Source organism: Luteibacter anthropi (assembly GCF_011759365.1).
GTDB classification, from domain to species: domain Bacteria; phylum Pseudomonadota; class Gammaproteobacteria; order Xanthomonadales; family Rhodanobacteraceae; genus Luteibacter; species Luteibacter anthropi.
Map to the genome: position 1 here is coordinate 1 of NZ_JAARLZ010000011.1, position 57,021 is coordinate 57,021.

General features: G+C 65.1%; 51 protein-coding genes (1 of these 51 only partly in view). 28 read left to right on the plus strand and 23 right to left on the minus strand.

What is annotated here, in order from left to right; all coding sequences use genetic code 11:
• Positions 1–148: 148 nt before the first annotated feature.
• The 3 genes from purH to HBF25_RS17645 all read right to left on the minus strand — a co-directional run bounded on the left by purH (position 149) and on the right by HBF25_RS17645 (position 3,112).
• Entirely contained in the window at positions 149–1,738 is a 1,590-nt protein-coding gene (purH, locus tag HBF25_RS17635) for a bifunctional phosphoribosylaminoimidazolecarboxamide formyltransferase/IMP cyclohydrolase (protein WP_166950752.1), read from the minus strand.
• 71 nt (positions 1,739–1,809) lie between these two features.
• Positions 1,810–2,091: a helix-turn-helix domain-containing protein gene (locus HBF25_RS17640; protein ID WP_166950754.1), complete on the minus strand. Its 282-nt coding sequence runs from the start codon at positions 2,089–2,091 to the stop codon at positions 1,810–1,812.
• A gap of 178 nt (positions 2,092–2,269) precedes the next feature.
• Positions 2,270–3,112 carry a zinc-ribbon and DUF3426 domain-containing protein gene (locus HBF25_RS17645; protein ID WP_166950756.1) on the minus strand — a complete coding sequence of 281 codons (843 nt, stop codon included), beginning with the start codon at positions 3,110–3,112 and terminating at the stop codon, positions 2,270–2,272.
• A gap of 64 nt (positions 3,113–3,176) precedes the next feature.
• Between HBF25_RS17645 and prmA the strand changes: the two genes are divergently transcribed.
• Positions 3,177–4,076 (plus strand): 50S ribosomal protein L11 methyltransferase, encoded by a 900-nt coding sequence (gene prmA / locus HBF25_RS17650; protein ID WP_166950758.1) that lies wholly within the window; start codon positions 3,177–3,179, stop codon positions 4,074–4,076.
• Between the two features lie 144 nt (positions 4,077–4,220).
• Here prmA and accC read toward each other — a convergent pair whose 3' ends face one another.
• The 7 genes from accC to cutA all read right to left on the minus strand — a co-directional run bounded on the left by accC (position 4,221) and on the right by cutA (position 10,587).
• Positions 4,221–5,591, minus strand: a complete 1,371-nt coding sequence (gene accC / locus HBF25_RS17655) for an acetyl-CoA carboxylase biotin carboxylase subunit (protein WP_166950760.1) — start codon at positions 5,589–5,591, stop codon at positions 4,221–4,223.
• Between the two features lie 10 nt (positions 5,592–5,601).
• Positions 5,602–6,060 carry an acetyl-CoA carboxylase biotin carboxyl carrier protein gene (gene accB / locus HBF25_RS17660; RefSeq protein WP_166950762.1) on the minus strand — a complete coding sequence of 153 codons (459 nt, stop codon included), beginning with the start codon at positions 6,058–6,060 and terminating at the stop codon, positions 5,602–5,604.
• A 58-nt stretch (positions 6,061–6,118) separates the two neighbouring features.
• Positions 6,119–6,568, minus strand: a complete 450-nt coding sequence (gene aroQ / locus HBF25_RS17665) for a type II 3-dehydroquinate dehydratase (protein WP_166950764.1) — start codon at positions 6,566–6,568, stop codon at positions 6,119–6,121.
• A gap of 285 nt (positions 6,569–6,853) precedes the next feature.
• Positions 6,854–7,408: a DUF1415 domain-containing protein gene (locus HBF25_RS17670; RefSeq protein ID WP_166950766.1), complete on the minus strand. Its 555-nt coding sequence runs from the start codon at positions 7,406–7,408 to the stop codon at positions 6,854–6,856.
• A gap of 8 nt (positions 7,409–7,416) precedes the next feature.
• On the minus strand, positions 7,417–7,956 hold the full coding sequence (locus HBF25_RS17675) for a TlpA family protein disulfide reductase (RefSeq protein ID WP_166950768.1): 540 nt from the start codon (positions 7,954–7,956) through the stop codon (positions 7,417–7,419).
• On the minus strand, positions 7,953–10,187 hold the full coding sequence (locus HBF25_RS17680) for a protein-disulfide reductase DsbD family protein (RefSeq protein ID WP_166950770.1): 2,235 nt from the start codon (positions 10,185–10,187) through the stop codon (positions 7,953–7,955). The genes HBF25_RS17675 and HBF25_RS17680 overlap by 4 nt, the downstream gene beginning before the upstream one ends.
• Before the next feature lie 49 nt (positions 10,188–10,236).
• Positions 10,237–10,587 (minus strand): divalent-cation tolerance protein CutA, encoded by a 351-nt coding sequence (gene cutA, locus HBF25_RS17685; protein WP_166950772.1) that lies wholly within the window; start codon positions 10,585–10,587, stop codon positions 10,237–10,239.
• A gap of 192 nt (positions 10,588–10,779) precedes the next feature.
• On the opposite strand from cutA, the gene HBF25_RS17690 reads away from it, so the two are divergent.
• The 3 genes from HBF25_RS17690 to HBF25_RS17700 all read left to right on the plus strand — a co-directional run bounded on the left by HBF25_RS17690 (position 10,780) and on the right by HBF25_RS17700 (position 14,524).
• Positions 10,780–11,073 carry a co-chaperone GroES gene (locus HBF25_RS17690; protein ID WP_144916355.1) on the plus strand — a complete coding sequence of 98 codons (294 nt, stop codon included), beginning with the start codon at positions 10,780–10,782 and terminating at the stop codon, positions 11,071–11,073.
• A gap of 99 nt (positions 11,074–11,172) precedes the next feature.
• A complete protein-coding gene (gene groL / locus HBF25_RS17695) occupies positions 11,173–12,816 on the plus strand; it encodes a chaperonin GroEL (protein ID WP_166950774.1) in 1,644 nt (547 codons plus the stop codon).
• A gap of 787 nt (positions 12,817–13,603) precedes the next feature.
• Positions 13,604–14,524: a hypothetical protein gene (locus tag HBF25_RS17700; protein WP_166950776.1), complete on the plus strand. Its 921-nt coding sequence runs from the start codon at positions 13,604–13,606 to the stop codon at positions 14,522–14,524.
• A gap of 129 nt (positions 14,525–14,653) precedes the next feature.
• Here the strand turns inward: HBF25_RS17700 and HBF25_RS17705 are convergent, their stop codons facing one another.
• Together HBF25_RS17705 and HBF25_RS17710 are read right to left on the minus strand one after the other, a co-directional pair.
• Positions 14,654–15,655 carry a hypothetical protein gene (locus tag HBF25_RS17705; protein WP_166950778.1) on the minus strand — a complete coding sequence of 334 codons (1,002 nt, stop codon included), beginning with the start codon at positions 15,653–15,655 and terminating at the stop codon, positions 14,654–14,656.
• 155 nt (positions 15,656–15,810) lie between these two features.
• Positions 15,811–17,709 (minus strand): LTA synthase family protein, encoded by a 1,899-nt coding sequence (locus tag HBF25_RS17710; RefSeq protein WP_166950780.1) that lies wholly within the window; start codon positions 17,707–17,709, stop codon positions 15,811–15,813.
• 176 nt (positions 17,710–17,885) lie between these two features.
• Here HBF25_RS17710 and glnE point away from each other — a divergent pair, with 176 nt between their 5' ends.
• The 4 genes from glnE (at position 17,886) to HBF25_RS17730 (ending at position 23,892) form a co-directional block, all read left to right on the plus strand.
• A complete protein-coding gene (glnE, locus tag HBF25_RS17715; protein ID WP_166950782.1) occupies positions 17,886–20,774 on the plus strand; it encodes a bifunctional [glutamate--ammonia ligase]-adenylyl-L-tyrosine phosphorylase/[glutamate--ammonia-ligase] adenylyltransferase in 2,889 nt (962 codons plus the stop codon).
• A gap of 49 nt (positions 20,775–20,823) precedes the next feature.
• On the plus strand, positions 20,824–21,756 hold the full coding sequence (locus tag HBF25_RS17720; RefSeq protein WP_166950784.1) for a nucleoside hydrolase: 933 nt from the start codon (positions 20,824–20,826) through the stop codon (positions 21,754–21,756).
• Positions 21,757–22,087: 331 nt separating this feature from the next.
• Complete coding sequence (locus HBF25_RS17725) at positions 22,088–22,333, plus strand: type B 50S ribosomal protein L31 (protein ID WP_166950791.1); 246 nt, start codon at positions 22,088–22,090, stop codon at positions 22,331–22,333.
• Positions 22,334–22,596: 263 nt separating this feature from the next.
• Entirely contained in the window at positions 22,597–23,892 is a 1,296-nt protein-coding gene (locus HBF25_RS17730) for a citrate synthase (protein WP_166950800.1), read from the plus strand.
• A 140-nt stretch (positions 23,893–24,032) separates the two neighbouring features.
• Here HBF25_RS17730 and HBF25_RS17735 read toward each other — a convergent pair whose 3' ends face one another.
• Positions 24,033–24,686: a hypothetical protein gene (locus tag HBF25_RS17735; RefSeq protein ID WP_166950802.1), complete on the minus strand. Its 654-nt coding sequence runs from the start codon at positions 24,684–24,686 to the stop codon at positions 24,033–24,035.
• A 56-nt stretch (positions 24,687–24,742) separates the two neighbouring features.
• On the minus strand, positions 24,743–27,319 hold the full coding sequence (locus HBF25_RS17740) for a penicillin-binding protein 1A (protein ID WP_166950804.1): 2,577 nt from the start codon (positions 27,317–27,319) through the stop codon (positions 24,743–24,745).
• 240 nt (positions 27,320–27,559) lie between these two features.
• On the opposite strand from HBF25_RS17740, the gene HBF25_RS17745 reads away from it, so the two are divergent.
• The 11 genes from HBF25_RS17745 (at position 27,560) to HBF25_RS17795 (ending at position 39,799) form a co-directional block, all read left to right on the plus strand.
• On the plus strand, positions 27,560–28,618 hold the full coding sequence (locus HBF25_RS17745; protein WP_166950806.1) for a pilus assembly protein PilM: 1,059 nt from the start codon (positions 27,560–27,562) through the stop codon (positions 28,616–28,618).
• Positions 28,618–29,232, plus strand: a complete 615-nt coding sequence (locus tag HBF25_RS17750) for a PilN domain-containing protein (protein ID WP_166950807.1) — start codon at positions 28,618–28,620, stop codon at positions 29,230–29,232. Before HBF25_RS17745 ends, HBF25_RS17750 begins: the two co-directional genes overlap by 1 nt.
• Entirely contained in the window at positions 29,229–29,885 is a 657-nt protein-coding gene (locus HBF25_RS17755) for a type IV pilus inner membrane component PilO (protein ID WP_166950809.1), read from the plus strand. Before HBF25_RS17750 ends, HBF25_RS17755 begins: the two co-directional genes overlap by 4 nt.
• Positions 29,882–30,409: a pilus assembly protein PilP gene (locus HBF25_RS17760; protein WP_166950810.1), complete on the plus strand. Its 528-nt coding sequence runs from the start codon at positions 29,882–29,884 to the stop codon at positions 30,407–30,409. Before HBF25_RS17755 ends, HBF25_RS17760 begins: the two co-directional genes overlap by 4 nt.
• 20 nt (positions 30,410–30,429) lie before the next feature.
• Positions 30,430–32,691, plus strand: coding sequence for a type IV pilus secretin PilQ (locus HBF25_RS17765; RefSeq protein ID WP_166950811.1), 2,262 nt, complete (start codon positions 30,430–30,432; stop codon positions 32,689–32,691).
• 124 nt (positions 32,692–32,815) lie between these two features.
• Positions 32,816–33,808 (plus strand): AAA family ATPase, encoded by a 993-nt coding sequence (locus tag HBF25_RS17770; protein WP_166950813.1) that lies wholly within the window; start codon positions 32,816–32,818, stop codon positions 33,806–33,808.
• Positions 33,805–34,725 (plus strand): DUF58 domain-containing protein, encoded by a 921-nt coding sequence (locus HBF25_RS17775; protein WP_166950814.1) that lies wholly within the window; start codon positions 33,805–33,807, stop codon positions 34,723–34,725. Before HBF25_RS17770 ends, HBF25_RS17775 begins: the two co-directional genes overlap by 4 nt.
• Complete coding sequence (locus HBF25_RS17780; protein WP_166950815.1) at positions 34,725–35,225, plus strand: DUF4381 domain-containing protein; 501 nt, start codon at positions 34,725–34,727, stop codon at positions 35,223–35,225. Before HBF25_RS17775 ends, HBF25_RS17780 begins: the two co-directional genes overlap by 1 nt.
• Positions 35,218–36,198 carry a VWA domain-containing protein gene (locus tag HBF25_RS17785; RefSeq protein WP_166951015.1) on the plus strand — a complete coding sequence of 327 codons (981 nt, stop codon included), beginning with the start codon at positions 35,218–35,220 and terminating at the stop codon, positions 36,196–36,198. The genes HBF25_RS17780 and HBF25_RS17785 overlap by 8 nt, the downstream gene beginning before the upstream one ends.
• Complete coding sequence (locus tag HBF25_RS17790) at positions 36,195–38,114, plus strand: VWA domain-containing protein (RefSeq protein ID WP_166950816.1); 1,920 nt, start codon at positions 36,195–36,197, stop codon at positions 38,112–38,114. Before HBF25_RS17785 ends, HBF25_RS17790 begins: the two co-directional genes overlap by 4 nt.
• Before the next feature lie 2 nt (positions 38,115–38,116).
• Positions 38,117–39,799 carry a BatD family protein gene (locus HBF25_RS17795; RefSeq protein WP_166950817.1) on the plus strand — a complete coding sequence of 561 codons (1,683 nt, stop codon included), beginning with the start codon at positions 38,117–38,119 and terminating at the stop codon, positions 39,797–39,799.
• On the opposite strand, the gene HBF25_RS17800 is transcribed toward HBF25_RS17795, so the two are convergent.
• Positions 39,787–40,314: an O-acetyl-ADP-ribose deacetylase gene (locus HBF25_RS17800; RefSeq protein WP_166950818.1), complete on the minus strand. Its 528-nt coding sequence runs from the start codon at positions 40,312–40,314 to the stop codon at positions 39,787–39,789. The genes HBF25_RS17795 and HBF25_RS17800 overlap by 13 nt on opposite strands.
• A 77-nt stretch (positions 40,315–40,391) precedes the next feature.
• Between HBF25_RS17800 and HBF25_RS17805 the strand changes: the two genes are divergently transcribed.
• The 3 genes from HBF25_RS17805 to HBF25_RS17815 all read left to right on the plus strand — a co-directional run bounded on the left by HBF25_RS17805 (position 40,392) and on the right by HBF25_RS17815 (position 45,222).
• Positions 40,392–40,853, plus strand: a complete 462-nt coding sequence (locus HBF25_RS17805) for a MarR family winged helix-turn-helix transcriptional regulator (RefSeq protein WP_166950819.1) — start codon at positions 40,392–40,394, stop codon at positions 40,851–40,853.
• Between the two features lie 114 nt (positions 40,854–40,967).
• Positions 40,968–42,107, plus strand: coding sequence for an efflux RND transporter periplasmic adaptor subunit (locus HBF25_RS17810; RefSeq protein WP_166950820.1), 1,140 nt, complete (start codon positions 40,968–40,970; stop codon positions 42,105–42,107).
• A 10-nt stretch (positions 42,108–42,117) separates the two neighbouring features.
• Complete coding sequence (locus HBF25_RS17815; protein WP_166950821.1) at positions 42,118–45,222, plus strand: efflux RND transporter permease subunit; 3,105 nt, start codon at positions 42,118–42,120, stop codon at positions 45,220–45,222.
• 266 nt (positions 45,223–45,488) lie between these two features.
• Here the strand turns inward: HBF25_RS17815 and HBF25_RS17820 are convergent, their stop codons facing one another.
• The 3 genes from HBF25_RS17820 to HBF25_RS17830 form a co-directional block, all read right to left on the minus strand.
• Entirely contained in the window at positions 45,489–46,931 is a 1,443-nt protein-coding gene (locus HBF25_RS17820; protein ID WP_166950822.1) for a M20/M25/M40 family metallo-hydrolase, read from the minus strand.
• A 199-nt stretch (positions 46,932–47,130) separates the two neighbouring features.
• Positions 47,131–47,541 (minus strand): large-conductance mechanosensitive channel protein MscL, encoded by a 411-nt coding sequence (gene mscL / locus HBF25_RS17825; RefSeq protein WP_166950823.1) that lies wholly within the window; start codon positions 47,539–47,541, stop codon positions 47,131–47,133.
• A gap of 73 nt (positions 47,542–47,614) precedes the next feature.
• Entirely contained in the window at positions 47,615–48,301 is a 687-nt protein-coding gene (locus HBF25_RS17830; RefSeq protein WP_166950824.1) for a fumarylacetoacetate hydrolase family protein, read from the minus strand.
• 125 nt (positions 48,302–48,426) lie between these two features.
• On the opposite strand from HBF25_RS17830, the gene HBF25_RS17835 reads away from it, so the two are divergent.
• Genes HBF25_RS17835 through HBF25_RS17850 form a run of 4 tightly spaced genes read left to right on the plus strand, consistent with a single transcriptional unit; the run spans position 48,427 to position 52,899 of the window.
• Positions 48,427–49,680 carry an efflux RND transporter periplasmic adaptor subunit gene (locus HBF25_RS17835; RefSeq protein ID WP_166950826.1) on the plus strand — a complete coding sequence of 418 codons (1,254 nt, stop codon included), beginning with the start codon at positions 48,427–48,429 and terminating at the stop codon, positions 49,678–49,680.
• 20 nt (positions 49,681–49,700) lie between these two features.
• The gene (locus HBF25_RS17840; protein ID WP_166950827.1) at positions 49,701–50,387 is read left to right on the plus strand and encodes an ABC transporter ATP-binding protein; all 687 of its coding nucleotides are present in this window, start codon (positions 49,701–49,703) and stop codon (positions 50,385–50,387) included.
• A gap of 16 nt (positions 50,388–50,403) precedes the next feature.
• Complete coding sequence (locus HBF25_RS17845; RefSeq protein ID WP_166950828.1) at positions 50,404–51,570, plus strand: ABC transporter permease; 1,167 nt, start codon at positions 50,404–50,406, stop codon at positions 51,568–51,570.
• Between the two features lie 15 nt (positions 51,571–51,585).
• Entirely contained in the window at positions 51,586–52,899 is a 1,314-nt protein-coding gene (locus HBF25_RS17850; RefSeq protein WP_166950830.1) for an ABC transporter permease, read from the plus strand.
• 6 nt (positions 52,900–52,905) lie between these two features.
• On the opposite strand, the gene HBF25_RS17855 is transcribed toward HBF25_RS17850, so the two are convergent.
• On the minus strand, positions 52,906–53,163 hold the full coding sequence (locus HBF25_RS17855) for a hypothetical protein (RefSeq protein WP_166950831.1): 258 nt from the start codon (positions 53,161–53,163) through the stop codon (positions 52,906–52,908).
• A 237-nt stretch (positions 53,164–53,400) separates the two neighbouring features.
• On the opposite strand from HBF25_RS17855, the gene HBF25_RS17860 reads away from it, so the two are divergent.
• Positions 53,401–53,760 carry a helix-turn-helix domain-containing protein gene (locus tag HBF25_RS17860; RefSeq protein ID WP_341778105.1) on the plus strand — a complete coding sequence of 120 codons (360 nt, stop codon included), beginning with the start codon at positions 53,401–53,403 and terminating at the stop codon, positions 53,758–53,760.
• A gap of 94 nt (positions 53,761–53,854) precedes the next feature.
• Here the strand turns inward: HBF25_RS17860 and yedA are convergent, their stop codons facing one another.
• From yedA to HBF25_RS17875, 3 genes are all read right to left on the minus strand, one after another.
• Positions 53,855–54,769 (minus strand): drug/metabolite exporter YedA, encoded by a 915-nt coding sequence (yedA, locus tag HBF25_RS17865; RefSeq protein ID WP_166950832.1) that lies wholly within the window; start codon positions 54,767–54,769, stop codon positions 53,855–53,857.
• Between the two features lie 93 nt (positions 54,770–54,862).
• Positions 54,863–55,741 (minus strand): methylated-DNA--[protein]-cysteine S-methyltransferase, encoded by an 879-nt coding sequence (locus HBF25_RS17870; RefSeq protein ID WP_243853302.1) that lies wholly within the window; start codon positions 55,739–55,741, stop codon positions 54,863–54,865.
• Positions 55,742–55,811: 70 nt separating this feature from the next.
• The gene (locus HBF25_RS17875; RefSeq protein ID WP_166950833.1) at positions 55,812–56,102 is read right to left on the minus strand and encodes a hypothetical protein; all 291 of its coding nucleotides are present in this window, start codon (positions 56,100–56,102) and stop codon (positions 55,812–55,814) included.
• Positions 56,103–56,181: 79 nt separating this feature from the next.
• On the opposite strand from HBF25_RS17875, the gene HBF25_RS17880 reads away from it, so the two are divergent.
• Positions 56,182–56,523 (plus strand): Rieske (2Fe-2S) protein, encoded by a 342-nt coding sequence (locus HBF25_RS17880; RefSeq protein ID WP_166950834.1) that lies wholly within the window; start codon positions 56,182–56,184, stop codon positions 56,521–56,523.
• A gap of 434 nt (positions 56,524–56,957) precedes the next feature.
• Here the strand turns inward: HBF25_RS17880 and HBF25_RS17885 are convergent, their stop codons facing one another.
• Positions 56,958–57,021: the 3' end of an SLC13 family permease gene (locus tag HBF25_RS17885; RefSeq protein ID WP_166951021.1), read on the minus strand. It continues 1,754 nt past the right edge of the window; 64 of the gene's 1,818 nt are visible here — the last part of the coding sequence; the start codon falls outside the window, past its right edge — the gene reads right to left on this strand; the stop codon is at positions 56,958–56,960.

The following is a 57,021-nucleotide window of genomic DNA, read 5'->3' on the forward strand; positions in this document are numbered from 1 at the left end:
TCCGCTACTACAACCAGGAGCGACTACACTCCTCGCTCGATTACCGACCGCCAGCGGAGTTTGAGGCACTGGCGGCTTAACGCTCCTATCTGTGGTCCTCAAATACCCGGCCACTTCAGGCGCGCTCCTACAAAAGCGTGCAGCGGTATCAGTGACGGAAGTGACGGATGCCGGTGAATACCATCGCCATGCCGTGTTCGTCGGCGGCTTCGATCACTTCGTTATCGCGCATCGAACCACCCGGCTGGATCACGGCAACGATACCTGCTGCGGCAGCAGCATCGATGCCGTCGCGGAACGGGAAGAACGCATCGGATGCCATCACGCTACCCGGCACCGTGAGACCGGCTTCTTCGGCCTTCAGGCCTGCGATCTTCGCGCTCACCACGCGGCTCATCTGGCCCGCACCGATACCGATGCTGCGGTTGTCCTTCGCGTAGACGATAGCGTTGGACTTGACCATCTTCGCCACGCGCCAGGCGAACAGCAGGTCGTCGAGTTCGGTGGGCGTGGGCTGGCGCTTGCTCACCACCTTCAGCTCGTCGCGCGTCACCTGGCGGTGATCCGCAGTCTGCACGAGCAGGCCCGAGCCAACGCGCTTGATGTCATGCGTGTTGCGACCGTCACCCAGCGGGATTTCGAGCACGCGCACATTGGCCTTCTTCGTGGCCTCTTCCACGGCGCCGGCTTCGACGACGGGGGCAATCAGCACTTCGACGAACTGACGCTTGAGAATCACGCGTGCCGTTTCCGCATCGAGCGGACGGTTGAAGGCAATGATGCCGCCGAATGCCGAGGTCGGGTCGGTGGCATAGGCCAGTTCATACGCGGCGAGCGGATCGGCAGCCACGGCGACGCCGCAGGGATTGGCATGCTTCACGATCACGCAGGCCGGTGCATCGAACTGGCGCACGCATTCCCATGCGGCATCGGCATCGGCGATGTTGTTGAACGAGAGCTCCTTGCCCTGCAACTGGCGGAACGTAGCCAGCGTACCCGGTGCCGGATACAGATCGCGATAGAACGCACCCGCCTGATGTGGGTTTTCGCCGTAACGAAGGTCCATGACCTTCACGAAGCGGCCGTTCGACTGCTCCGGGAATTCCGCATGGGTGGCAACGGCGGTGTGCGTGTCATCCAGGCTGAGGCCCGAAAGATAATCGCTGATGGCGGCATCGTAGTTCGATACGCGATTGAACGCGGCCACCGAAAGACGGAAGCGCGTGGCGCGCGACAGGCCGCCCTTCGATTCGATTTCAGCCAGTGCGTCGTCGTACTGCGCCGGATCGGTGAGCACGCCGACGTCGTTCCAGTTCTTCGCGGCGGCACGCAGCATGGCGGGGCCGCCGATGTCGATGTTCTCGATCGCGTTCTCCAGCGTGCATGCCGGATCGGCGACGGTACGCTCGAACGGATACAGGTTCAGCACCAGAAGGTCGATGGGCACGATGCCGTGTTCGGCCATCACCGCATCGTCGGTGCCGCGACGGCCGAGCAGTCCACCGTGCACGCGCGGGTGCAGGGTCTTCACGCGACCGTCCATGATCTCGGGGAAGCCGGTCAGGTCGCCGACGTCGCGCACGGGAATGCCGGCGTCGCGAAGTGCCTTCGCGGAGCCACCAGTGGAAAGGATTTCGACGTTGGCCGCGGCGAGGCGGCGGGCGAGGTCGGTGAGCCCCTGCTTGTCGGAGACGCTGACAAGTGCGCGGCGGACGGGGACGAGGTCGGGCGTGGGCATGGGCACTTCCGGGGAGGAAAGCGCGTCATTATAGCCGCCCGGACGTCCGGGCGGCCCGGCGTGAGGCCGGATCAGGAGATGCCGTGGGCGGCCAGCTTCTTGCGCAGGGTGGCGCGGTTGATGCCGAGGGCGGCAGCGGCGCGGCTCTGGTTGCCTTCGTGGAAGGCGAGCACCTCGCGCAGGAGGGGGCCTTCGACTTCGCGGATCACCAGGGCGTGAAGACCTTCACCGAACTCGGTGTCACCAATGTCTGCGAGATAGCGACGCACGGTCAGGCTGACGCATTCGCTGAGGGCGCTCTGCACGGAGGTCTCGTTGGCGGCCTCGCCGGCAGTCAGTCTCACAGCGTTCAAGGCATTCCCCTCTCGCAGCCCGGAACGCGGAGCTCCGGTCAGTTCTTGTTCGAATAATGGTCGCTTGGGTGCGACGAAGACGCACCACCAGAAGGGGGGCGAAAGTCGCGAAGGGGACCGAGTGTACTCGCCCAGGCGCTGGAAGTGCAGGCTTGCAAAAAGAAATTTTTTCGAACGGTCACTCGAAGCTGAACGAGAATGCCACCGCCCGCTGGCCCGGGTCTTGCACTTCGAAGACCATCGCGGTGGTCGCGCCGGCGGACAATCCACGGGCACGCACACCGGCATCGCCGACATAGTCTTCCGGACGGAAGCGGCGCATGGCCAGACGCTCGCCCTGCGCATCGGAAAGCACGATGGTCACCACCGGATAAGGCTGCGCGAAACCTGCATCGTTCCGCACGCTGGCGGTAATCAGCAGGCCGTCGGGCACCGAAGGATGTTGCTCGACATCGCGCGCGAGCAGGCGCAGGCGATCGGGTGCCGCAACCAGTGGGAGGCGGCAACCGAACACATCGCAGACCTTGCCCAGCAAGGGTCCCATGGTGTCATCGGTAATCAGCGCCTCGCGCTTGGCCCAGCCCAGTTGCGCAAGCAGGCCGAGCAGTAGCACGGCGCACACCAGCACCCACGCGGCGGTCTGCCAGGAGCGGCGCTTGCGGCGGGCGAAGGCCGGCGTAAACGTGAGCTGGGAGAAGTCTTCCGCTGGCGCGGGTTCGTCCGGGGTGGTGTCGGGCGCCCCTGTCACGGCTTCTTCGACGAAGAGCGGTCCCTCCGGTTCAGGGACAGGCTCCGGCTCCGGCCTGGGACGGAATACCGCCACATCGGCAAGCGGTGGCTCGCGGTCGAGTGCATGCTCGGGCAGGCGGGCGAACGGCTCGGGCGGCAGCTGGGTCGCCAGCGTGCCCAGCGCATTGAACACGGTGTCGCAATGGCGGCAGCGCACGCAGCCACAGGCCGGCACCAGTTGCTCGGCTTCCAGCTTGTAGACGGTGAGGCACTTGGGACACTGCGTGTACATCGTTCGATCATAGCCTGCATGGCCGGTAGAATCGTGGCTCCTGTCCCTCTGTTGCGATCCCACGATGCCCTGGCTCGAACTCTCCCTCACCATCCGCGCCGCCGAACAGCCGCGCGTCGAAACCGCGCTGGAGGACCTCGGCGCCCTGTCGATCACCCTGCGTGACGCCGATGCGGAGACGCCCGACGAAGAGGCCATCTTCGAGCCGGGCGTGGGCGAGATTCCGTTGTGGAACCAGATCGTGCTGCATGCCTTGTTCGACATCGAGGCCGACCGCCGCGGCCTGACCGCCGCCATCGCCGACGACCTGCCGTTCATCGAGCCGGCGCACATCGAGTGGCGCGAAGTGGAAGACCAGGATTGGGAACGCGCCTGGATGGACCAGTTCAAGCCGATGCCGTTCGGCCGCCGTCTGTGGGTATACCCGTGGAATATCGAGCCACCGGAGGATGGCGGCATCGTGGTCGTGCGACTGGATCCGGGCCTGGCCTTCGGCACGGGCACGCACCCCACCACGGCCATGTGCCTGGAATGGCTCGATGGCCAGCAGCTGGCCGGCAAGCACGTGCTCGACTACGGCTGCGGCTCGGGCATCCTCGCCATCGCGGCGCTGAAGCTTGGCGCATCGCGTGCGGTGGGCATCGACAACGATCCGCAGGCGCTGCTGGCCTCGCATGACAATGCCGAGCGCAATGGCGTGCATGCGGACCTGGCCGTCTATCTGCCCGGCGAAGCGCCGGTGGAGCTGGCCGATGTGCTGGTGGCGAACATCCTTGCGGGGCCACTGGGTGAGCTTGCGCCGACGTTTGCCGCCGCCGTGAAGCCGGGCGCGCCGTTTGCACTGTCGGGCATTCTTCACGGGCAGCACGAGGAATTGCTGGTGCGCTATGCCGAATGGTTCGACGGCCTGGAAGTACGCACGCTGGAAGACTGGGTGCGCATCAGCGGTTATCGAAAGGCGTAAGCGCGCAGGAGCCGATGCAACGCCTCGCGGTGCTGGTGAGCCGGGGCGCTGGGTTCCAGCGTTCGCTGGAACGACGGGGTGCGGGGTGGATATCGCATAAAAAAAATCCCGCCTTTCGGCGGGATTTTTTTTACAGGGAGCGGATTACTCCCCCTGCGGTGCTTCCTTTTCCTTTTGCTCTGCCATGCGCTTCTCCAGATAGTGGATGTTCTGTCCACCCTGCTGGAAGCCTATGTCGGCCATGATGCGCTGCTGCAGCGGAATATTGCACTTCACGCCTTCGATCACCGTTTCGTTCAGCGCCATGCGCATACGCGCAATAGCAGTGGCACGATCCGGGCCGTGCACGATGATCTTGCCGATCATCGAGTCGTAGTTCGGCGGGATGCGATAGCCGTCGTAAAGGTGCGTATCGACGCGCACGCCCGGGCCACCCGGAGCCTCGAAACGCTTCACCGTGCCAGGGCTCGGCATGAAGGTGTCGGGGTCTTCGGCATTCACGCGGCATTCGATGGCATGACCGGTGAGGACGATGTCCTCCTGGCGGATCGACAGCTTCTGGCCGCTGGCGATGAGCAGTTGCTCGCGTACGAGGTCCACGCCCGTGACTAGTTCCGTCACCGGATGCTCCACCTGGATACGGGTGTTCATCTCGATGAAGTAGAAACGGCCGTTCTCGAACAGGAACTCGAACGTGCCCGCGCCGCGATAACCGATGCGGATGCATGCGTCGACGCACACCTTGCCGATCTGCTCGCGCAGTTCCGGCGTGATGCCCGGAGCCGGTGCTTCTTCCACCACCTTCTGGTGACGACGCTGCATGGAGCAGTCGCGCTCGCCCAGGTGGATGGCATTGCCCTGGCCGTCGGCCAGCACCTGGATTTCCACGTGGCGCGGATTCTCCAGGAACTTCTCCATATAGACCTGATCGTTGCTGAAAGCCGCCTTGGCTTCCTGCTTGGTCATGACGATGGAGGCGGCAAGGTGGGCTTCGGTGCGCACGACGCGCATGCCGCGACCACCGCCGCCGCCGGCGGCCTTGATGATGACCGGATAGCCGATCTCACGGGCGATGCGCAGGTTTTCGTCCACGTCGTCGCCGAGCGGACCGCCCGAGCCGGGCACGCACGGCACGCCCGCGGCCTTCATGGCGCGGATGGCTTCGACCTTGTCGCCCATCAGCCGGATCACGTCGGCCGTGGGGCCGATGAAGACGAAGCCCGACTTCTCCACCTGCTCGGCGAAGTTGGCGTTTTCGGACAGGAAGCCGTAGCCCGGATGGATCGCGGCGGCGTCGGTGATCTCGGCCGCGGCGATGATCGCCGGAATGTTGAGGTAGCTTTCGGCGGACGGACCCGGACCGATGCATACCGATTCGTCGGCGAGGCCGACGTGCTTTAGGTTGCGATCAACGGTGGAGTGCACCGCGACCGTCTTGATGCCCAGCGCGTGGCACGCGCGCAGCACCCGCAGCGCGATTTCGCCGCGATTGGCAATGACGACCTTCTCGAGCATGGCGAGGGCCTCAGGCAATCACAAACATCGGTTCGTCGAATTCCACCGGCTGGCCATTCTCGACCAGCACAGCGACGACGGTACCGGCCACATCGGCCTCGATCTGGTTGAACATCTTCATCGCTTCGATGATGCCCAGCGTCTCGCCAGCCTTGACCTGCTGGCCGACCGTGGCAAATGCCGGGGCGCCCGGGGTGGACGCGGCGTAGAAGGTGCCAACCATCGGCGCCTTCACGACGTGGCCTGCGGGCAGGGCGTCGGCAGCCGGGGCAGCCGGAGCGGCGACGGCAGCTGCCGGAGCGGGTGCAGCGGCGACCGGCGCCTGCTGGTACACCGGCGCGGCAACGGCGACGCTGCCCTTCGGCACGCGCGAAAGGCGGACGACTTCTTCGCCTTCCTTGATTTCCAGCTCGGCGAGGTTCGATTCCTCGAGCAGGTCGATGAGCTTCTTGATCTTGCGCAGGTCCATGGGACAAACCTATGTCGGGTGGTGGGATGGGCGCCTTCGGGCGCCGCAAAAAGGAAAATCAGGCGGCCGGAACGGCGAGGCGGATCAGGGCCGCTTCCAGCGCCAGGCGGTAGCTGTCACCGCCGAAGCCGCAGATCACGCCGCTGGCGAGATCCGACATATAAGAGTGATGCCGGAACGGTTCACGGGCATGCGGGTTGGAGAGGTGGATCTCGATGAACGGGATCGCCACGCCGGCCAGGGCGTCGCGCAGGGCAACGGAGGTGTGCGTGAAGGCAGCCGGATTGAAGAGTATCCATGCGGTGCCCTCGTCGCGGGCCTGGTGGATGCGCCCGATCAGCTCGTGCTCGGCGTTGGACTGGAAGAAACCCAGCTCGTGACCGGCCGCCTGGGCGCGGCCCAGCAGCGAGGCATTGATGTCGGCCAGGGTCTCATGGCCGTACACCGAAGGCTCGCGCACACCGAGCAGATTGAGGTTGGGTCCGTGCAGGACGAGGATCCTGGCCACTCTTCACCTGTACCTTGGGGTCCGGGGCTCCGGAACGCCGCGCAGTGTGCGCCTGTCCAGGCAGGTTGTCCAGTTCGGTGACGTTCGCAGCAGTTCGCTGGAGATCGTGACTTTCCACACGCCACCGTATGGACTGTAGGAGCGCGCCTGCGCGCGACACGGTAGTGCGATCACATGGGGAGGGCACCGTTATCCCCGGTCGCGCGCAGGCGCGCTCCTACAAATGCCGTGTCGATCCGCGGGGCAGCGCGGCTTGTGTAGGAGCGCGCCTCGCGCGCGACCGCGTCAGGATTCGGCAAATAACTTCCGCCACCCCTCATGCCCCAGCCTGTCCAGCGTCGCCATATTCGCCTCGAAAATCGTCGAAGCTTCCGGAAACGCGGCAACGGCCTTGTCGATGCTGGCTTCCCGCAACAGGTGCAACGTAGGGAAAGGCGACCGGTTGGTGTAATTGGTGATGTCGTCCGGCGCCGTTCCGTCGAACTGGAAATCCGGATGGAAACTGGCGACCTGGATGTCCCCCTCCAGCTCAAGATCGGCCACCGTATCGTCCGCCACTTCCAGGAATTCGTTGAAATCCTCGAAATCAACGAGCACCCGGGGATGGATCAGCAGCGTGGTATCCACCGCCTCGGGATCCGCATCGCGCAGGAATTCGAGTTCGCGCACCAGGTCCGCATGCAGTTGCAGCGGCTGGTCCGCATCGCTGACCACATAACGGACCTGGCCCTTGCGTTGCACGGCCTTGGCAAAAGGGCACAGATTCAGGCCGATGACGGCGCGTTCGAGCCAGAGGCGGGTCGCGTCGATCGCCTCGTCGTGGGTAGGGGGGGTGTCCATGGAGGTTCTCAGTGTTCCGGGGCCAGCCACTCGTCGAGTTCGGCGGGGCTGAAGGTGCCGATCTTGCGGCGCAGGATGCGCCCATCTTCGCCGATCAGCACGCTATAGGGCAGTACCCGTCGCGTATTGCCGAACGAGAGCGAGCCACCCGGTGAGTCGCTGCCGGCGATCACCACGGGATAGCTGACCGGCCGCTCCGCGATATAGCCACGTACGGCGTCGGCGGTGTCTTCCGCCGCGCCGATGACGGCGACGTTTTGCCCGCGATAGCGCGGATAGGCCTCGCTCAACAGTGGCATTTCCCGGCGGCAGGGGGCGCACCAGGTGGCCCAGAAGTTGATCAGCACCTTCTGTCCGCGCCAGTCCGACAACGGACGGGCTTTTCCGTCAGGCGTGAGGAATACGACGTCGCGTGGGATATCGCCCTCGACGGCCACCGTCACCCCTTCGGGCGGCGAGGGATTCAGGCGCCGGTGTTCGGTCCAGAAGCCGGCGGCCGCCGCAACGACCGCCAGCACCACGATCCAGAACGCCGGGCCGCGGGTCATGGGTGGGCGGCGGCCTCGAGTGCCTTCTCGACGGTGTCGTAGGTGAGCACCGTGGACAGCTTGTGGCCGTCGCCACCCTTCGGATACACGACGTAGAGCGGCACGCCCACCGAGTGGTACTGGTCGAGGAAAGCGGCGATAGTGGCGTTTACGTCGGTCCAGTCGCCCTTCATGTAGACGGTGCCGGTGCGCTTGAGCAGGTCGCGGAAGGCGTCGGTGTCGAGCACGGCGCGTTCGTTGGCCTTGCAGGTGATGCACCAGTCGGCGGTCATGTCCACGAACACCGGCGTGCCCGCGGCACGCAGCTCGGCCAGTTTCTCTGGCGAGTAGGGCACCGAGCCGTCCGCCGCGACGCTGGCGCCGGCCGCCTGGGCCGGCAGACCGTGCACGGTCCACAGTGCGGCCGCGGCACCGATGGCCAGCACGGCGCTGAAGATCCACGACAGACCGCCGCGACGACGGCCGTACCACCACAGCGCCATGGCCAGCAGCACACCACCCGCCAGCACCAGTGCCGTGGCATCGGCGCCACGCTGCTTGGTGAGCACCCACAGCAGCCATACGGCCGTGAGGTACATCGGGAAGGCCAGCGCCTGCTTCAAAGTTTCCATCCAGCGACCGGGGCGCGGCAGCAGGCGGGCGATGGCCGGCACGAAGCCGATCAGCAGGAACGGCAGCGCCAGGCCGAAACCCAGCGCGATGAAGATGAGGAAGGCGACGGCGATGGGTGCCGCGAAGGCAAAGGCGATGGCCGAACCCATGAAAGGCGCGGTGCAGGGGCTGGCGACTACCACGGCGAGTACGCCGGTGAAGAAGTCGCCGGCCGGGCCCGAGCGCGAAGCCAGTCCGCTACCGATATTGCCCAGCGAACCGCCGATCTCGAACACGCCGGACATCGACAGGCCCACGGCCAGCATCACGTAGACCAGCAGGCCCACGGCCAGCGGCTGCTGGAACTGTGCGCCCCACTGGATGCCGTGGCCCGCGGCGCGCACGCCGACCACCACGAGACCCAGGGCGGCAAAGGCCACCAGTACGCCCGCCGTGTACCAGAGGGCATGGCGGCGCGCCGCGCCCGGGCTTTCACCGCTTTCCAGCACGGTGATTGCCTTCAGCGACAGCACCGGCAGCACGCAAGGCATGAGGTTGAGGATCAGGCCGCCCAGCAGGGCCAGGCCAAGGGCAGCGGCAATGCCGACGGGCGTGTCGTCGCCTGCGGGCTTCAGACCGGCCGGCGGTGGCGTGGGTGCCACGTCGGCGGGAGCAGCGGAGGCGGTTTTCGCGCCGATCTTGCCGACGACCACGGCGCCACTGCCCAGGTCGACGCTGAGGTGGCGGGTCATTACCGGGTAGCAGATGCCGTTTTCCAGGCAGCCCTGGTAGGCGACATCCAGCTCCACCTTCTTCGACGCATCGAGCCCGGTAAGCGGCACGGGCACTTCGACCTGGTCGAAGTAGACGATGGTGTCGCCGAAGTTCTCGTCGTGGTGGGCGGTGCCGCTCGGCCAGTCGGGTTCACCGGTCTTGGCGCCGGCCGGCGAGGTCACGGTGATCTGGGTCTTGTCGCGGTAGAGGTAATAGTCCTTCGGCATGGTCCAGCGCAGGACCAGTGTCTTGCCTTCCTTCGCCAGGGCTTCGAAACGGAAGGCCTGGTCGGGCGGCAGGGAGGCGGCTTCGGTGCCCGGCGTGGCAGCGGGCGCACCGAGCAGCGAGGCGCCGCTGGAGAAGGCACCGCCGGCAGCCGGCGTACCCGTGGATGCCGGGATCGTGGAGGCACCGCCAATCTCAAGCTTCAGATGTTCCGTGTTCGGCGGATAGCAGATCTTGGGCTCCACCTCGTGGCAGCCCTGGTACTGGACGTCCAGCGCGAGAGTCTTGGTGCCCTTGTCGAGCAGCGTGTAGGGCACGCTGGCTTCGATGTCGCCGTGGTAGATCTCGACATCGCCCAGGTAGTCGTCGTGCTTGCGGATGCCGTCCGGCAACGTCGGCTCGCCCAGTGTCGCGGCGTTGGGCTCGGCGGCCTTGATCTTGATGCGACCCCGGTAGAGGTAATAGTCCGGCGCGATGGTCCAGTGCAGTTTCACCATGCCCGGCTGGCTGGCGTCCGAGGTGAGATGGAAGGCCTCGGTGACCGGCAGCAGGTTGTCGTCGTCCTGGGCCATCGTCGGCAGGGCGGCGACCAGGGCGACGGCGGCGAGCAGGTTCCGCGCGAGGCGGGCAAACAGCGACATGGCAACTCCGTGGATCGGGGCGGCGACGAACCGCGTCGGGCGTCGGTGATTATGACCGGGCGACCCCGGATTCGCTTGCAGCGACGTTGGCACGCAGCCAGTCGAGGTAGGGAGCATGCCCGGCCGTGACCGGCAATGCCACGATCTCGGGCACCTCATACGGGTGCCTCGCCGCGACGAAGGCCTGCAACGCCGGGTAGGCATCGGACGTGGTCTTCGCCAGCAGCAGGTCTTCCTCATCGGTGACGACCTCACCCTGCCAGCGATAGGTGGACCGCATGCCGGGCAGGCGGTTCACGCAGGCGGCGAGCCCGGCCTCCACGAGGCTGCGGGCGAGGGTGTCGGCCGGTTCGCCGGTGGGGCAGGCGATCAGGACCACGAGGGCGCCGGTCTGGGTCATGCTTTCTTCTCCCGCTGTCATATTTTTTGTACCGCCGCCCTTGAACCGTTTCCGGACGGCGCCATGTCTTCGCGAGCGCCAGGCCCTTCCGATTCCGGGTAGGCTTTGGCTAGAATTCTGGCACTCGCCCTGGCCAAGTGCTAACAAGGCGAACCTTTTTTCTTAACCATCAACCACATGCTTGGAGTAGTCATGAGCAAGCTGAAGCCGTTGCACGATCGCGTCATCGTCAAGCGTCTGGAAGAAGAGCGCGTTTCCGCCGGTGGCATCGTCATCCCGGACAGCGCCACCGAGAAGCCCACCCGCGGCAAGGTCATCGCCGCCGGCACCGGTCTCACCCTGGCCAGCGGCACCGTCCGCGCCATGGGCGTGAAGGAAGGCGACGTCGTGCTGTTCGGCAAGTATGCCGGCCAGGAAATCAAGGTCGACGGCGAAGAGCTGGTCTTCCTGAAGGAAGACGACATCGTGGCGATCCTCGAGGGCTGATCTTGCGGTTGGGCCTGCTCTGACGCGTCAGTCGCGCTGGCAGGCCCTCAAGATCAAGAACCCTTTACCTAATTTCAAAATTTTTGAGGCAAAAATTTTATGGCAGCTAAAGAAGTCCGCTTCGGCGAAGACGTCCGCGCCCGCATGCTGAAGGGTGTCAACACCCTCGCCAATGCCGTCAAGGTCACCCTCGGTCCCAAGGGCCGCAATGTCGTGCTCGAAAAGAGCTTCGGCACCCCGACCGTCACCAAGGACGGCGTCTCGGTCGCCAAGGAAATCGAACTGGCCGACAAGTACGAGAACATCGGCGCCCAGATCGTGAAGGAAGCCGCCTCGAAGACCTCCGACGTGGCCGGTGACGGCACCACGACGGCGACCGTCCTCGCCCAGGCGTTCATCCAGGAAGGCCTCAAGGCCGTTGCCGCCGGCATCAACCCGATGGACCTCAAGCGCGGTATCGACCAGGCCGTCGTGGCCGCCGTCGGCGAGCTGAAGGCGCTGTCGAAGCCCACCGCCGACGACAAGGCCATTGCCCAGGTCGGCACCATCTCGGCCAACTCCGATGCCAACATCGGCGACATCATCGCCACCGCGATGAAGAAGGTCGGCAAGGAAGGCGTGATCACGGTTGAAGAAGGCTCGGGTCTCGAGAACGAACTCGACGTCGTCGAAGGCATGCAGTTCGACCGCGGCTACCTGTCGCCGTACTTCATCAACAACCAGCAGTCGCAGCAGGTTGAACTGGACGACCCGTTCATCCTCATCCACGACAAGAAGATCTCGAACGTGCGCGAGCTGCTCCCGGCGCTCGAAGCCGTCGCGAAGGCCGGCAAGCCGCTGCTGATCGTCGCCGAGGAAGTCGAGGGCGAAGCCCTGGCCACCCTCGTCGTCAACACGATCCGTGGCATCGTGAAGGTCGCCGCCGTCAAGGCGCCGGGCTTCGGCGATCGCCGCAAGGCCATCCTGGAAGACATCGCTGTCCTCACCGGCGGCACGGTTGTCTCCGAGGAAGTGGGCCTGGCCCTCGACAAGGCCACCATCAGTGATCTCGGCCGCGCCAAGCGCGTCGTGATCACCAAGGAAAACACCACCATCATCGATGGTGCCGGCCAGGCAGAACTGATCCAGTCGCGCATCGGCCAGATCAAGGCGCAGATCGAAGAGACCTCGTCCGACTACGACCGCGAGAAGCTCCAGGAGCGCGTGGCCAAGCTGGCCGGCGGCGTGGCCGTCATCAAGGTCGGTGCCGCCACCGAAGTCGAGATGAAGGAAAAGAAGGCCCGCGTCGAAGACGCCCTGCACGCCACCCGTGCAGCCGTCGAAGAGGGCGTGGTCCCGGGCGGCGGCGTCGCCCTGATCCGTGCGCTCAAGGCCCTCGAAGGCCTCAAGGGTGCCAACCAGGACCAGGACCTCGGCATCGCCATCACCCGTCGCACGCTGGAAGCCCCGCTGCGCGCCATCGTCACCAACGCTGGTGAAGAAGCGTCGGTCGTGGTGAACAAGGTGAAGGAAGGCAACGGTAACTTCGGTTACAACGCTGCCAACGGCGAGTTCGGCGACATGATCGCCTTCGGCATCCTGGACCCGACCAAGGTCACCCGTTCGGCCCTGCAGTTCGCTGCCTCGGTCGCCGGCTCGATCATCACGACCGAAGCGGCCGTGACGGAAGTGCCGAAGAAGGACGACGGCGCCGGCCACGGTGCTCCGGGTGGCATGGGCGGCATGGGTGGCATGGACTTCTAAGTCCCTGCCTTCCAGGCACTCGCTCCCTAAAAGGGCCTCGCGTTTGCGGGGCCCTTTTTTTGCGCTTCGCTCCGTAGGAAGGGCTCGCCTGTCGGCCTCGCGCTCGGCGCCTGTGGCGTGATCGCTTGGAGGCGACGGGTGCGGCCCTTGTCGCTCCGGCCTGCGGTGTCCCTCGGGAAAGGAGGAGCCGCTGCGCGGCTCAGTGTCTTATGGCTTACGCCCCTTCGGGCACGGTGAGCGGGCGGGGTTTTTCGACTCGGCTCCTGCCTCGGCGAAAAAGGCCGGCCTTCCTGGCCGGCCCCGCTTCGCGGCCTGATCCACCCGCTCCCCTCACCTCCATCAAGTCGCGCCAAGGGCCGCCCCCGCCGCCTCTACCGATTTCACGGTGATCGTGTGGAAAAACCTTTGGGGTTACCGCTTCCTTGTAGGAGCGCGCCTACGCGCGACCGGTTGTCGCGAATACCTTCATCGTTTCGATTCAAACGGTCGCGTGCAGGCACGCTCCTACAATGCAGCGGTGCTACCGGAGGGGGGGGCGATCGCATCGGCGATGGGTTCTGCAACGGCACCAGCACGTGGATCACGCCGGCGCGAGGCCTCCTTCTGAATTGCAGGCTATCTGGGGCCCTATAGCGGCGAGCTTGCGATTTACCTTATCAGTCGCTTCAGGGAATCGCGCAGCACATCATCGAGAATACGGGGTTCTACAGTCCATGGCTGGACGTGAGTCATATGTGTCATACCATGGCTTGTCGCCAGAATCATGCGATCTACGAAGGGAGTATGGATGATGAAAGGATATTCATTTCGCAGCGTGGTGTGTGTCATCGGCCTGGTGGTGATCAGTGGATACGGCGCTGCTGTCACAGCGCATCAGGCGCACATTTCCGATGTACCCCAGACGATTCCTGATGGCTACGACGTTGCCAGGGAGCTGAATGCGCGGTTCAACGACTACCACACGGTAAGATGTGATGGTGACAAGCCAGCGTATTTCTGTAGTGGTATCGTGATTCGCGGCATAAGCTACGAAGATTGCTGCTTCTGGAATAATCGTGAGCGCGACGACGGTTACGTGGGTGTGTCGTTCAGTTATTTGCGGCGCGACATGGGTGTACGCGCGCTGGCGCGAGATCAGGGCTTCATTTTCAGGCCAGCAGACACCTGGGGGAAGGGAAATATCCTCCCCCTGAGTATGCTCTGTTCGTTCGCATTCGATGCATTCACGGGCCCGCAAAGAGGCAGCACCGGATGTGGTGCGCACGTGTCTTATCCTGTTGATGGCGTGCCATGTGCCGAGCAGGGCATCGATACAGTGGGTGCATTTGCCCAGCACTATGCATCCATAAAGAGCCCGCAAGGTCGCTTCCAGCACCAGTGCTCTTTCGGTGTGGATTGGCGATCATTCCACCTGAGTCTTCTTGCAAGGCAATCGGGATATCTCGAACCGTCCAGGTACAACAAGTACAGCGAGCAGGTGATTGGCCGCTGGCCAAACGATATGCCTGACAGGCTGCCTTTCGAGGCGCTGTTCTATATCCCGGATGGATTGAATCCTAAGGATTCACTGGCCCATGTGCGCCAGATGCAGCGTAACTACCATACCGCTACAGGCGTGGTTCTGCCCATTGTGCGCTTTCATGCAAATCCGGATATGCCGGTCTTTACCTATCATCCGATCGATCAGACGGCATCGCGCTCGCATTGATGGTGGAGATGATGGCCTTGCGTCGATGGCATCGTGCCATTCAGAAGCTATTGATGTGGTGACATCGACATAGCGATCGTCATTTGAAGGTTCGCGAAAAGGGCCTCCGCATAGGAGGCCCTCGATGATTCAATAGAAAATGGTGGCTGATGTAGCAGTCGTGCTCAATCCGTAATTGCACTGCGGGTTGATGCCCGAGGTATCGCTGCCCTGCCACGGTGGGCTGGTCACGCGAGTGTTGTTGCGGTCGTACACCTGGATGTTGCTGAAGGTGATCGGTCCGCTCGGGTACTGGTTACACGTCGCTACGTTGTACACCTCAAGCACGCCACCGAAGACCCAGGTAAGGTCGGCGTACGGATTGGTGGTCAGCGTGCTGGTCTTGCCCGTCGTGGTATTGCGCGAATCGATCTTCCACGTCGAGCAGGCCTGGCCGGCGGCGCATGTGGAGTAGGTATCACCGACCACCACATCGCCTGCCTTCGCAGCGATAGGGTCGCTATGGAAGGTGGTGCCGTTCACGCAGCAGTTCCAGCTGGCGAGTGTCCAGAGCTGGTCGTTGTAACCGTTCCATCCCAGTACGGGCTGGAGGATCGACTGCACGTTGGGCAGCTGTTCCAGGCCCGGGAAGAAGTAGATCACCTGGTTGCTCTTGCTGGCGGGTGCCGTCGGCACGGTCCATGTTGCCACGATGCGGCCGATGGGTTTGCTGCTGGTGTAATTGGCGGCTTGCACCCAACCACTCTGTACGGGTGGCGGCGTGCGCTGGAGCGAGCGGCGGCCGTCTGCTTCGATGCGCTGGCCGTCCAGCGTGAAGTTGGCCTTGCCGCAGGTGGCGGCCTTTTCAGATACGCCTGATGCGCGACGGATGAGGCCGTTCGCCTGCAACTCATCGCCCTGATGGATGGTGGCCACGCAGTCGGGCGAGAAGTAACCGTTGGGCGTGACCACGTAGTCGTCGGGTACGCCGGCCGGCTTGGCGGATGCGGGGAGGCTGGCGACGCTGGTGAGCGTGAGTGAGGGTGCCGTTGCCTGGGTGTCGGCGGCATAGGCCGCGAGGGAGAAGGAGAGTATGGCCGCCACGATGCCTGCGCACGCCACGACCCTGCCGAGTGAAGCGAACCTCTTCATGCGTTGGACTCCTTACCTTGAGTGGGAAGAGCGTCCCTTGCGTGTACGCCGGACCCGGCGTGCACGCACCCCTGTTCCTCCACGCGAACGGGCGTGGAGGCTAGAGGCTAGCGATGAGATGAGGGCCGAACTGTGACGTGCGTGGCGTTCGCGTCTTATTGATGCGCGCCTGCGGCGGCTTCTTCTTCGGTCTTGCCTGTTTGTCGCGCGACGGTAGTCATATCCGGCAAGGCGTATTGAGCGACCAGCGGATCGAGCTTGCGCTTCATGCGCAGCAGGGCGACGTTGCCCATCGATGTGTCGTTGTCCTTCAGGGAAGGATCTTCGGCGGGCACCGGTGCATCGGGTGCGTGTGTAAGCGATGCCAGCTGTGGCCCGATCACCTGCGTCAGTGCAAAGTAAGGGTCATCATGAATGCCTGCGCGTTCCAGCAGACGGCCTGGCAGCATCCAGGCGGCGAGGTCGCCATTCTGTGGTGCGGGGCCATCGCCATGGGCATCGATGAGGATGTACGGCACCGTTTGCGCAAGCATGTTGGCGCCGCTGGTGAAGCCAGCCTTGGCGTAGGTTTCCGTGAGAGCGGGCAGGTGATCGCCGTAGAACAGCAGCAGCGTGGGGCGCTCGCGTTTCTTCAACAGGTCGGCGAGGCGGCCCAGTTCCGCGTCGGCGTGACGCATGTGATAGATGTAGTTGCGCAGCTGAAGCTTGGCATCGTCGCTGATGCCGTCGGGCACGGGAATCGCGTCACGCTCTTCGGTGTCGATGTTCGGCGACTTGTCGTACGGGCCATGGGCTTCCATGCTGATGGCGAAGACGAAGCGGGGAGGGCCGCTATCTTTCAGCTGGCTCATGATTTCGTCAGTCATGGCGCTGTCGGCCATGTATTCGCCGTCACGAGGGAAGTTCTTCGGGAAATCCGGCTGCGAGACGAAACGGTCGAAACCCAGCGACTTGAAGGCGGCTGTGCGATTCCAGAACCCGGCATCGTTGCCGTGCACGGCAATGGTCTCGTATCCGTGCGAGCGCAGCGTGCGCACCATGCCGGGCATCACGCCCGAGTGCATCTGAAGATACGGGAACTGCATGCTGGGGAAGTAGCGCAGCGAAAGGCCGGTCAGCACTTCGAACTCGGTGCGGATGGTGCCGCCGCCGAAGGTGGGAACGTGCAGCTGGCCGGAGCTGGCGTGCTGGGCCAGCCGATGCAGGTTGGGCGCGAAGGTGTCGCCTTCGAGGCCGCGAATGACGGAAGGATCGAAGAACGATTCGCTCTGCACGATGACGATGTCGGGCGTTTGCCGGCGGTTTTCGGCAGCGGCCGCCATGTGCTCGCGCAGCGGTGCATCGTTGCTGGCGATGAAGCGGGCGGCTTCGTCTGGATCGGTCTTCTGCTTCTTGCCCTTGCCGGCGTCCTGCAGGCGGAACTGCATGAGGGTGGTGACGACGCCGTTGTACGTGGCGTTGGCGGCGGCTGACCAGGGCTGCATGCCCAGGCGGCCCTTGTTGTAGACCTTGGCCCAGCCGGGCATGCCGATCATCAGCGTGCCCAGGAGCGCCAGCAGGGTCACGCCGGCCACGAGGCGGCGCCCGCGGGTGCGGCGCGCAAACAACGGCGGCTCGTAGCGCGCAACGAGGGCAATCAGGGCGATGGTGCCGGCGATGGCAAGATAGGGCATCGGGTTGCTGGGCAGGTAGCCGCCCAGCAGGTGCAGGCCGCCGTTCTTCAGCTGGCCGACCATGCGGAAGTCGGCTGGCAGCAGGGGCGAGCCGAGGTTTTTCATCTTGATGGCGCTGACGGCCAGTACGGCGCCCTGGAGCATGAAGGCCACGCCGAAGGACAACCATGCGCGGCGCGTGAGCACCAGCAGCAGGGAAGCCAGCATGAGGCCGGGAATGGCATTGACCAGCAGATGGCCCGGGCGTGAGGACCACTGCTCGCTGGCGACCCCCGGATTGCCGTCGAGGAAGCCCGTGTAGAGCACGAACGCCACGGCGAGCAGCACCGGAAGGGCCACACGGGAGGCAAGGTTTCGCCAATGTGTTGATTGGAAAGCCATATCACCCTCTTGTCACGCCCCTGTCAGCAAGGGGGTAGGGACTGTAACGCAATGGACATGAACCGGTTGTCAGGCAAGTTCCTGAAGTTCTGTAAGGGTTTTTCGCATGAGATGACGAAGCCCTTGGCGTACGGGGCCTGCAGCGAGGCCACGCGCTGCTGCACAATGACCGTCCCATGAATACCGCCATCCCTACCTCGCGCGAGAGCCCGGAGCTTCGCGCCCTCATCGACCAGCGTTACGCCGACGTGATGGCGGCGTGCCGCGTGGCCCGGATTCCCCTTTATGACGACGCGGGGGTGGCTGAGCGCATACGTCGCACACTGCTTGCCTCGGATTTCGCCTTCGAGGTGTTCCGAAGGCAGCCGGAGCTGCTTGCGCCGGCTGGCCTTGAGCGCCTGCGTGCCGGTTCGGATGCCGGTGCGCGTGGTGCGTCGCTGGATCTCCCCGTCGACGAAACCGCCTGCATGGCGGTGCTGCGTCGTTTCCGTCATGCAGAGGCGGTGCGCCTGGTGTTTCGTGACGTGAACGGCCTGGACGACATCGACGAAACGCTGTCGTCCACGAGCACGCTCTACGAAGCCCTGCTCGCTTCGGCGCTGCGCTGGTCGGAAGCAGCGATGCATGCGCGCTACGGGCGACCACGCGACGCAGAAGGCATCGAGCAGCGCATGGTCGTGGTCGGCTTCGGCAAGCTCGGTGGCAACGAACTGAATTTCTCTTCGGACATCGATCTCGTACTGGCGTATGCGTCCGGTGGCGAAACGGACGGCGCGCGTCCGCTCGACAACGGTGAATATTTCATCCGCGAAGCACGCCAGCTGGTACGCCTGCTGGCCGAGCCTACGGTCGATGGCATCTGCGCGCGCGTTGACCTGCGCCTGCGGCCCTTCGGCAATGCCGGGCGCCTTGCGTTGCCGTTCTCGGCCATGGAGCAGTACTACCAGCGCGAAGGACGCGACTGGGAGCGCTACGCATGGATCAAGGCGCGGCCGGTGGCAGGGGATCGCACGGCGGGGCGCGAATTACAGGACATGCTTCGCCCTTTCGTCTACCGCCGCTATCTCGATTACACGGCATTCGCCGGTTTGCGCGAGATGAAATCGCTGATCGATGCCGAAGTGGCCCGCAAGGACCTTGCGGGAAATCTCAAACTGGGGCCGGGTGGCATCCGCGAGATCGAGTTCGTGGTGCAGCTCACGCAGATGATTCGCGGCGGACGCGATCCCGCCTTGCGTGTGCGCGGCCTGTTGCCTGCGCTGAAGGCTTGTGAATCGCGCGGGTACATTCCTGCCGCTCGCGCGAAACTCCTGCGCGAGGCTTACGTTTTCCTGCGACGCCTGGAAAATCGCGTGCAGATGCTGCGCGACGCGCAGACGCATGACATCCCGGACGACGACCTGACCCGCGAGCGCCTGGCGCTAGGTCTCGATTACGCCTCGTGGCACGATCTCGAACGTGAACTCACGAAGCATCGTGAAGCCGTGTCCTCGGAGTTTGCCGCCGTGCTGGTGCCTGAGGCGGGCGGCACCGCCACGGTGCCTGCCGCTGACCGGGATATCTGGACGAAGGCACGGGATGCATCGTTGAACGCCGCCACCATGGAAGCCTCGGGTTTCGTGCCGGGCAACCCGGTGGCGGAAGAACTCACCAAGCTACCGAATGCGGCATCCGTGCGATCCATGTCCGCGCGATCTTCCGAACGGCTGGAGCGACTGATGCCGCAGCTGATCGGCGCCGCGCGTGCCAGCGTGTCGCCATCGCCCAGCCTGCTTCGCCTCATCCGCCTGGTGCAGGCGGTGGCACGACGCTCGTCGTATCTTGCGTTGCTCGATGAGCAGCCCAATGCCCGGCGTCGTGTGGCCGGCGTATTTGCGGATAGTGCGTTTCTCGCCGAGCGCGTGATTGCGCAGCCGCTGTTGCTGGATGACGTGCTCGATCCGCGTATCGACCAGCTTCCGTTGAAGCGCGCCGACATCTCGGCGGAAATCGCCCGCACGCTGGGTGCACTCGACGAGCGCGACGCGGAGCGCGAGCTTGAGCGCATCAACGAATTCCGTTCCAGCATCGCGTTTCGCCTGGGCCTGGCCTTCAACGATGCGCGAGCTGATGCCACGGCGACCGCACGTCGTCTCGCAGGCCTTGCCGAGGCCGTGGTGGGCGCCGTGCTGGCGCTGGCGATGCGCGAGCTGATCGCCCAGCACGGGCGCCTGCCGGGCGAAGGCAGTGGGTTCGCCGTGCTTGGGTATGGCAGCCTGGGTGGCGAAGAGCTCGGTTTCGCGTCGGATCTCGACCTGGTCTTCGTATATGACGGCAAGCGTGCCAACCTGATGAGCGACGGCCCGCGCCAGGTCGATGGCACGCGCTGGTACCAGCGACTGGCCCAGCGTGTGATGCACTGGCTCGGAGCCCAGACGCATGCCGGCAAGTTGTACGAGGTCGATACGCGGCTGCGTCCCGACGGCTCCAAGGGCCTGCTCGTGGCGAGCGTGGATGCCTTCGAAGCCTATCAGCGCGATCGCGCCTGGACGTGGGAGCACCAGGCCTTGCAGCGCGCGCGCCATGTCGCGGGCGACGAGCGTCTGGGTGGAACCCTGGCGCATATCCGCCGCGACATCCTTGCCGTGCCGCGCGATGGCGACCGGGTGCGCAGCGAGGTGAGCGCCATGCGCACGCGCTGGCGTGCCGAGCGCGACCGCTCCACGGAGGCGCTGGTGGATGTAAAGCAGGGAAGGGGGGCGCTTATCGATATCGAGTTCATGCTGCAGGGCATGGTGCTGGCCCATGCGGCTACGCACCCGACGATCCTCGACACCACGGCCAGCAGCGTGCTGGTCGATGTTCTTCGGGATGTGGGCCTGCTCACCGTGGCACAGGCCGACGTCCTGCATGTGGCGCATGCCGACCTGTTGCAGATGGGACTGGCCTGTACGCTGGACCTTCGTTCGCGCGTGGTGGCGCGGACACCGGAGTTGGATGCCTTGTGCCAGGGCGTGAGTCGTGTCGCCGTCGAACTGGGTTTCGATTTCGAAAGCAGCGGCGACGCGGCCCGGAAGGCTGTCTGAACGGCGCGGGCGGCGGTATGCTGTCTGGCCGTACAGAGAACCTTGCGCGATGAACCGACTGCCGCTGCTGATCGACACCGACCCGGGCGTGGACGATGCCCTGGCCATCCTCATGGCCCATGCGCATACGGATGTGACCGCCCTTACCGTTGCGGCAGGCAATGTCGGCCTCGGTCATACCGTCCGCAACGCCCGCACGCTGGTCGACCTGATCGGTGCGACCACGCCGGTGTTCGCGGGTTGCCCGTCGCCCCTGGTGCGTGCGCCGGAAGAAGACGCGGCCTTCGTACATGGTGAGGATGGTTTCGGCGATGTCGGCTTTCCCGAGCCCGCTCACAAGGCGCAGGCCGAGCACGCCGCGCTGGCCCTTATCCGCCTCACGCAGGAGCGGCCGAACGAGCTGACTCTCGTCGCTCTCGGCCCCCTCACCAACCTCGCCCTGGCCGTCCGCCTCGACCCGACCCTGCCGGCACGCGTAAAGCGCCTGGTGATCATGGGTGGTGCCGTCACGGGCCACGGCAACACGGGCAAGATTCCCGCCGAGTTCAACATCGGTTTCGATCCGGAGGCCGCGCACGTGGTCTTCGAGGCTTTCCCGATGTTCGACCTGGTCGACTGGGAAGCCACCGTCCGCCATGCCTTCCCCGATGCCACCTACGACGGCTGGCTGGCCGGTGGCGACAAGCGCGCCGAATTCTTCGGGAAGATCTTCGCCACGGCGCAGCGCTTCAATGCCGAGCACGAACGCACCGGCTTCATCGCGGCCGACGCTCTGGCCATGGCTGTGGCCCTCGATCCGGAGATCATCACCCGTGCCGAGACGCGCCACGTGGCCATCGAGCTGGACGGCCGCCTGACCCGCGGCGCCACCGTGGTCGACTGGCAGAACCGCCTGGGCGGCACGCCGAATGCGCGGGTGGTTCTCGAGGTGAACCAGGACAAGTTCGAGGCGATGATCGCCCGGGCGCTCGGCGTGGCCTGACGGTTTTCGGGTGGTCACGGGGAATCCCTGTCGTGCCTGCATCCCCGGTCGCGCGCAAGGCGCGCTCCTACAGAGTCACCCCAGTCCTGTAGGAGCGCGCCTCGCGCGCGACCGGTATCCGGGCGCAAGGGCAGGGCCAAGACCATCAGCGTCCTGTAGGAGCGCGCCTTGCGCGCGACCGGTACCCTCGGGCCCTTCCGATTCTCAGTGCCAAGGCTTCTGGCCCGGAGAAAGGCGACTCAGACCGCCGCCCCCTGGTCGCTCCTTGACCAGCCGTAGTCCGCTCGCTACAATGCCGCTCTTTTCACCCCGCTATTCTCGAGTCAAGACTATGAAAGAGAACATCCATCCGAATTACAAGCCGGTGGTCTTCCAGGACCTCTCGTCTGACTTCGCCTTTCTTACCCGTTCGACGATGTCCAGCAAGGAAACCGTCAAGTGGGAAGACGGCAACGAGTACCCGGTGATCAAGCTCGATATCACCAGCCACTCGCACCCGTTCTACACCGGTAAGCAGAAGACGCTCGACGTCGGCGGCCGCGTCGACAAGTTCCGTCAGCGCTACGGCAAGAAGTAATACAGCGACATCCGCGCGCCGCCTGCGGGGTGGCGTTTCGCGAGGATCGCGGACACGGGGCAGGCCAACCGCCTGCCCCGTGTCTTTTTGCGTTTGCGATTCGACGTTCATCTAACGGACGTTTGAATCGGCACTGTGCGATAATGGGGAACTTCGGTCGCAAGCGCGGCCGGTACGACACCTCACCCCCGGTGTCGTTTTCCCAACTATCGACGCTGCCCGGTTCCCCCTGGGCGGTGGAGCAAAGAAAAGAGGAGCTCGCCGTGTCCGACGCCAAAACCGTCAAATTGGTCGATGAATCCAACAAGCCCGTGAGCGAACTGCCGGTCATCGGCGGCACGCTCGGCGCCGAGTGCGTCGATATCGGCACCCTGTACAAGGACACCGGCTACTTCACCTACGATCCGGGTTACGGCAGCACCGCCAGCACCAAGAGCGCCATCACCTACATCGACGGCGACAAGGGCGTGCTGCTTTACCGCGGCTACCCCATCGAGCAGCTGGCCGAGAAGTCCACCTTCCTCGAAACCTCCTACCTGCTGCTCAACGGCGAACTGCCGAGCAAGCCGCAGTTCGAGAAGTTCTCGAACGACATCACGCATCACTCGATGATGCACGAGAACCTGAAGGACTTCCTGAAGGGCTTCCACCACAACGCACATCCGATGGCCATGCTGGCCGCGTCGGTGGCGTCGCTTTCGGCGTTCTACCACGACGATCTGAACGTCGAGAACCCGGAAGACCGCAAGCTGGCCGCCATCCGCCTCATCGCGAAGATGCCGACCATCGCTTCGGCCATCTATCGCCACTCCATCGGTTGGCCGAACCGCTACCCGCGCAACAACCTCGAGTACGTCACCCGCTTCCTGCACACCATGTTCGAAGTGCCGAGCGAGTCGTACCACGTGAATCCGGTCGTCGCCAAGGCGCTCGACCTGCTGTTCATCCTGCACGCCGACCACGAGCAGAACGCCTCGACGTCCACGGTGCGCCTGGTGGGTTCCACCGGTGCGAACCCGTACGCGTCGGTTGCCGCCGGCATCACCGCGCTCTGGGGCCCGGCGCACGGTGGCGCGAACGAAGCCGTGCTGCTTCAGCTTGAAGAAATCGGCACGGCCGACAAGGTCGAGAACGCGGTCAAGCGCGCCAAGGACAAGAACGATTCGTTCCGTCTCATGGGCTTCGGCCACCGCGTCTACAAGAACTTCGACCCGCGCGCCAAGATCATTCGCGAGGCGTGCCACAACGTGCTCAACGAGCTGGGCGTGAACGATCCGCTCCTCGAAGTAGCCATGAAGCTGGAAGAAGCCGCCCTGAAGGACGAATACTTTGTCGAGCGCAAGCTCTACCCGAACGTCGACTTCTACTCGGGCATCATCTACAAGGCCCTGGGCATCCCCACCGAGATGTTCACCGTGATGTTCGCCATCGCGCGCACCTCCGGCTGGATCTCGCACTGGATCGAGCAGCACGAAACCCCGGGATCGCGCATCGGTCGTCCGCGCCAGATCTACACCGGTGCAGATGTTCGCGATTACGTGTCCAGCGACAAGCGTTGATGAAAAAGCCCCGCGAAAGCGGGGCTTTTTTTATGGCTGTCGGTGCAGCCGTGCGTATGTGCATCACCGGTCGCGCGCAAGGCGCGCTCCTACAGGGTTATCGTTGCCTTGTAGGAGCGCGCCTTGCGCGCGACCGTGGTCTACATCGAACCAAACGCAGCCATATCCTCCTCCGCCAGCAACTGCTGCAACATCGCTACGCTGGCCCGGCGCATCGGTCGTTCGTCCACGCGATCAAGCGGAGCCTGCCGGATCGCATCCGCAGGTAGCACGGTGATGTCGAAGGGAATCCCGTCGGCGCCGAACAGCAACACGGTGTGCTCGCTCTGCTCGTGATCCGACCAGCGCAGCCGGCGGGTCTGGGTTTCCAGGGGGATGCCCTGCTCGCGAAGGAAGATTCCCGGGGCCTCGGGGTCGTCACTGAAGACATGCAGGCAGACGGCGGAATGCTCGTCGGCCGTACCCTCCAGCACGGCGCCGACCAGGCGGGCGTCGAAGCCCCGCAGGAATCGCATCGCCTCCATGGCGGCCTCACGCCTTGCTCGCAAGGCCTGGGGCTGGCTGTCGGCCTGGAAGATACGCTGGTGTTCGCGTAGCGCCTGCTCGATCTCGTTGTTGCGGGGCAGGGCTTGTGTGTCGGCGATGCCTAGCCGCTCGGCGGCTTTCAGCTTCGCATGGTGGAAGTCACGGATGCCATGCTCGCTCATCAGACGGGCCGCCTCCTGGGCGACCAGGACGCGATTGCGCTGCGTCCTGTCCTGGGCATGGATCCTGTGGTGCTCGCCTCGTGCCATGACTCACCCCCATGTGGTGTGTTCGTGTGTCCGGAGTGCGGGCTCGTGCTCCGCACTCAGAAGATGTCGTAGGCGTGGTCTTGCTGTTCCTCCTGCTGCTTCTGCTGTGCCTGTTCACGTAGACGGTCGACATCCTCGACCTTCATGATTTCATTCATGCCACCGGGAGATGGCAGGCCTGAGCCCGGATCGATCTGTACGGTGGCGATGCCCGGCGGCATGGCCAGGGTGTGCGAGGGCTTGTCCTTCAGGACGTCGCCCATGTAGTCCATCCAGATCGGCAGGGCGGCCTTTGCGCCGAATTCGCCGCGACCCAGCGAGCTGAAGTCGTCGAAGCCCACCCACACGGCGGTGGAGTAGTCGCCATTGAAGCCGACGAACCATGCATCGCGGTGATCGTTGGTGGAACCGGTCTTGCCGGCCAGGTCGTCGCGGCCGAGCGCCTTGGCCGCGGAGCCCGTGCCGCGCTTGATGACGTCCAGCATCAGCGAGGTGATGAGGTAATCGTTGCGGACGTCGATCACGTGAGGTGCCAGCTTCGGTGCCTGTGAAGCATTGTCGTGCGAGTCGGCCGGCAGCACGGCGTCGCCCGTGCCGCTTCCACCCGCGCTGCCCGAACTGGCAGGACGCGCCGGGATCAAGGCGGTGCTGGCCTGCGTCGGCGGCCCCGGCGGGGTTGGGGCGAGCAGTCGCTCCTGGCAGTCGGCACAGGCGCGTTCCGGGTTGGCGGTGTACACGGGCTTGCCGTCGCGGTCGTCGATGCGCGAGATGAAGTACGGCGTGACCAGGTAGCCACCGTTGGCAAACACGGCATACCCGCGCGCCATGGCCATGGGCGATACCGAGGCGGTGCCCAGGGCCAGCGACAGGTTCTGCGGCAGCGCATCCGGCGTGAAGCCGAAGCGGGTCATGTAGTCGCGCGCATAGCGCACACTGATGGCGTCGAGCAGGCGCACCGAGACCAGGTTCTTCGACTTCACCAGGGCCTCGCGAAGACGCATGGGGCCGTCGAACTTGTTGTCGTCGTTGGCGGGTGTCCACATGCCGTCAGGGCGCGAGGGGTCCGGGAAGGCCACCGGGGCGTCATTGACGATGGAGGCCGGCGTGAAACCGCGCTCGAACGCCGCCGAGTACAGATACGGCTTGAAGCTGGAGCCCGGCTGGCGGGCGGCCATGACGGCGCGATTGAACTTGGAACGGACGAAGCTGAAACCGCCCACGAGGGCACGGACGGCACCGTCCTCAGGATCGAGCGAAACCAGCGCGGCCTGGGCGGCGGGAATCTGGGTGAGGCGCCACGGCCCCTTCTGGGGTTCCTGGTGGCCGCTCTCGGTACCTGCGGCCGTATCGGTGGCCTTGGCCTCCTCGGAGATGTCGTCCTTTTCGCTACGGATCAGGCGAACGACATCACCACGCTTGAGTACGGCGTCGACCTTGGTCGGCGTGGCGCCGGCGCGGCCTTCGTTGACGTAGGGACGGGCCCAGGCGATGGACTCCAGGGTGATCGTGGCCGTCTCCTTCGCGGACAGGTACACCTTCGCCTCCTTGGGACCGGTCTCCGTGACGATGCCGGGCATCATGCCCGCCACGCTTGTGTAGCCGGCGAGAACGCGATCGTAGTCATCCGGGCCAGCGCCGGCCGCGAGTTCCTCATGCCCCTCGGGGCCGCGGTAGCCGTGACGGCGGTCGTAAGCGGACAGGCGGCCGCGCAGGGCCTCGTTGGCGGCCGTCTGTGTTTCGCTGGAGACGGTGGTATGCACGACATACCCCTCGGTGAGGGCGTCGTTGCCGAGTTTCTCCAGCACCTGCTGGCGGACCATTTCGGCCAGGTAGGGCGCATCCACCTCGATCTGCTGCTCGTGTGGGTAGGCGTCGTTGGGCTCCTTGATGGCCTCGTCGTACTCCGCCTGCGTGATGAAGCGGTTCGAGAGCATCTGTCCAAGCACCCAGTCACGGCGCGCCAGCATGCGCTTGGGGTTGTTGAGCGGATTGACTACCGAAGGCAGCTGGAAAGTCGAGGCCAGGGTGGCGGCCTCGGCCACGGTGAGCTGGTCGAGGGTCTTGCCGTAGTAATACGAGGCGGCAGCGGCCACGCCGTACGAGCGATGACCCAGGAACATCTTGTTGAGGTACAGCTCGAGGATCTGGTCCTTGGAGAGCTCGTTCTCCATGCGCAGCGCGATGAACATCTCGGTGAGCTTGCGCGAGTAGAGCTTCTCGGGGCTCAGGAAGAAATTGCGGGCCACCTGCTGGGTGATCGTGGAGCCGCCCGGCCCCTTGTCGCCACCGGAGAGGATCACGTGAATACCGGCGCGGGCGATGCCGTGCCAGTCGACGCCCGGATGGCTGTAGAAGTCGCCATCCTCGGCCGACAGCACGGCGTTCTTCAGGCGCGCCGGCACATCGGCGATGTGGACGGGGATGCGCCGGGTCTCACCAAATGATGCGATCAGCCGGCCATCCGAGCTGAGCACGCGTAGGGGAACCTGCATGTGGTAATCGCGCAGGACAGCCACGGACGGCAGGCGTGGCGCCAGCAGCCAGTAGGCCACGCCCACGGCTCCCACCACGAAAAGGATGCCGGCCAGGGCGAGGTACAGCGCGTAGCGCAGCAGACGCTTCAGGATTCGCATGGATGGGGACTTCGTCACCGCCGTTTGGGTCGTGGCGGAGTATAGAGCCTCCCCGGCCTCCCGGACGGGCACCCGGGGCTCGACGGAAGGTCAACGGGATTCGCTAACCCAGTGATGGGATTTGTGAAATAGTGCCTATAAGTGGCCAGAAACGGCCGTTGCCAATCCGTTAAGTTTTCGATCTAATGCCTTCGCGCCGACAAACCAATTCCGACAAAGGCGCGGGGAAAGGGGGACACCGTGGGGCTCTTTACACCCAAATCGACGCCGCTCATTGGCGTCGACATAAGCTCGACCGCCGTCAAGCTGCTCCAGCTGAGCCAGGCGGGCGGCCGCTTCAAGGTCGAGCACTACGCGGTGGAGCCCCTGCCGCCCAACGCCGTGGTTGAGAAGAACATCGTCGAGGTGGAAGCCGTGGGCGAGGCGATCCGCCGCGCGCTGGCCCGCTCGGGCTCGAAGCTGAAGCACGCTTCGGCCGCCGTGGCAGGCTCCGCGGTCATCACCCGCGTCATCCCCATGTCGGCCGATCTCTCCGAAGACGACCTGGAAGGCCAGATCCTGGTGGAGGCCAACCAGTACATCCCGTACCCCATCGAGGAAGTCAGCCTCGATTTCGAGGTGCTGGGGCCGGTCCGCGACAACCCTGAGATGAACAATGTCCTGCTCGCGGCCTCGCGCACCGAGAACGTGGACATGCGCATCGCCGCGCTCGACCTGGGCGGCCTCACGGCCAAGGTGATCGACGTCGAGGCGTTTGCCATGGAGAACGCCTTCGGCATGGTGGCCGACCAGCTCGCCGTGCCGCGCGAGGCCCTGGTCGCCATGGTGGACATCGGCGCCACCATGACCACCCTGGCCGTGCTGAAGAACCAGCGCACCATTTATTCCCGCGAGCAGGTCTTCGGCGGCAAGCAGCTCACCGACGAGATCATGCGCCGCTACGGCCTCTCCTACGAGGAGGCCGGTCGCGCCAAGCGCAAGGGCGGCCTGCCCGAGTCCTACGAGATGGAAGCCCTTGAGCCGTTCAAGGAGTCGCTGGTGCAGCAGGTCAGCCGCCTGCTCCAGTTCTTCTTCGCCGGCAGCGAATACAGCCGTGTCGACCAGGTGGTGCTGGCCGGCGGTTGCGCCTCCATCGAAGGCATCACCGAACTGCTCGAACAGCAGATCGGCGTACCGTGCGTCGTTGCCAACCCGCTCGCCCGCATGGCCCTGTCCAGCCGCGTGCAGGCCCAGACCCTGGCCCAGGATGCTCCCGCGCTGATGATTGCCGTGGGCCTGGCCATGAGGAGCTTCGACTGATGGCACGGATCAACCTGCTTCCCTGGCGCGCCGACCGGCGCAAGGTCCGCGAACGGGAGTTCTACGCCCAGCTCGGCCTTGCCTTTGGCGCGGCGCTGGTGGTGCTGATCGCGTGGTCGTTCTGGATGGATGCGCGCATCGACAACCAGAACGACCGCAATACGTACCTGCAGGGCGAGATCAAGCAGCTCGACGACCGCATCGCGAAGATCAAGGACCTGGAAAAGGTGCGCGCCGACCTGCTGCAACGCAAGCAGATCATCGAGCAGCTCCAGGCCAACCGCGCGCAGATGGTTCACCTGTTCGACGAGCTGGTGAAGACGATCCCGGCCAGTGCCCGCCTCACGGGGATGAAACAGGCGGGAGACTCGATGTCGCTGGACGGCGTATCCCAGTCCAATTCGAGCGTGGCCGATTACATGCGCAATATCGAAGCCTCTCCGTGGATGGGGCACGCCGACCTGCGCAAGACCGAAAACACCCACGACGCCTCACGCATGCCCTATGCCTTCGGCCTCGACGTACACCTGACGACGCCTGTCGACTCGACGCAGGCCGAAGATCCTTCATCGGCAAAGCCCGCTGCTCCGGCCAAGGCAGGAGCAAAGCCATGAAATTCGTAGACGATCTTCGTAACCTCGATCGCAACAACATCGGCGGATGGCCGAAGTCGGTGAAGTATTTCTTCACCGGACTGATCTTCGTCGTCGTCACCTTTTTCGGCTGGTATCTCTACATCAGCGACCAGCAGGACCAGCTCGAAGGGCTTGAAAGCCGCGAAGCCGCGCTGAAGACCGAGTTCTCGCAGAAGCAGGCCAAGTCGGCCAATCTCGAAGCGCTGGAACAGCAGCTCAAGGAAATGCAGGACATGCTGCGTACCCTGCTGCGCCAGCTGCCCAGCAAGACGGAGATGCCCGAGCTGCTGGTCGATATCTCGCAGACGGCACTCGCCGCCGGCATCGAGAACGAGCTGTTCCAGCCCGGTCCGGAAACACCGCGCGATTTCTACGCCGAGAAACCGATCACCTTGCGGATGGTGGGCACCTATCACCAGTTCGGAAGCTTCATCAGCGGCGTGGCATCGCTGCCGCGCGTGGTGATCCTGACCCTGCACGACGTCTCCCTGAGTCCCAAGGATAAAGATGCCGGCAAGAAGGGCGGTGATTCGGGCCTGCTGATCCTGCAGGGCACCGTGAAGACTTACCGTTACCTGGATGACGACGAAGCGGCAGAGCAATCCAAGGCAGCGAAGGGAGCCAGGAAATGACAGCGTCTCTCTCGCGTGGGCGTGTCGTCCTGCTTGCGCTCTCCGTGGCATCTGCACTGGCCGGCTGCACCAGCGGCACCTCGGACCTGCACGAGTGGGTGGATGCCGAGAAACACAAGAAAGGCGAGCCCATCCCCCCGCTCCCGGTACTGCGTACCTTCGAGACCTTCGCCTACCAGGACCAGAACGCCCGCGATCCCTTCAGCCCGAGCGCGGCGGAAGCGGATGCCTCGACGACATCGGGGACACGGCCTGACGAAAACCGTCCGAAGGAGCCGCTGGAGATGTTCTCGCTCGACACCCTGCGCATGGTGGGCACGATCGGGACGGGCAACGCGCTGGAAGCCCTGGTCAAGGACCCGGGCGGGGTGATCCACAAGGTTCACCGCAACGAATACATGGGGCAGGCCTACGGCCGCGTCACCGCCGTCGGGGAAGACCACATCGATCTGGTCGAGCTGGTTCCCAATGGCACGGGCGGCTGGATGGAGCGCCCGGCAAGCATATCGGTCGGCGACAAATGAGTATCTCGGGGATGACGCACATGACCACCATTTTCCACCTCCTGCCGGGACGCGCGCGTCGCTGGGTTCTGGGTGCGGCACTAGCCGCATCGGCAGGATTCGCCGGCCAGGCGGTTGCCGCCAACGCCCTGCGCAACATCAGTTATGACGCGCAGCCGGGCGGTCGCGTGGAGCTGACGCTCGCGTTCAGCGAGAAGGCGCCTGATCCGAAGGTGTTCACGACCAGCAACCCACCGCGCATCGCGATCGACCTCGCCGATACCACCAATACGTTCAGCTCCCGTCACCTGGATATCGCCAAGGGCGCGACGTCGGGCGTATCCATCGTGTCGGCAGGGGGGCGCACGCGTGTCACCGTGGAGTTATTCCGTGACTCGGCCTACAAGACGCGCGTCGATGGCAACAACCTGATCGTCACCGTCAACAATGGCCCCACCGGTGCCACGACGACCACGGCCATCGTGTCCGACCCGACCAAGGCGCTGCCCTCGAGTGCCGGCGTGCCGCTGTCGAACATCGACTTCCGTCGCGGCCAGAACGGCGAAGGCCGTGTGCTCATCACCCTGGGCAACAGTGCCACCACACCGGAAATGCGCCGCCAGGGCGATCACGTGCTCGTGAGCATGCCCGGTTCCAGCCTGCCGCCCAAACTGGCGCAGCGCCTGGACGTGCTCGATTTCGCCACCCCCGTCCAGTCGATCGAATCGAAGGCCGCAGCGGGCGGTGCTCATATGGACATCGCCACCAAGGGCGAGGTTGAAGTTTCGTCCTACCAGAGTGGCAACGACTACGTGGTCGAGGTGGCACCGAAGAAGGCCGCCCAGCCCTCGGCAAAGAATGCGAAGGCCGGACAGGAAACCGTCTATGCCGGTTCGCGTCTCACCTTCAATTTTCAGGACATCCCCGTTCGCTCTGCACTCCAGTTGATCGCCGACGAGGCGAAGCTGAACCTGGTGGCATCCGACAGCGTGGCCGGCAGCGTAACCCTGCGACTGGTGAACACGCCCTGGGACCAGGCGCTCGATGTGATCCTGCGCGCAAAGGGCCTGGACAAGCGCCGTAGCGGCAACGTGATCTGGATCGCTCCGCAGGCCGAGCTGGCGAACTACGAACAGAGCCTTGCCGACGCGCGGCAGAAGGCCGAAGACAGCGCGGAGCTCATTTCGGATTACATCCCCATCAGCTACGGCAAGGCGCAGGACATCGCCAAGCTGCTGACCCAGGGAAGCATGCAGTCCACCAGTGGTGGTGGCCAGACAGGCAACCAGGCACATGGATTCCTGTCGCCTCGGGGAAGCGTATCGTTTGACGATCGTACGAACACCCTGCTTATCAACGATACGCCGGACAAGATCCGCGACCTGCGGGAGCTCGTGGGAACACTGGATCGACCGGTCCAGCAGGTGCTGATCGAGTCCCGCATCGTGGCTGCCACCGACACGTTCACTCGTGCCCTGGGTGTGCGCTGGGGCGTACAGGCGTTCAATCACAACAACCGCAACCAGATCGTGGGTACATCGCCGGATCTGTCTTCCGGTACCAATGGCACGGGTACCGCAGACCTCGTGACCAGCGTGCGCAACAGCGATGTGAATTACGCGAACGCGCTCGCTCAGCAGGCGGCGAATCCGACTACCACCATTCCCACGCGCAGCCCTTATACGTTGCCTGGCGGCTACAACGTGAACCTGCCCGTATCGAATCCGGCAGGTAGCATCGGCCTTGCCATTCTCGGCTCCAATTACCTGGTGGACCTTGAACTTTCGGCAGCACAAACCGAAGGCCGTGGCGAGGTGATCTCCAGTCCGCGCGTGATCACGGCCAACCAGCAGGAAGCCGTGATCAAGCAGGGTACCCAGATCGGCTACGTGACCTACCAGGCCTCCAGCTCGGGCGGTGGCGCACAGAACGCTACCGTGCAGTTCAAGGATGCCGTACTCGAATTGCGTGTGACGCCGACGATCACCGCCGACAGCCGCGTCTATCTCAAGATCAACGTCAAGAAGGATGCCCTGGCTCGCCTGGTGGACAGCCCGGGAGGCGGCTCGGTGCCGCAGATCGACACGCGTGAGATCAATACCTCGGTGCTGGTCGACAACGGGCAGACGGTCGTCCTCGGCGGCATCTACGAGATCACCAAGTCGAACACCATCTCCAAGGTGCCAGGTCTCGGTGACATCCCGGGTCTGGGCGTGCTGTTCCGCCGTACCAGCCGGCAGAACGACAAGGCCGAGCTGCTGATCTTCGTCACGCCACGCATCCTGAGCGATACGTTGCAGTAAACCGCGCCGAGCGGGCGGGCGAGGGGGCGGCAACGCTCTTTCGCCCGGTCCCCAACCTTCGGCCCTAAACTTCTCGGGCTCGCTGTGGTCTCATCGGTCCTCCGCCCGTTGTAGAGATCCGCCGATGTCCGACACGCCGACCGCCGCCACGCCGCTACAAGAGGCGTTTGTCCGCCTGCGCGAGGAGCTGTCTCGCGGCATCATCGGCCAGCCGCACCTGGTCGAGTGCCTGCTGGTCGCCCTGCTGGCCGACGGCCACCTGCTGGTCGAAGGCGCTCCCGGCCTGGCCAAGACCACGGCGATCAAGGCGCTGGCGACCCGCGTGGAAGCCGATTTCCACCGTATCCAGTTCACGCCCGACCTGCTGCCGGCGGACCTCACCGGCACCGACATCTTCCGTCCGCAGACCGGCACCTTCGAATTCGAGCGCGGGCCGCTGTTCCACAACATCGTGCTCGCCGATGAGATCAACCGCGCGCCGGCCAAGGTGCAGTCCGCCCTGCTGGAGGCCATGGCCGAGCGGCAGATCACCATCGGCCGCCGCACCTGGCCGCTGCCCGAGCTGTTCATGGTGATGGCTACCCAGAACCCGATCGAGCAGGAAGGCACCTTCGCGCTTCCCGAGGCGCAGCTCGACCGCTTCCTGATGCATGTGACCATCGGCTATCCCGATGCCGATGCCGAGCTGGCGATCCTGCGCCTGGCCCGCAACCAGGCCCGCGAGGCGATGCATCCGGTGACGCCCGTGGCGCACCTGTTGCGACCCGGCGATGTCTTCGCCGCGCGCGATGCGGTACTGGCCGTGCACATGGCCGAGCCGCTGGAGCGCTATATCACCCAGCTCGTGGTGGCCTCGCGCGAAGCCGGCAAGTACGGTCCCGAACTCGCCCGCTGGATCGCCTGGGGCGCCAGCCCGCGCGCCAGCATCGCGCTGGACCGCTGCTCGCGTGCGCATGCATGGCTGGCCGGGCGCGACTACGTACTGCCCGAAGACATCCACGCCGTGGCCCACGACGTGCTCCGCCACCGCGTGCTGCCGAGCTACGAGGCGGAAGCCGAGGGGGTGCGTGTCGATACCATCGTGGATCGCCTGCTGGACCTCGTGCCGCTGCCGTGAACGCCGCCGTCCCCGCCGCCGACGGGCGCGTACGCGTTTCGCTGCCCGAACTGATCGCCCTGCGCTCGCGCGTGGCCCGCGCACCTGCGCCGCCCGTCGTTTCCCGTGCGCCACGCAGCGGCCAGCGTCCCGGTCGTCTTCACGGACGTGGCATGGATTACGCCGAATCGCGTGTCTACCAGGCCGGCGACGATGTACGGCGCATGGACTGGCGCCTCACGGCACGCAGCGGCGTGGCGCATACCAAGTTGTTCCAGGAAGAACGCGAAGGCCGCCTGCTCGTGATGCTCGACATGAACACGAGCATGCGTTTCGGTACCCGCACGCGCTTCAAGTCCGTGCAGGCGGCGCGTGCCGCGGCCATGGCAACGTGGTACGCCATTCGCGGCGGTGATCGCGTCGGCGTACTGGCTTTCGGCGGACAGCGGCAGCTGATCCGGCCGCAAGGTGGGTCGCGCGGCGCGCTGGCCGTGGCCGGTGCCATCGCCGCGTGGGATGCGTTGCCCCAGGGCGACGACGAATCGCTTTCGGCGGCACTGCAACGCGCCGGGCGGCTGATGCATGGCGCTTCGCGCGTGCTTGTGGTCACGGACGGCTTCTGCATCGACGACGCTTCGCGCGGCCGCATGCTGGGGCTGGTGGGCAAGGCGGAGGTATCCGTGCTGGTCGTGGCCGATCCGCTGGAGATGGCCGAGCCGCCGGCAGGACGCTACCCCTTCGCTCATCGCGGCGCACATTTCGATGTTGCGCTTTACGGGGACCGGCAGCGCGCCGACTTCCTCCGCTCGCTGGGTGAAGGACGCCATCGCATCGATACGCTGGCCTCGTCGCTCGGCCTTCGTCATCGCACGCTCGATACCACGGCCGATCCGCTCGATGCCGTGGTTGCGTTGCTCGGCACCACGAGGGCCATGTGATGCCGCCGAAGGCTCCTGAACTCAGGGATATCCACGTTCCCCACGTCCCCGCATGGTGGCCGCTGGCGCCGGGCTGGTGGGTGCTCGCCGCGCTGCTGGTCATCGTCGTGATCGCCGTGGTGCTGTTATTGCGCCGTCGTCGCGCATGGCGGCGGCAGGTCGACAAAGTGCTTGCGGAGCTGCATGGTGCGCGCGATCAGCATGCGCGCGACGGCGATACCGCTGCCTTCGCCACCGCGGCCAGCCAGCTGCTTCGCCGCGTGGCACGCACGCGCGATTCCCGCAGCGTCACGCTTTCCGGTGATGCATGGCGTGGCGTGCTGGCACTTTATGGTCCGAAGGTCCCGACAGACCGGCTGGCTGCGTTGGATACGGCCATGTATCAACCCAACGCCGCGCTCGATGTGCAAGCCACGTCCCGCGATGTCGAAGCATGGATACGTACCGCGCTGCGTCGCCAGCCGCGCTCGCAGGGGAGGGTCTCGCATGTCCCTGCCTGAATTCGCGTGGCCGTGGTTGTTCGCGGCGCTGCCGCTGCCGTGGTTGCTGAGGCATGTGTTGCGACCGGTGAAACCCGCGCAGGCACTCAATCTTCCGCACCCTGGTCTCGCCCTGTCGCAGGGCCCGCTCGGCCGGGCCCCCTTTGCGGCGACGGTTCTGCTGGTGCTCGCCTGGATCTGCCTCGTCGTCGCGGCGGCGCGGCCGCAGCGACTGGGCCCACCCGAGCCGCAGCACCGCAGCGGCCGCGCCACGATGCTGGCGGTCGACCTGTCGGGCAGCATGTCGCTGGACGACATGGAGCTGGCTGGTCGCACGGTCACCCGGTTCGCCGCCGTGGAAGCCATCGCCGGCGACTTCATCGATCGCCGCGTCGGCGACGAACTGGGCCTCATCCTCTTTGGTACACAGGCGTATCTGGTCACACCACTCACCTACGACCTCGACGCGGTGCGTGCACAATTGCACGAGGCTGTCGTCGGCCTTCCCGGACGCGAGACCGCCATCGGCGATGCGCTTGCGGTGGCGGTGAAGCGCCTGGCCGACATGCCCGAGCAGGCGCGCGTCGTCGTGTTGCTGACCGATGGCGTGAACAACGCCGGTTCGATCGCACCGCGTGAAGCGGCACGTGCAGCGAAAGCGGCCGGCGTGCGCATCTACACGATTGGCATCGGTGCCACGGCGATGCGCGTGCCGGATTTCTTTGGCTCCCGCGTGGTGAATCCGTCGGCGGACCTCGACGTCAGCATGCTCACCGATATCGCCCATGAAACCGGCGGACGCTTCTTCCGTGCGACCGACACCAACCAGCTTGCGCAGGCCTATCGCGAGATCGACTCGCTGGAGCCCGTGCCGCAACAAGGCGCATCGCTGCGCCCGCGTTATGAGTTGTTCCGCTGGCCTCTTCTGGCTTCGTTGCTGCTGCTGGCGCTCGCCGCCGTGCCGCGATATCTCGGCCGGAGGACCACGGCATGAGTGCGTTCTTCGGTGCGTTCCATTTCATCGAACCGCGCTGGCTGTGGTTGCTGGTGCTGGTACCCGTTCTTGGCTGGCTGGTGTCGCGGCGCTCCGGAGGCACCCATGTGCTGACGAAGCTGGCCGATCCGGCGCTGTTGCCTTATCTGCTCGACGGCAAGCCGGGTTCTTCGCGTGGCCCGGTCGCGGCCTTCGTTTCGGCGGCGATACTGGCCGTGCTGGCCCTGGCCGGCCCCACCTGGAACCGGCAGACGCAGCAACTGTTCGCCGAGCATGCCGCGCAGGTCGTGGTGGTCTCGATGTCGCAACACATGCTTTCGCATGACATCGTGCCCGACCGTCTCAGTCGCGCACGCTACAAGGTGCGCGAGCTCTATACCGCCAACCGCGATGGCATGAACGCGCTGGTGGCCTATACCGGTGAGCCATTCATGGTGGCGCCGCTGACCACCGATGCGCATAGCGTCGACGACCTGCTGTCTGCACTGGCGCCCGATACACTGCCGGTCGGCGGTGACGATCCGGCCAAGGCCATCGACATGGCGGCCGCCCTGATCCATCGTGCCGACATCCGCGGTGGTTCCATCGTACTGGTGACCGATCATGCGGATGATGCGGCCGATGCCGCCGCGCGCCGGGCACGCAGCGCAGGCAACCGGGTGTCCGTACTGGGTATCGGCACCACGCGCGGCGGTCCCATTGCCAGTGACGACGGTGGCTTTCTCAAGGATGCGCAGGGTGCCGTGGTGATGGCGCAGCGCGACGATGCATCGCTGTCCGCCCTGGCCGCTGCCGGTGGTGGTCGTTACGTGCCCGTGTCGGCCGACGGCTCGGATGTCGCCACGCTGGCGACGATGCTGCACGGCGACGATGACGGCAAGGCTGTCGACGGCGCTACGTCCGGGCAATGGCAGGATCGCGGTCCCTGGCTGCTCATCCCCCTGTTGCCGCTGGTGGCCCTGGCATTTCGTCGTGGCTGGTTGCTCCTGCTGGCGCTGGCCATCCTGCCGCTGTCTCCGGTACGCGCGGATGGACTCACCGACCTGTTCCGCACGCGCGACCAGCAGGCACAGAACGCGCTGGCCTCAGGCGATGCGAAACGCGCGCAGGCCCTGGCCGACAATCCGGGCCTGCGTGGCGCGGCAGCCTATCGTGCAGGAGACTATGCAGCGGCTGAGGCTGCGCTCACCCACGGCACGGATAGCGACTCGCAATACAACCTGGGCAATGCGCTGGCGAAACAGCAGCGTTACGAAGATGCCGTGGCTGCCTACGACCGCGCGCTGAAGGCCAACCCTGCGAATGTCGATGCGGCGGCCAACAAGAAGTCCGTGGAAGACTTCATGAAGCAGCAGGAGCCCAGGGACGACAAGAATACGAAGAACGACAAGAAGGGCGGTAGCGGCGGCCAGGGCCAGCAGAATCCCAAGGACAAGGGCGAGAACCAGAACCAGAACCAGGGCCAGGACTCGCAGAAGGGCGACCAGGGTTCGCAGGGCGGCCAGCCATCGGGTGACAAGGGCGGCGAAGACAAGGCCGGCCAGCAGGGCTCACAGGACAAGGCCGGCGAAGGCGAGGGCAGCGATCGTGGCAAGGATCAAGGCAAGGGAGAGGCGCCGCAAGGCGACCCCGCGCAGAAGTCCGCCGCCGAACGCGCGCAGGCCGAGCAGGCGCAGTCCGCCCTGAAAAACCAGATGGACAAGGCACTCGCGGGCCAGCAAGGCAAGGACGGAAAGGACGGCGACGACAAGGGACACGACCTTGGCACGCTGTCCCAGGACGATGGTTCGTCGAAGCTTCCCGCCGACGTACGGCGCGCGCTGATGCGCGTGCCCGATGATCCGGGTGGCCTGCTGCGACGGAAATTCATGCTCGAGTACCAGCGTCGGCAGGGCGTTGCGGAGCCGGAGGAATGACGATGCGTGGTATGCGATACCTCCCCTTGCTGGCCTTGTGGCCGATGCTCGCCCTGGCGCAGTCCGCCGGGCCGACGGCATCGCTCGACCGCAGCAAGGTGGGCATGGGCGAGACAGTGACGCTCAACATCGAGATGGGCGAAGACGATGCCGGCACGCCGGACCTGTCCCCGTTGATGGGCGACTTCATCGTGCTGGGTACATCGACCAACCACTCGCTCAGCATCGTCAACGGACAGCGCGAGGCACACAACATCCTCGGCATCGCCCTGCGTCCCCGCCACCAAGGCCACCTCACGGTGCCGGCGTTGCAGGTAGGCTCACGCAAGACGCAGCCGCTCGGACTGGACGTACAGGCGTCCGATCAGGGCGGGCCGGCCGCGGCTGATCGCCCCATTGCGCTTGAAGGCAAGGCCGATCCTGCGCAGGCCTATGTCGGGCAGCAGATCGATTACACGTTGCGGCTCTATTTCGCCGTGAACCTGGCCGATGGCCAGCTGGGCGACCCAGCCGCCGAGGGCGCGGAAATACGCCGTGTCGGCCAGGACGCCAACTACCAGACGATGCGCGGCGGACGCCGCTTCAACGTGGTGGAACGCCATTACGCGATCTTTCCCCAGCATGCGGGCACGCTGGAGATCCAGCCGCCCACGTTCCAGGGAACCGCGGTGGACCCCAACGACGCGGGCTCGTTCTTCGGGGCCGGCGATCCGGTGAATGCCGTTGCCGACAAGGTGCGCGTCGAAGTGAAGACGCGGCCGTCGGCAGCAGCGGACGGCGCATGGATTCCCGCACGTGCGCTCACACTGTCGATCGACGGCATGCCGGCCGATGGCAAGGGCACGGTGGGGCAGCCGGTGACGCTCACCATGCGTCTGGATGCCACGGGCATGCCGTTCGAAGCCCTGCCTGCGTTGTCCCTGCCGAAGCTCGATGGTGCGGACGTCTATCCGGACAAACCGGTTACCGGTGGCAGCAGCAGTGGTGCATGGGTGACCGGGCGCCGGCAGCAGAGTTTCGCCGTGGTGCCGACACGCCCCGGCACGCTGCACATTCCCGAAACCACGCTGCACTGGTGGAATGTCGTCACCGATAAGCCGGAAGTGGCGACGCTGCCAGCGCGCGATCTCCAGATCGTGGCGGCTACGGGCTCGCAGGCAACCTCGCCGAAAAGCGTGCTGCCGCAACCATCCAGCGATGTATCGCCTGTCGCGAGTCCCGTAACGACGCCGGCTCCGGCCACGTCACCGCCCTGGTGGCGATGGGCGTTCTTCGGCGTGCTGGCACTGTGGCTGCTGACCCTCGTTGCGTGGATCTGGCGTGCACGCCGGGCCCGTCCGGCAAAGGGTGGCCCAGCAGCGTCCGGTCAGGAGCCTGTGCGCGAAGGCCCGGCGAAACAGGCCTTCCTGAAGGCGACGCTATCGGGGGATCCGGCCATCGTGGAGCAGGCGTTGCTGGCCTGGGCGCGCACGGTGCGGCCGGGAATCCGGTCGGTCGGCGCTCTGTCGGCCGCTTTGCGTCCGGGGCCGCAGCGAGAGGCGATCGCCGCCTTGCAGAAGACCCGGTTCGCCGGTGGCACCTGGCAGGAGGAGCCCCTCCGCGTCGCGTTCACCGGTGGCTTCGACTGGGCGCCGCCGGCAGGTGCTGGTCCGGATGACCTTTTGCCGCCGCTTTATCCGCGCTGAGCAGGCTGGCCCAGCGCGGCGCGATAGGCGGCGGTGGCCGCCGCGCCGAACGTACAGAAGGTCACCTCGGCCGGTTGCCATTCGGCCGTCTGGACGGCTTTCATGGCGATGGCCGTGGCGGCTTCCAGCGGATATCCATACACCCCCGTACTGATGGCGGGAAAGGCGATGCTCTGGATACCGTGCTCATGGGCGAGTTTGAGACTATTCCGATAACAGGCGGCCAGTAATTCCGCCTCACCGCTCGATCCGCCATGCCAGAGAGGGCCCACGGTGTGGATCACATGGCCGGCAGGAAGCCCGAAACCGCCGGTGATACGGGCCTCGCCGGTCGGGCAGCGCACGCCCGGCGAAACCTCCGGCAAAGCCCGGCAGGCCGCCAGAAGCGCGCTTCCCGCCGCCCTGTGGATGGCACCGTCGACCCCACCTCCGCCCAGCAGGGTTTCGTTGGCCGCATTCACGACGGCACCGACGTTCAGGGTTGTGATGTCCGTTTCGAGCAAGTGGATGTTCATGGGTGTTTTTTACTGTGACGACCGCGTGTCAAACCGCTAGGATGGGGTTTCCCGCCGCGCCGTCCTTATGAAGGTTTATGGTCGACCAGCTCAAAGTTGAAGATATCTCGTTCGCCTACCTGATCAACGACGTCACCCTGCTTTTCCGCAAGCATTTTGACCGGCGGGCGGTGAAGTTCGGCCTGACCCGTGCCCAGTGGCGGGCGCTCAAGGCATTGCACCGCACGCCGGGCATGCGCCAGAACGAACTGGCCGAGCGGCTGGAAATGGAGCCCATCGCGGTGGGCCGCGTCATCGACCGCCTCCAGGCGGCCGGCTTCGTCGAACGTCGCGCCGATCCGAAGGATCGCCGCGCCTGGCGCCTGCACGACACCGAGCAGGCCCGGGGCATCATCGACGACATGGAAGACATCGCCAAAGGCCTCCGCAAGGACGCCGTGGAAGGCATTGCGATGGAAGACCTGCAGACGACACTCGCGGTTCTCAACCGCATGAAGGAGAATCTGCAGGGTCTCGACGGTCCGGCCGAGGAAGGCTGAGGCCCCGGGTCAACCGAATCGCCGGGCAACCGTTCGCTATAAGGTTGTCCGACCCAAAAACATGTCCGCGTCCCCGCGCGGCGACCGATCCAGGTGGAGTCGGCCGGAGCACTCATGCAGCGATCCCCAGGGAAGAAACTCGTCCTCGTCGTAGGCCTCGTGGCCGTGGCCGCCGTGGCGGCGGGTATCTGGCGCCACGACGCCGGAAGCAAGGACGTGCAGACCAAGGGCAAGACAGCACAGGCGCAGGCCGGCGTGCCGGTCACCACGGATCTCGCCACACGCGGGGAAATCGATCTCTCGCTGAAGGTCATCGGCCGTGCCGAGGCCTATTCCACCGTGAACGTGCGCTCGCGCGTGAACGGCCAGCTTGAGCGTCTGGCGTTTACGCCGGGCAGTCATGTGAAGAAGGGCGACCTGCTCGCGCAGGTGGACCCGCGTCCGCTGAAGGCTGCCCTCGATGCCGCCAAGGGCAATGTCGCCCGTGACGAGGCGTCGCTGGTAAAGGCCGAGGCCGACCTGGAGCGCTACCAGAACATGCTCGGCAAGGGCTTCGTCAGTCGTGCCGACTACGATCTCTACAAGGCCAATCTCGGCGTGGCGCGTGCCAATCTCGAAAGCGATCGCGCCGCCGTGCGTGCCGCGCAGGTGCAGCTCGACTTCACCACCATTGCCGCACCGTTCGATGGCATCACGGGTGCGCCGCTGGCCTATCCCGGCGCGACGCTGAGCGCGGACACCACCGATATCGTCGTGCTCAACGAAGTGGACCCCATCCGCGTGGCCTTCGCCATTCCCGAGGATGGCCTGTCCGCCGTACGCGCAAGTGCGCGACGCGGCACGCTTCCGGTGGAAGCGCACGTACCGGGCGACACCGGCGGTCCCTTGCAGGGCGAGCTGGAATTCATCGACAACGCCGTGGATACCACCACCGGCACCATCGTCCTCAAGGGTCGCTTCGTCAACGCGGATGGTCGCCTCACGCCGGGCCAGTTCGCCGAAGTCACCTTGCCGACCACGCGACTTGCCGATGTCGTAAGTGTTCCCGTCGTGGCTTTGCAGAGCTCCACCTCGGGCAGTTTCGTCTTCGTGGTAAAGCCGGACAACACGGTGGAGCAGCGCACCGTTACCACGGGCGCCGCCTCGGGCAACCGGGTCGTGATCGACAAGGGCCTGCAAGGCGGCGAACGCGTGGTCACCGAAGGCCAGATGCTGCTAGTGGACGGCGCGCGCGTGCGCCTCGACAAGGCCTGAGGGTCCGCGCATGAATCTGCCGGAACTCTGCATCCGCCGGCCCGTGATGACCACGCTGCTGATGGCGGCGCTGGTGATCTTCGGCCTGGCCGCGTACCCGAAGCTGCCCGTCAACGAACTGCCGAACGTGGACTTCCCCACGATCAACATCAGCGCGAGCCTGCCGGGTGCGTCGCCGGAGACGATGGCATCCTCGGTTGCCACGCCGCTGGAAGCGCAGCTGTCCACCATCGCGGGCATCGACTCGATGACCTCGTCCAGTTCGCTGGGCTCCACCACGATCACGGTCACCTTCGCGCTTGATCGCAGCATCGACGGCGCCGCGCAGGACGTGCAGGCCGCCATCTCCGCCGCACAGCGCCAATTGCCGCAGGACATGCCCACGCCGCCCACCTATCGCAAGGTAAACCCGGCGGATGCACCGATCCTGTTCCTCACCATGCAGTCGTCCACGCTGCCGCTTTCCACGGTGGACGACTACGCCGAAACGGAGCTGGCGCAGCGTCTGTCGATGGTCGATGGCGTGGCGCAGGTGAACGTCTACGGCTCGCAGAAGTACGCGGTGCGCATCGCGGTCGATCCGGATCGCCTCGCGGCCACGGGCATCGGCGTGGACCAGATGCGCCAGGCGATCGCCGCGGCCAACGTCAACAAGGCCACCGGTTCGCTCAACGGCAAGCGCCAGTTGCTGTCCATCCGCTCCGATGGCCAGCTCATGCGCGCGGCCGATTACAACCAGGTGGTGGTGGCGTATCGCAACGGCGCGCCCATTCGCCTGTCCGATATCGCCGTGCCGCGTGACAGCGTGCAGGACGACCAGAAGGCCAGCTGGTTCAACGGCCATCGCGCGATCACCCTTGCCATCCAGCGCCAGCCCGGTGCCAACACGGTGGAAACCGTCAATCGCATCCTGGCCCTGCTGCCGGCCTTCTCGGAAACGCTGCCGCCGTCGGTGAAGCTCGACGTGATGTACGACCGCTCGGTGTCCATCCGCGAATCGGTGGCCGACGTGCAGTTCACGCTGATCCTGGCCGGCATCCTCGTGGTGGCGGTGATCTACCTGTTCCTCGGCAATGCCTCGGCCACGCTGATTCCTGCCGTGGCGTTGCCTATCTCGGTACTGGGCACGTTCGGCGCGATGTTCGCCCTGGGCTACAGCCTCGACAACCTGTCTTTGCTGGCGTTGACGCTGGCGGTGGGTTTCGTGGTGGACGATGCCATCGTGATGCTGGAAAACATCATGCGTCATATCGAAATGGGTGAAAAACCCTTCGATGCGGCCGTGAAGGGCGCCAGTGAAATCGGCTTCACCATCTTCTCGATGACACTCTCCCTGGTGGCAGTGTTCATCCCCGTGATGTTCATGGGCGGCATTGTCGGTCGCCTGTTCCACGAGTTTGCCGTGGTCATCAGCGTGTCGATCCTGATCTCGGGCTTCGTCTCGATCACGCTCACGCCGATGCTGTGCAGCCGTTTCGTCAAGGCGCACGACCACGACAAGCGCAGCTTCATCGTGGTGTGGTTCGACAAGGGATTCAGCGCGCTCACGAATGGCTATACGCGCACACTGGGCTGGTGCATGCGTCATCCGCTGACGGTGGTGGCCGTGTTCTTCCTGAGCCTTGCCGCCACGGCCGTGCTCTTCATGGTGACGCCGAAGGATTTCATCCCTGCCGGTGACAGCGGCCAGCTGCGTGTTACCACCGAAGGCCCGACCGATATCTCCTTCTCGGCCATGTCCGCGCGCCAGCAGATGCTGGCGGAAATCGCCGGCAACGATCCGAACATCGAAGGCTATATGTCGAGCGTGGGCGCCGGTGGTGCGCGCGCGACGATCAATTCCGGATCGATCCTGCTACGCCTGAAGCCTGCCGATGAGCGCGGGCACACCACGCCGGACGAGATCATCCAGGAGCTGCGGCACAAGTTTGCCGAGGTGCCGGGTATCCGCACCTATATCCAGAATCCACCCGCCATCCAGGTGGGCGGCCGCCAGTCGAAGGCGCAATACCAGTACACGGTGCAGTCCACCGATCTGCACGCGCTTTACGACTGGTCGGGCAAGCTGGTCACGGCGTTCCAGAAGCTTCCGGGCTTCCAGGACGTCACCACGGATCTCGACCTCAACAGCCCCTCGATGGTCGTCACGGTCAACCGCGACAAGCTGGCGCCGCTGGGCCTCACGATGGAGCAGGTGCAGACCGCGCTCGGTACCGCGTTCGGCGAGAACCAGATTTCCACGATCTATGGCTCGGCCACGCAGTACTGGGTGATCCTTCAGGTGGAACGCCGCATGCAGGATGACCCTGCCGTGCTGTCGAAGCTTTATGTGACCTCGGATACCGGCAAGCTGGTGCCGCTCAATACGGTGGCGCGTTTCGAGCGCAGGCCGCAGGTGCTCACGGTGAATCACCAGGGCCAGCTGCCGGCGGTCACTGTCTCTTTCAATCTGGCGCCGGGTGTGTCGCTGAGCGATGCGGTGCAGAGCATTGATCGCGCCACTACCGAAATGAAGCTTCCCGCGACACTGAGCGGCAGTGTGCAAGGCACGGCGCAGGCCTTCCAGGATTCGGTGAAGGGCATGGGCCTGCTGCTCCTGCTGGCCGTGTTCGTGATCTACCTCGTGCTGGGCATCCTGTACGAGAGCTTCATTCATCCACTCACGATTCTCTCCGGCCTGCCAGCGGCGGCCGTGGGGGCGTTGCTGACGCTGGTGATCTTCCACGCATCGCTCGACCTGTTCGCCTTCGTTGGCATCGTGATGCTGGTGGGTATCGTGAAGAAGAACGCGATCATGATGATCGACTTCGCCCTGGAGCATCAGCGCGATGGTACGGTGTCGCCGTTCGATGCGATCTATGAAGCCTGTCGCGTGCGCTTCCGCCCGATCATGATGACGACGATGGCGGCGTTTGCGGGTACGTTGCCGATTGCACTGGGTATCGGCGCGGGTGCGGAGACACGTCGCCCACTGGGCCTTGCCGTGGTGGGTGGCCTGGTGGTGTCGCAGATCCTGACGCTCTACCTCACACCCGTGATCTACCTGTACATGAATCGCCTGCAAGAGCGCCTGGCGCCGAAGCAGGTAGAAGGCGAGCCGCTGCCGAATCATTGATGCGCCGATACCGCGGCCACCTATCCCTGTAGGAGCGCGCCTTGCGCGCGACCGGTAGGCGGGAATACTGCATCCTTCCGTATCATCGGTCGCGCGCAAGCACGCTCCTACAACAGCGGCGCAATCGCGACAGCCGTTGTGGACGAGTCATGCCCCCATGTAGGAGCGCGCCTGCGCGCGACCGGTGCTACGGGGATGTTGACACCCCTCGTATCACCGGTCGCGCGCGAGGCGCGCTCCTACAACAGGGTGTTGATCGTTAATGGTCAGTCGTGTGCGCCGTCGTTGGCGAACGCGCCCGGTGCCGAACCGAAATTGCCATCCGCTTGCGCCGCGAGATACGCGAACGTCGCATACACCGCCACATTCTGTGCAAGCGCCTTCGGATCGATCTTGTCCAGCGTATCGTTCGCGTTGTGGTGGTAATCGAAGTAATCGGTGCCGTCCTGCGTCAGCGACAGTGCCGCCATGCCCTTGGCATGCATCTGCGAGAGATCCGAGCCACCACCGCCCGGCTTGCCCGGGTCGTAGGCAACACCGATCGGTTCCAGCACCTTGGCAATCTGCGCGATGGCGCCACGCGCTTCCGGCTTCACCGATGCCGTCATGCGCCAGATGCGTCCCGCACCGAAGTCGGACTCGGTACCCAGCTGGAACTTCGCCACGTCCTTCGCATGCGCATCGGCATAGGCACGACCACCCCAAAGGCCCATTTCCTCGTTCGCAAACGCAATCACGCGAATCGTGCGATCAGGCCGCTGCGGCATGTCCTTGATGAGCTTCGCGGCAGCGGCGGCGATGGCTACGCCTGCACCGTCGTCGATGGCGCCCGTGCCGAGGTCCCAGGAATCCAGGTGTCCGCCAATGGCGACGACTTCATCCGGATGCTTGCGACCGGTGACTTCGGCGATGACGTTGGTACCTTCGTACATGCCCTTGAAGCCGACATCGAGGTCCAGCTTCAGCGTGACGGGCTTGCCTTCCTTCAACACGCGTTCGAGCTGGTCGGCATCGGGAAGCGACAGCGCGGCAGCCGGGATCGCATCCTTCGGATCGGTGAAGCCGGTGACACCGGTATGCGGCGTACGGCTGTGCGGATCGGTACCCGCCGAGCGCAGCAGGTAGGCAGCGGCACCCATCTTCGCGGCAAGCACCGGGCCGCGCGTGCGCGTGACCGAACCCATGCCGTAGTCATGGCCGTCCTTCTGCTGCGCCATATGCGTGCTGACGTAGACGATCTTGCCCTTCACCGTGGCCGGGTCAGCGGCCTTCAGCGCATCGAGCGTATCGAAGCCCACGACTTCGGCGGTAAGTCCACCCTGCGGCGTGCCTGCGGAGTAGCCAAGCGCCGTGACATACAGCGCCTGCGGGAACGGCGCGACGATGGCCGCGTGCTCGCTGTGGCGCTCCCACAGCGGATAGCTGACCTTTTCGGTGTACACCTTGTCGAAGCCCATCGCCTTGAACTTCGCGATGGTCCAGTCGACGCCACGCTTGTCGGCTTCGCTGCCGGCCAGGCGCGCACCGACTTCGGTGGTGAGCCCGGCCACGAAGTCATAGCCGGTGTTGTCGTTCATGGCCTTGTCGCGCAGCGTAGTCGCTGCGGCGATGGCCTTCTCCGGAATGGTGGTGTCCTTGCCGGCGGCATGGGCGGAAAAGGCAAACGCAAGGCACGCGGCAAGCGCGTGCAGGCGGAAGGTGTGACGCATGATGACCCCCGGGGACGGAAAGATCCGATTATTGCGCCGGGGGTGCGGCCTTGAGTAGGCCAAAGGTCATGTAGGAGCGCGCTTCGCGCGCGACCGGTGATACGGCAACCATCAATGGATACGTGCCCACGGCCGCGCGCAAGGCGCGCTCCTACAGGAGTAGGAGCGTGTTCGCGATCAGGATCGCGAAGGCGTTGAATCAGGGCGTGCGGTTCTGCTGCTTCAGCAGGTCGCGGATTTCCTGCAGCAGCACCACGTCCGCTGCCGGCGGGGCCGGCTTGTCTTCCTCGCGGCGGGTGAGCTTGTTGATGCCCTTGACCACCAGGAAGATCGCGAAGGCGATGATGACGAACTGGATCAGCACGTTCACGAACACGCCGTACTGGATCGCCACTTCGGCGGTCTTGGTGGCGGCATCGGCCGGCTTGAGCACCCATTTCCACTGCGACAGGTCGATGCCGCCGATCAACCAGCCGATGGGCGGCATGATGATGTTGTCGACGAGCGAAGTGACGATCTTGCCGAACGCCGCACCGATCACCACACCGACCGCCAGGTCGATCACATTGCCACGCAGGGCGAACTTCTTGAATTCCGCGACGAAACTCATCGGTTGTGTCTCCTTCTCTTGATGTTGCGTCGTAGGTGGAAACTACCCACCCGGATGTCAGTGGTCCGCGAAGTCAGCTCACGCGCCCCTCGAGCGTGGTGACGCCTTCGAGGGTCGCACGAAAACGGTCGCCGCGCACGATGGCCGATACGCCCGCCGGGGTGCCGGTGAAGACGAGGTCGCCGGCCTTCAGCTCGAACAGGCGCGACAGGTGGGAGAGGATGGCCGGCACGTCGAGCAGCATGTCGCCCAGCGTGGCGTCCTGGCGCACGGTGCCGTTCACTTCCAGCGTGATGCGGGTGGCCGCCGTGGGACGGACCTCGGTGGCGGGGACAATGGCCGACACCGGGGCGGAATGATCGAAGCCCTTGGCGACGTCCCACGGGGCACCCTTGGCCTTGGCCTGCGCCTGGAGGTCGCGGCGGGTGAGGTCCAGGCCCACGCCATAGCCCCACACGAGCCCGGCGGCCTGCGCCTCGGTCAGGTCCGAGCCACCGGCACCCAGTGCCACCACCATCTCCACCTCGTGGTGCAGATCGCTGGTGACCGAGGGGTAGGGCACGTCGGCGCCATCGGTCACCACGGCATCGGCCGGCTTGGTGAAGAACATCGGGTTCGACATGTCGACGGTGGCGCCCATCTCCTTCGCGTGATCGGCGTAATTGCGGCCGATGCAGAAGATGCGGCGGACGGGAAAGCGCTCGGAGCGCCCGGCGACGGGAAGGCTCGGCTGGGCCGGCGAAGGGATGACGGTATTCATGGCCGTAGGTTAGCAAAGGCCGCATGACACCTGTCACGACCGATGGCTGATGGCCGGAAATGGTTCGCGAGGCCCCCCGATCGCATGATCCTGCCATGCCAGGAGCGTATCGGGGACAAGGGGACATGAATTCGAATGCCGAGCTGCTGAGGCAGCTGAAGATCGACAAGTCGCACCGGGAGGCGCACGGAAACGGCGGTGGTCGCGCTGGGCGTACCGCGCTGGTCGTGGCCGGCGTGGTCGTCGCCGTGCTCCTTCTGGGCGGTGCGGCCTGGGCCTTCATGGCAAAGCGTCCCGTCGAAGTGCACACCGCCACGGCGATGGCGCCGGCGGCTGCCGCTGAAGCCGGTGCCGTGCTCCAGGCCACGGGCTATGTCACCGCCCGCCGCCAGGCCACCGTTTCCGCGCAGATCACAGGCACGCTGACCGAGGTGCTGATCGAGGAGGGCGACCGGGTGACCAAGGGCCAGGTGCTGGCCCGGCTGGAAGACAACGCACTGCGTGCCGGCCTGCAGTCGGCCCAGGCCAATGCCGCCGCCGCCCATGCCACGGTGACCCAGAACGAGGCCCAGCTGACCCAGGCGCTGCGTGACGCGGATCGCCAGGACGCTCTCGTCGGGCGCGGGCTCGTATCCAAGCAGGCGGCCGAGCAGACCCGTACCCAGGCCGATACGTATCGTGCCCAGGTGCAGACGGCCCGCCGCCAGGCCGCTGCGGCCGATGCGCAGGTGGGCGTGGCGCAGGTCAATCTCGACTACACCATCGTGCGTGCGCCCTTCGATGGCGTGATTACCGACAAGGCCGCGCAGGTGGGCGAGATCGTGTCGCCGCTGTCGGCCGGTGGCGGCTTCACCCGTACCGGCGTCGGCACCATCGTGGACATGGGCTCGCTGGAAATCGACGTGGACGTCAACGAGGCCTATATCGGCCGCGTACAGCCGGACATGGCCGCTGAAGCCGTACTCGACGCCTATCCGGACTGGAAGATTCCCGCCCATGTGATCGCCATCGTGCCGGCCGCGGATCGCGGCAAGGCCACCGTGAAGGTGCGCGTGGCGCTGGAAAGCCGCGATGCGCGCATCGTGCCGGACATGGGCGTTCGTGTTTCTTTCCTGGAAAAACGCGCTCCGGTGGCCAGCGAAACGCCAAAGGGTGTGTTCGTGCCTGCCGCCGCCGTGGCCCGTCGCGATGGACGCGAGGTGGTGTTCACCGTGTTCGCCGATCACGCCAGGCGTAACGACGTCACTGTCCGCCCGGGTGGCGATCCGCGCCTGGTATCGCAAGGCATCGCCGCCGGCGACACCGTGATCGTCTCGCCTTCCGATTCGCTCGCCGATGGTGCCGCCGTGCGCGTCGCCACCTCATCCACCTCGCCCTGACACGTACGGAGACACCCACGATGGCCACCCTGATCGACATCCAGGATCTTTCCAAGACCTACGAACGCGGCCGGCAGAAAGTCGAAGTACTGCATGGCGTGAACCTGAGCATCGAGGAAGGCGACTTCCTCGCGCTGATGGGGCCGTCCGGTTCGGGCAAGACGACCTTGCTCAACCTCATCGGCGGTCTCGATACCCCGACCGGCGGCAGCCTCAGCGTGGCGGGCGAGCGTATCGACCGCCTCGGCAGCGGTGCCCTGGCGAAGTGGCGTGCCGCGCATGTCGGTTTCGTGTTCCAGTTCTACAACCTCATGCCCATGCTGAGTGCGCAGCGCAACGTGGAACTGCCGTTGTTGCTGACGAAGCTGTCGGCTTCGCAGCGCAGGCAGAATGCGTCTGTCGCGCTGCAACTGGTGGGTTTGTCCGAGCGTGCCTCGCACAAGCCATCGGAACTCTCCGGCGGCCAGCAGCAGCGTGTCGCCATTGCACGAGCCATCGTCTCCGATCCCACGCTGCTGGTCTGCGACGAACCCACGGGCGACCTCGACCGCCAGTCGGCGGAAGACATTCTCGGCTTGCTGCGTGAACTCAACCGCGAACACGGCAAGACCATCGTGATGGTCACCCATGATCCCAAGGCCGCCGAGTACGCCAACCACACGCTGCACCTCGACAAGGGCACCCTCGTCGAACAAGTGGCGGCCTGACGCGGAGGATGCCGGCATGAAATACCTGCACCTCATATGGGCGGCGCTGTTCCGCCGCAAATCGCGTACCTTCCTTACCCTGGTGTCGATCCTGGCCGCCTTCCTGCTGTTCGGCATGCTCGACGCCACCCGCGCCGCATTCTCGTCGGGCGATAGCGTGGCGGGCGTGGATCGCCTGGTAACCACCTCGCGCTATTCGATCATCCAGTCGCTGCCCGCCAGCCTGACCACACGCATGGAAGCGATTCCCGGCGTGGCGTCGGTAGGCCATGCGAACTGGTTCGGTGGCGTTTACCAGGACCCGAAGAACTTCGTGCTCAGCTTCGCCGTCAGCGACAACTACCTGGATCTCTACAAGGAGATCGAACTGCCGGCCGACCAGCGCAAGGTGTTCGAGAACACCCGCACGGGTGCCATCGTGGGCGCTGCACTGGCGAAGCGCTATGGCTGGAAGGTGGGCGACAAGATCCCGCTGCAATCGACGATCTTCCCGCAGCGCAACGGCGACAAGACCTGGCCTTTCGACATCGTGGGCATCTACACCCCGGCAAAGGGTGCAGCCAACGGCACCGACCAGCAGTTCCTCTTCCACTACAAGTATTTCCAGGACGCCAATGCCTACCGCAGCCTGGGTTCGACCGTGGGCTGGTATGTGGTGAAGCTCACCTCGCCCGATCAGGCGGATCGCGTGGCCAAGGCCATCGACGCGCTTTCGGCGAACTCCGACCACGAGACGAAGACGCAGACCGAGCAGGCTTTCAACGCATCGTTCGCGAAGCAGCTGGGCGATATCGGCCTCATCGTCTCCGCCATCATGGGCGCCGTGTTCTTCACCCTGATCCTGCTCACCGGCAACACGATGGCGCAGGCCGTGCGTGAGCGCACCAGCGAGCTGGCCGTGCTGAAGACCATCGGTTTCTCCAGCGGCAGCGTGCTTGGCATGGTGCTGGCCGAGGGCGTGCTTCTGCTCGTGCTGGGGGGCGTGATCGGACTGGGTCTTGCCGCCGTGCTGGTGCCCATCGTCGCCAAGGGCAGTGGCGGCATGCTCAACCTGCCGCCCATCGGTACCCAGACCTGGGTGCTCGGCATCGTACTCATGGTGGTCATCGGCGCCGTGGTCGGTGCGTTGCCCGCTATCCGCGCCATGCGCCTGAACATCGTCGACGCGCTCGCCGGTCGCTGACAAGGACACCTACCCATGAAACGTTTCGGTTTCGGTTTGCTGATGTTACTGGTTGTCGCCGTTTTTCTTGGCGTGTGGATCGCGATGCCCTGGCAGGGCGTGGTGCTTATCGCCGTGCTGCTGGTGCTGTGGATGGGCCTCACCCGGCGGGGCCGGCAGACATGGCAGGTGACTTCCGTGGGCCTGGCCACGATCACCCAGCGCCTGGGCTCGTCGTCGGTGGTGGTAGTCGGTATCGCGGGCGTGGTCGGTGTGCTCGTGGCGATGCTTGCCATGGGCGAAGGCTTCTCGGAAACACTGCGTGCCACCGGCAACGACCGTACGGCCATCGTGTTGCGTGGCGGCTCGCAGGCGGAGCTCAACTCCGTGCTCGACCGCGATAGTGCGAACGTGGTGATGCAGGCGCCGGGTGTGAAGAAATCGGCGCAGGGGCGTCCCATTGCATCGAGCGAACTGGTCGTCGTGGCCAATCTTCCACGCAAGGGCGATCCGTCCGCCGATGCCAACGTGCCCATCCGTGGCGTGGGCGATGACGTGTGGCCGCTACGCGAGCAGGTGAAAATCGTGGAAGGGCGGAAGTTCCAGCCCGGCATGCGCGAACTCATCGTCGGCAAAGGCGCAAAGGCGCAGTTCGAAGGCCTCGACGTCGGCAGGTCGATCCGTCTCGCCGGGCAGACCTGGACCATCGTCGGCACGTTCGAATCGCATGATGCGCTGGAATCCGAACTGTGGGGTGATACGCAGAGCGTCGCCTCGGCATATCGCCGCGGCAGCAGCGTGCAATCCGTGACCGTGCTGCTCGATTCGCCCTCGGCGTTCGACGCGTTCAAGGCCAACCTGATGGCCGACCCGCGCCTGAAGGTAGACGTGAGCACCACGCAGGACTATTTCAGCAAGCAGTCCGAAGGCCTGACCAAGGTGTTGCGTGCGGTAGGCATCGTGGTGGGCATCATCATGGCCATCGGTGCGGTGTTCGGTGCGCTCAATACGATGTTTGCAGCGATCCAGGCGCGTGCCCGTGAAATCGCGACACTGCGCGCCATCGGTTTCCGCGGCGTGCCGGTGGTGGTGTCGGTGATGCTGGAAACGATGCTGCTGGCCTTGCTCGGTGGCGTGATCGGCGCAGGCATCGTCTGGATCATCTTCAACGGCTATTCGGCCTCGACGCTGGGCGCGAATTTCAGCCAGGTGGTGTTCCGCTTCCACGTGAGCGCGGCCTTGCTCTGGACCGGCGTGAAATGGGCGCTGGCCATCGGCTTCATCGGTGGCTTGTTCCCGGCCGTACGCGCCGCGCGACTGCCAGTCACCACGGCCCTGCGCGAACTCTGACGAACCTTATGGTGCCCCCTCGTCCACGAGCGGGGCACCTTCGGCACACGCTTTCGCCTGCGGCATCCAGCGTCCGCCCTCGTCTTCGCACAGCGCCCATTCGTTGAGCTCACGCGCCGGTGTCAGCCGCAGGTCATCCGCCTCCGCCTCGTAGGTCTGGCACGACGCCAGCGCCGCTGCCGCGATACCGAATACCGTCGCCGCCCTCGCCACGCCCATGCTCACCCGCTGAGCCCGTGAGCCCTCGCCAAAGATCGATCCCATCACAGCCACCTCCATTCACAAGGAGGCCGAAGCTAGGCGGGGCTTAGGGCGGCGGATATCGAATAATTCTCAAAATAGCGGGTCGTGAACCCGTATCGGGACGGGCGTCACGCCTGGAAGTTTTCCGACTATTTCGTGGGCGTGGCCCACCCGGGCACCCGCTCATCCCGGCATCTTCATTCCACGACACCATCGAGATTTTGGGTTGCATGTTTTCTATACCCAAATAGGTATATCGTGGACGAATCCGGATTCAAGGCGCTTGGAGAATCACCAGTGACCAGCGTGCAACGCAGCGAAGGTAACGTTTGCGCCGATCTGGGAGGCGAGCATGCGGAAGACATGCTCATCAAGGCCCAACTGGCGACGAAGATCTCGCAGATCATCGAGCGTCGTGGCTGGACACAGGTTCAGGCGGCTTCCGTGCTGGGCATGACCCAGCCAAAGCTCTCCGGCCTTCTGCGCGGGCACTTCCGTGGCATCAGCGAGACCCGAATGCTCGATTGCCTTGCGCGTCTTGGCAGGGATGTTCGTATCGTTATCGGTGCCGAATCAAAGCAGACCGAGGGACGGGTAACGGTGGTGTTTGCCGAATAACAACCTGTAGGAGCGCGCCTTGCGCGCGACGGGCACTTCCTCAGCGCTGAGGCACGTCCTGTCGCGCGCAAGGCGCGCTCCTACAGATGGGGGGTCAGGCTTTGCGGGTGCGCATCATCGTGATGATGCCTACGCCTACCAGGATGATCGCCATGCCGGCCAGGTCGAACGGGCCGACATGCTCGCCGCCAAGCGCCACGCCGAACAGCACGGCCACGGGCGGATTCACGTAGGCATAGCTGGTTGCCAGCGCAGGCCGCACGGTTTTCAGCACGTAGAGATACGCGCTGAACGCCACGATGGAGCCGAACACGATCAGGTAGCCCAGCGCGAACGTCGCGCTCCACTTCGGATGCGCTGGCAGGCTTTCGCCGTGCAGCAGGCCGAGGATGATCAGCGAGACGGCCGCGCAGAGCATCTGCGCTGCGGTGTTCATCGGCCCCTTGGGCATGTCCCTGCGCTTCGACCACACCGAACCGAATGCCCACGCGATGGCGGCGACGATGAGTGCCGCCGCACCGAGCGGGGAGCCCGAGAGGCCCGCGCCGAGATTCAGCACCACCACGCCGACGAAACCCAGGAACAGGCCGGCCATTTCACCGCGCGACGGGCGCTCTCCGTAAAGGCTGGAAAACACGGCCGCGAATAGCGGCATGCTGGCGACTGCCACGGCGGCGATGCCCGAGCTGACCGATTGCTCGGCGAAGCACACCAGGCCATTGCCACCCGCGAGCAGCAGGGTGCCGACGATGGCGGCATTGCGCCACTGAAGACGCGTCGGCAGCGCAACGCCGCGCACGCGCAGCACCACGAACAACAGCGTGCCCGCGATGGCGAATCGCAGTGCCGCCAGCAGGAACGGCGGATAGCTTTCCAGCGCGTAGCGAATGCCCAGGTAGGTAGAACCCCAGATCACATACATCGCGAGCAGGGACAGCGGCACCAGCCAGCGGGGATCGGCGAGCGCCGGGGAGGGCGCCTGGTTCGGAGAAACGGCAGCGTCGGACATGGGGAGATCCAGGGATGTCCGCGCCGCGTCATGCGGCGCGAATCCGAAACGATATCGTCGTCGCGGAAACTTCGGAAGCGAAACCTGCGAGGGTCAGCCTTGAACGGCTTTCATGCCACGTTCGATGGCAAGCAGTTGTTGCTTGATGTCCACGCCCCAGCGCCAGCCACCCAGGTTGCCGTCTTCGCGGATGATCCGGTGGCAAGGCACCAGCAAGGCCAGCCGGTTGCTGCCGCAGGCACGGCCGACGGCGCGTGCCGCCTTCGGCATGCCGAGCTTCTGGGCCAGTTCGCCATAGCTCAGCGTCTCGCCGCGCGGAATGCGGGTGAGGGCTTCCCATACACGCCACTGGAAACCGGTAGCAGCGACATCGAGGGGCGGCATGGCAGGGCCGTTGTCGATATCCCAGCCCAGGTCGCGCGTAACACGGTCGATCACCGCATCGAGCCATTCCTCACGGCCGGCATCGACGCGCTCGCGTTCGGCGAGCGGGAATTCATCTGCCAGGCGTGCTTCCAGTTCGGCATCGTCAGCACCCAGCGTGACCGAGCAGATGCCGCGTGCCGTGGTCGCCACGAGCAGGCGGCCGAGCGGCGTGTCGGTGGTGGTGTAGCGGATCGAGGCACCTGCACCGCCCGCACGGTAACTGGCGGGCGTCATGCCCAGGCGACGGTCGCTTTCCTCGTAGACGCGGCTGCCCGAACCGAAGCCAGCTTCGTAAACGGCGTCGGTCACGGCCGAGCCGTCGCGCAGCGCCTCGCGCAACTGGCCGAACCGCCGCGCACGGGCGTATTCCGCGGGGCTTACGCCATAGCGGCGGCGGAAGACGCGTTGCAGATGGGTGGGGCTAAGGCCGGCGATCGCCGCAAGGCTGTTGAGATCCGCAGGGCCGCTGCCTGCATCGAGGGCGGCGCGGACGCGCTCAAGGGCATCGTCGGTGGGGGAACGCATGGCCAGGACCTGGGTATTCATGAGGGTCTCCTTCATGGGAGACCAGCGTAGGCGGCGGACCGCGCCGTCGCCATCCGCTTCTTGCGAGACCTCAGTGGTGGACCGGACGGCCCTGCTGGATCACGGTGAACTCGCCTTCGAGAACGTCAGGGGCGTGGGCGTGACTGGCAGCCGAAGGACCGGCCGCACGTGCGCCATGACCGGCGCGGGCGAGCTTCCACTGACGTATGGCAAAGAACACGACACTACCGGCCACGAGCAGGCCCAGCACGATGGTGCCGAAGACAAGCAACACGCCGACCACGGCCAGTCCGGCAATCACGGACAGGATACGCACCAGCGGGTTGCGCGAGCGGCGGATGGGCGGGAAGACGAAGCGCATTGGTTAAAAATCCGTATGGCACAATGACATGCGTGCGGCCCCTTTACCTTGGGGCATCCCTACCCCATAGACAAGTGCCATGACCGCTACCGCCGACACCCCCACCCTCTGCCAGCTCGACGACATCCCCGATGGCAACGCCATCGAAGTGGAGGCCATGGTCGGTGGCGAGCCCGAGTCCCTGCTGGTCTACCGGGACGGTGGCGAGGCGAGGGCCTATCTCAACGTCTGCCCCCATGCGGGACGCCGGCTGGACTACGCCCCCGGCCGCTTCCTGGTGCGCAACGGCCTGATCATCTGCGCCGCCCACGGCGCCACGTTCGCGGCAGGGGACGGTCACTGCCAGACGGGCCCCTGCAAGGGCGACCGCCTGCGCGCGGTACCGGTATCGGTCACCGACGGCGCAGTACACCTGGCCTGAGAAATTCCGGATTCCCCCCCTGTAGGAGCGCGCCTCGCGCGCGACCCGGACGTGACGGTACCCCAGGTCGCGCGCAGGCGCGCTCCTACAGGGAGGCTGCACTGCTCTTGTAGGAGCGCGCCTCGCGCGCGACCGGGCGTGACGGTACCCACAGGTCGCGCGCAGGCGCGCTCCTACAGGGAGGCTGCACTGCTCTTGTAGGAGCGCGCCTCGCGCGCGACCGGGCGTGACGGTACCCCAGGTCGCGCGCAGGCGCGCTCCTACAGGGGGCTGCACTGCTCTTGTAGGAGCGCGCCTCGCGCGCGACCGGACGTGACGGTAACCCCAGGTCGCGCGCAGGCGCGCTCCTACAGGGGGCTGCGCTGCTCTTGTAGGAGCGCGCCTTGCGCGCGACCGGATGTGACGGTAACCCCAGTTCGCACGCAGAAAGCGAATCAGCGGTACATCAGGTTGATGGTCACCAGGGTGATGGCCAGCACCAGGATCGTGAGCGGCAAC

Bases quoted from the DNA above. Each gene is read 5' to 3' on its own strand.
- purH (WP_166950752.1), bottom strand. From the start codon at position 1,738: ATGCCCACGCCCGACCTCGTCCCCGTCCGCCGCGCACTTGTCAGCGTC.
- HBF25_RS17645 (WP_166950756.1), bottom strand. From the start codon at position 3,112: ATGTACACGCAGTGTCCCAAGTGCCTCACCGTCTACAAGCTGGAAGCC.
- prmA (WP_166950758.1), top strand. From the start codon at position 3,177: ATGCCCTGGCTCGAACTCTCCCTCACCATCCGCGCCGCCGAACAGCCG.
- accC (WP_166950760.1), bottom strand. From the start codon at position 5,591: ATGCTCGAGAAGGTCGTCATTGCCAATCGCGGCGAAATCGCGCTGCGG.
- accB (WP_166950762.1), bottom strand. From the start codon at position 6,060: ATGGACCTGCGCAAGATCAAGAAGCTCATCGACCTGCTCGAGGAATCG.
- HBF25_RS17670 (WP_166950766.1), bottom strand. From the start codon at position 7,408: ATGGACACCCCCCCTACCCACGACGAGGCGATCGACGCGACCCGCCTC.
- HBF25_RS17675 (WP_166950768.1), bottom strand. From the start codon at position 7,956: ATGACCCGCGGCCCGGCGTTCTGGATCGTGGTGCTGGCGGTCGTTGCG.
- HBF25_RS17680 (WP_166950770.1), bottom strand. From the start codon at position 10,187: ATGTCGCTGTTTGCCCGCCTCGCGCGGAACCTGCTCGCCGCCGTCGCC.
- cutA (WP_166950772.1), bottom strand. From the start codon at position 10,587: ATGACCCAGACCGGCGCCCTCGTGGTCCTGATCGCCTGCCCCACCGGC.
- HBF25_RS17690 (WP_144916355.1), top strand. From the start codon at position 10,780: ATGAGCAAGCTGAAGCCGTTGCACGATCGCGTCATCGTCAAGCGTCTG.
- groL (WP_166950774.1), top strand. From the start codon at position 11,173: ATGGCAGCTAAAGAAGTCCGCTTCGGCGAAGACGTCCGCGCCCGCATG.
- HBF25_RS17700 (WP_166950776.1), top strand. From the start codon at position 13,604: ATGATGAAAGGATATTCATTTCGCAGCGTGGTGTGTGTCATCGGCCTG.
- HBF25_RS17705 (WP_166950778.1), bottom strand. From the start codon at position 15,655: ATGAAGAGGTTCGCTTCACTCGGCAGGGTCGTGGCGTGCGCAGGCATC.
- HBF25_RS17710 (WP_166950780.1), bottom strand. From the start codon at position 17,709: ATGGCTTTCCAATCAACACATTGGCGAAACCTTGCCTCCCGTGTGGCC.
- glnE (WP_166950782.1), top strand. From the start codon at position 17,886: ATGAATACCGCCATCCCTACCTCGCGCGAGAGCCCGGAGCTTCGCGCC.
- HBF25_RS17720 (WP_166950784.1), top strand. From the start codon at position 20,824: ATGAACCGACTGCCGCTGCTGATCGACACCGACCCGGGCGTGGACGAT.
- HBF25_RS17725 (WP_166950791.1), top strand. From the start codon at position 22,088: ATGAAAGAGAACATCCATCCGAATTACAAGCCGGTGGTCTTCCAGGAC.
- HBF25_RS17735 (WP_166950802.1), bottom strand. From the start codon at position 24,686: ATGGCACGAGGCGAGCACCACAGGATCCATGCCCAGGACAGGACGCAG.
- HBF25_RS17740 (WP_166950804.1), bottom strand. From the start codon at position 27,319: ATGCGAATCCTGAAGCGTCTGCTGCGCTACGCGCTGTACCTCGCCCTG.
- HBF25_RS17750 (WP_166950807.1), top strand. From the start codon at position 28,618: ATGGCACGGATCAACCTGCTTCCCTGGCGCGCCGACCGGCGCAAGGTC.
- HBF25_RS17755 (WP_166950809.1), top strand. From the start codon at position 29,229: ATGAAATTCGTAGACGATCTTCGTAACCTCGATCGCAACAACATCGGC.
- HBF25_RS17760 (WP_166950810.1), top strand. From the start codon at position 29,882: ATGACAGCGTCTCTCTCGCGTGGGCGTGTCGTCCTGCTTGCGCTCTCC.
- HBF25_RS17765 (WP_166950811.1), top strand. From the start codon at position 30,430: ATGACCACCATTTTCCACCTCCTGCCGGGACGCGCGCGTCGCTGGGTT.
- HBF25_RS17770 (WP_166950813.1), top strand. From the start codon at position 32,816: ATGTCCGACACGCCGACCGCCGCCACGCCGCTACAAGAGGCGTTTGTC.
- HBF25_RS17780 (WP_166950815.1), top strand. From the start codon at position 34,725: ATGCCGCCGAAGGCTCCTGAACTCAGGGATATCCACGTTCCCCACGTC.
- HBF25_RS17790 (WP_166950816.1), top strand. From the start codon at position 36,195: ATGAGTGCGTTCTTCGGTGCGTTCCATTTCATCGAACCGCGCTGGCTG.
- HBF25_RS17795 (WP_166950817.1), top strand. From the start codon at position 38,117: ATGCGTGGTATGCGATACCTCCCCTTGCTGGCCTTGTGGCCGATGCTC.
- HBF25_RS17800 (WP_166950818.1), bottom strand. From the start codon at position 40,314: ATGAACATCCACTTGCTCGAAACGGACATCACAACCCTGAACGTCGGT.
- HBF25_RS17805 (WP_166950819.1), top strand. From the start codon at position 40,392: ATGGTCGACCAGCTCAAAGTTGAAGATATCTCGTTCGCCTACCTGATC.
- HBF25_RS17810 (WP_166950820.1), top strand. From the start codon at position 40,968: ATGCAGCGATCCCCAGGGAAGAAACTCGTCCTCGTCGTAGGCCTCGTG.
- HBF25_RS17815 (WP_166950821.1), top strand. From the start codon at position 42,118: ATGAATCTGCCGGAACTCTGCATCCGCCGGCCCGTGATGACCACGCTG.
- HBF25_RS17820 (WP_166950822.1), bottom strand. From the start codon at position 46,931: ATGCGTCACACCTTCCGCCTGCACGCGCTTGCCGCGTGCCTTGCGTTT.
- mscL (WP_166950823.1), bottom strand. From the start codon at position 47,541: ATGAGTTTCGTCGCGGAATTCAAGAAGTTCGCCCTGCGTGGCAATGTG.
- HBF25_RS17830 (WP_166950824.1), bottom strand. From the start codon at position 48,301: ATGAATACCGTCATCCCTTCGCCGGCCCAGCCGAGCCTTCCCGTCGCC.
- HBF25_RS17835 (WP_166950826.1), top strand. From the start codon at position 48,427: ATGAATTCGAATGCCGAGCTGCTGAGGCAGCTGAAGATCGACAAGTCG.
- HBF25_RS17840 (WP_166950827.1), top strand. From the start codon at position 49,701: ATGGCCACCCTGATCGACATCCAGGATCTTTCCAAGACCTACGAACGC.
- HBF25_RS17845 (WP_166950828.1), top strand. From the start codon at position 50,404: ATGAAATACCTGCACCTCATATGGGCGGCGCTGTTCCGCCGCAAATCG.
- HBF25_RS17850 (WP_166950830.1), top strand. From the start codon at position 51,586: ATGAAACGTTTCGGTTTCGGTTTGCTGATGTTACTGGTTGTCGCCGTT.
- HBF25_RS17855 (WP_166950831.1), bottom strand. From the start codon at position 53,163: ATGGGATCGATCTTTGGCGAGGGCTCACGGGCTCAGCGGGTGAGCATG.
- yedA (WP_166950832.1), bottom strand. From the start codon at position 54,769: ATGTCCGACGCTGCCGTTTCTCCGAACCAGGCGCCCTCCCCGGCGCTC.
- HBF25_RS17870 (WP_243853302.1), bottom strand. From the start codon at position 55,741: ATGAATACCCAGGTCCTGGCCATGCGTTCCCCCACCGACGATGCCCTT.
- HBF25_RS17875 (WP_166950833.1), bottom strand. From the start codon at position 56,102: ATGCGCTTCGTCTTCCCGCCCATCCGCCGCTCGCGCAACCCGCTGGTG.
- HBF25_RS17880 (WP_166950834.1), top strand. From the start codon at position 56,182: ATGACCGCTACCGCCGACACCCCCACCCTCTGCCAGCTCGACGACATC.